General features: G+C 61.2%; 48 protein-coding genes and 5 pseudogenes (2 of these 53 only partly in view). 30 read left to right on the plus strand and 23 right to left on the minus strand.

The features are described 5' to 3' along the window. A protein-coding gene (locus tag HZS55_RS14510; RefSeq protein WP_179908316.1) for an alpha-L-arabinofuranosidase C-terminal domain-containing protein crosses the window boundary here: on the minus strand, positions 1-756 show its 5' portion. It extends 1,383 nt beyond the left edge of the window; the window shows 756 of its 2,139 coding nt (coding positions 1-756); the start codon lies at positions 754-756; its stop codon lies off the left edge, out of view. Positions 757-877: 121 nt separating this feature from the next. Next, positions 878-3,811 carry a LamG-like jellyroll fold domain-containing protein gene (locus tag HZS55_RS14515; protein WP_179908317.1) on the minus strand — a complete coding sequence of 978 codons (2,934 nt, stop codon included), beginning with the start codon at positions 3,809-3,811 and terminating at the stop codon, positions 878-880. A 412-nt stretch (positions 3,812-4,223) separates the two neighbouring features. Between HZS55_RS14515 and HZS55_RS22660 the strand changes: the two are divergent. Both HZS55_RS22660 and HZS55_RS14520 read left to right on the plus strand, forming a co-directional pair. Further along, positions 4,224-4,370, plus strand: a pseudogene (locus tag HZS55_RS22660) (IS6 family transposase); the annotation flags it as partial. Positions 4,371-4,944: 574 nt separating this feature from the next. Continuing rightward, positions 4,945-7,590 (plus strand): glycoside hydrolase family 2 protein, encoded by a 2,646-nt coding sequence (locus tag HZS55_RS14520; RefSeq protein ID WP_179908318.1) that lies wholly within the window; start codon positions 4,945-4,947, stop codon positions 7,588-7,590. Positions 7,591-7,673: 83 nt separating this feature from the next. Here HZS55_RS14520 and HZS55_RS14525 read toward each other — a convergent pair whose 3' ends face one another. Continuing rightward, the gene (locus HZS55_RS14525; RefSeq protein WP_179908319.1) at positions 7,674-8,489 is read right to left on the minus strand and encodes an IclR family transcriptional regulator; all 816 of its coding nucleotides are present in this window, start codon (positions 8,487-8,489) and stop codon (positions 7,674-7,676) included. Between the two features lie 267 nt (positions 8,490-8,756). Here HZS55_RS14525 and HZS55_RS14530 point away from each other — a divergent pair, with 267 nt between their 5' ends. After that, positions 8,757-11,486, plus strand: coding sequence for a glycoside hydrolase family 2 protein (locus HZS55_RS14530; protein WP_218927226.1), 2,730 nt, complete (start codon positions 8,757-8,759; stop codon positions 11,484-11,486). Between the two features lie 585 nt (positions 11,487-12,071). Here HZS55_RS14530 and HZS55_RS14535 read toward each other — a convergent pair. From HZS55_RS14535 to HZS55_RS14555, 4 genes are all read right to left on the minus strand, one after another. Then, entirely contained in the window at positions 12,072-12,275 is a 204-nt protein-coding gene (locus tag HZS55_RS14535; RefSeq protein ID WP_179908320.1) for a sulfatase-like hydrolase/transferase, read from the minus strand. A 3-nt stretch (positions 12,276-12,278) separates the two neighbouring features. Next, complete coding sequence (locus HZS55_RS14540) at positions 12,279-12,497, minus strand: hypothetical protein (RefSeq protein WP_179908321.1); 219 nt, start codon at positions 12,495-12,497, stop codon at positions 12,279-12,281. 739 nt (positions 12,498-13,236) lie between these two features. Continuing rightward, a complete protein-coding gene (gene dgoD, locus HZS55_RS14550) occupies positions 13,237-14,391 on the minus strand; it encodes a galactonate dehydratase (protein ID WP_179908323.1) in 1,155 nt (384 codons plus the stop codon). Between the two features lie 511 nt (positions 14,392-14,902). Then, positions 14,903-15,694, minus strand: coding sequence for an alkaline phosphatase family protein (locus HZS55_RS14555; RefSeq protein WP_179908324.1), 792 nt, complete (start codon positions 15,692-15,694; stop codon positions 14,903-14,905). An 18-nt stretch (positions 15,695-15,712) separates the two neighbouring features. On the opposite strand from HZS55_RS14555, the pseudogene HZS55_RS14560 reads away from it, so the two are divergent. After that, positions 15,713-16,250 (plus strand): annotated as a pseudogene (locus HZS55_RS14560) (IS6 family transposase); the annotation flags it as partial. Here the strand turns inward: HZS55_RS14560 and HZS55_RS22835 are convergent. Continuing rightward, complete coding sequence (locus HZS55_RS22835; RefSeq protein ID WP_281372720.1) at positions 16,247-16,369, minus strand: hypothetical protein; 123 nt, start codon at positions 16,367-16,369, stop codon at positions 16,247-16,249. The pseudogene HZS55_RS14560 and the gene HZS55_RS22835 overlap by 4 nt on opposite strands. Before the next feature lie 285 nt (positions 16,370-16,654). Between HZS55_RS22835 and HZS55_RS14565 the strand changes: the two genes are divergently transcribed. From HZS55_RS14565 to HZS55_RS14580, 4 genes are all read left to right on the plus strand, one after another. Further along, entirely contained in the window at positions 16,655-18,847 is a 2,193-nt protein-coding gene (locus HZS55_RS14565; protein WP_218927329.1) for an ABC transporter ATP-binding protein, read from the plus strand. 116 nt (positions 18,848-18,963) lie between these two features. Then, positions 18,964-20,862, plus strand: a complete 1,899-nt coding sequence (locus tag HZS55_RS14570; RefSeq protein ID WP_179908326.1) for an ABC transporter substrate-binding protein — start codon at positions 18,964-18,966, stop codon at positions 20,860-20,862. A gap of 242 nt (positions 20,863-21,104) precedes the next feature. Further along, positions 21,105-22,121 carry an ABC transporter permease gene (locus tag HZS55_RS14575; RefSeq protein WP_179908327.1) on the plus strand — a complete coding sequence of 339 codons (1,017 nt, stop codon included), beginning with the start codon at positions 21,105-21,107 and terminating at the stop codon, positions 22,119-22,121. After that, positions 22,118-23,092 (plus strand): ABC transporter permease, encoded by a 975-nt coding sequence (locus tag HZS55_RS14580; protein WP_179908328.1) that lies wholly within the window; start codon positions 22,118-22,120, stop codon positions 23,090-23,092. Before HZS55_RS14575 ends, HZS55_RS14580 begins: the two co-directional genes overlap by 4 nt. Before the next feature lie 143 nt (positions 23,093-23,235). On the opposite strand, the gene HZS55_RS14585 is transcribed toward HZS55_RS14580, so the two are convergent. Next, the gene (locus HZS55_RS14585) at positions 23,236-23,469 is read right to left on the minus strand and encodes a hypothetical protein (RefSeq protein ID WP_179908329.1); all 234 of its coding nucleotides are present in this window, start codon (positions 23,467-23,469) and stop codon (positions 23,236-23,238) included. 127 nt (positions 23,470-23,596) lie between these two features. On the opposite strand from HZS55_RS14585, the gene HZS55_RS14590 reads away from it, so the two are divergent. The 4 genes and pseudogenes from HZS55_RS14590 (at position 23,597) to HZS55_RS14600 (ending at position 26,801) form a co-directional block, all read left to right on the plus strand. Continuing rightward, complete coding sequence (locus tag HZS55_RS14590; protein ID WP_179908330.1) at positions 23,597-24,232, plus strand: IS6 family transposase; 636 nt, start codon at positions 23,597-23,599, stop codon at positions 24,230-24,232. A gap of 57 nt (positions 24,233-24,289) precedes the next feature. Continuing rightward, positions 24,290-24,448, plus strand: a pseudogene (locus HZS55_RS23045) (sulfatase-like hydrolase/transferase); the annotation flags it as partial. Between the two features lie 49 nt (positions 24,449-24,497). Continuing rightward, positions 24,498-25,655 carry a sulfatase family protein gene (locus HZS55_RS14595; protein WP_246308269.1) on the plus strand — a complete coding sequence of 386 codons (1,158 nt, stop codon included), beginning with the start codon at positions 24,498-24,500 and terminating at the stop codon, positions 25,653-25,655. 96 nt (positions 25,656-25,751) lie between these two features. Continuing rightward, a complete protein-coding gene (locus HZS55_RS14600; protein ID WP_179908332.1) occupies positions 25,752-26,801 on the plus strand; it encodes a glycoside hydrolase family 172 protein in 1,050 nt (349 codons plus the stop codon). Positions 26,802-26,807: 6 nt separating this feature from the next. On the opposite strand, the gene HZS55_RS14605 is transcribed toward HZS55_RS14600, so the two are convergent. After that, on the minus strand, positions 26,808-29,012 hold the full coding sequence (locus HZS55_RS14605) for an alpha-L-arabinofuranosidase C-terminal domain-containing protein (protein ID WP_179908333.1): 2,205 nt from the start codon (positions 29,010-29,012) through the stop codon (positions 26,808-26,810). A 181-nt stretch (positions 29,013-29,193) separates the two neighbouring features. After that, the gene (locus tag HZS55_RS14610) at positions 29,194-29,403 is read right to left on the minus strand and encodes an IclR family transcriptional regulator domain-containing protein (protein ID WP_179911882.1); all 210 of its coding nucleotides are present in this window, start codon (positions 29,401-29,403) and stop codon (positions 29,194-29,196) included. A gap of 21 nt (positions 29,404-29,424) precedes the next feature. Between HZS55_RS14610 and HZS55_RS23115 the strand changes: the two genes are divergently transcribed. From HZS55_RS23115 to HZS55_RS14640, 6 genes and pseudogenes are all read left to right on the plus strand, one after another. Next, entirely contained in the window at positions 29,425-29,880 is a 456-nt protein-coding gene (locus tag HZS55_RS23115) for a hypothetical protein (protein WP_246308270.1), read from the plus strand. A gap of 686 nt (positions 29,881-30,566) precedes the next feature. Continuing rightward, positions 30,567-31,445 carry an SDR family NAD(P)-dependent oxidoreductase gene (locus tag HZS55_RS14620; protein WP_246308271.1) on the plus strand — a complete coding sequence of 293 codons (879 nt, stop codon included), beginning with the start codon at positions 30,567-30,569 and terminating at the stop codon, positions 31,443-31,445. A 61-nt stretch (positions 31,446-31,506) separates the two neighbouring features. Further along, the gene (locus HZS55_RS14625; RefSeq protein ID WP_179908334.1) at positions 31,507-32,952 is read left to right on the plus strand and encodes a sulfatase family protein; all 1,446 of its coding nucleotides are present in this window, start codon (positions 31,507-31,509) and stop codon (positions 32,950-32,952) included. Positions 32,953-33,069: 117 nt separating this feature from the next. Next, the gene (locus HZS55_RS14630) at positions 33,070-34,533 is read left to right on the plus strand and encodes a sulfatase family protein (RefSeq protein ID WP_179908335.1); all 1,464 of its coding nucleotides are present in this window, start codon (positions 33,070-33,072) and stop codon (positions 34,531-34,533) included. 78 nt (positions 34,534-34,611) lie between these two features. Continuing rightward, positions 34,612-36,117: a sulfatase family protein gene (locus HZS55_RS14635; RefSeq protein ID WP_179908336.1), complete on the plus strand. Its 1,506-nt coding sequence runs from the start codon at positions 34,612-34,614 to the stop codon at positions 36,115-36,117. A gap of 136 nt (positions 36,118-36,253) precedes the next feature. Continuing rightward, positions 36,254-37,811: pseudogene (locus tag HZS55_RS14640) on the plus strand (arylsulfatase). Between the two features lie 33 nt (positions 37,812-37,844). On the opposite strand, the gene HZS55_RS14645 reads toward HZS55_RS14640, so the two are convergent. Further along, entirely contained in the window at positions 37,845-40,037 is a 2,193-nt protein-coding gene (locus HZS55_RS14645; protein WP_179908337.1) for an alpha-L-arabinofuranosidase C-terminal domain-containing protein, read from the minus strand. A gap of 115 nt (positions 40,038-40,152) precedes the next feature. On the opposite strand from HZS55_RS14645, the gene HZS55_RS14650 reads away from it, so the two are divergent. Then, a complete protein-coding gene (locus HZS55_RS14650) occupies positions 40,153-41,109 on the plus strand; it encodes a TIGR03557 family F420-dependent LLM class oxidoreductase (RefSeq protein WP_179908338.1) in 957 nt (318 codons plus the stop codon). Between the two features lie 120 nt (positions 41,110-41,229). Next, the gene (locus HZS55_RS14655) at positions 41,230-42,252 is read left to right on the plus strand and encodes a formylglycine-generating enzyme family protein (protein ID WP_179908339.1); all 1,023 of its coding nucleotides are present in this window, start codon (positions 41,230-41,232) and stop codon (positions 42,250-42,252) included. Positions 42,253-42,432: 180 nt separating this feature from the next. Here the strand turns inward: HZS55_RS14655 and HZS55_RS14660 are convergent, their stop codons facing one another. Continuing rightward, positions 42,433-42,693 (minus strand): hypothetical protein, encoded by a 261-nt coding sequence (locus tag HZS55_RS14660; RefSeq protein WP_179908340.1) that lies wholly within the window; start codon positions 42,691-42,693, stop codon positions 42,433-42,435. 139 nt (positions 42,694-42,832) lie between these two features. Here HZS55_RS14660 and HZS55_RS14665 point away from each other — a divergent pair, with 139 nt between their 5' ends. Beyond that, positions 42,833-44,761 carry a beta-L-arabinofuranosidase domain-containing protein gene (locus HZS55_RS14665; protein WP_179908341.1) on the plus strand — a complete coding sequence of 643 codons (1,929 nt, stop codon included), beginning with the start codon at positions 42,833-42,835 and terminating at the stop codon, positions 44,759-44,761. Between the two features lie 304 nt (positions 44,762-45,065). Here HZS55_RS14665 and HZS55_RS14670 read toward each other — a convergent pair whose 3' ends face one another. Further along, complete coding sequence (locus tag HZS55_RS14670) at positions 45,066-45,236, minus strand: hypothetical protein (protein ID WP_179908342.1); 171 nt, start codon at positions 45,234-45,236, stop codon at positions 45,066-45,068. Between the two features lie 116 nt (positions 45,237-45,352). Here HZS55_RS14670 and HZS55_RS14675 point away from each other — a divergent pair, with 116 nt between their 5' ends. Beyond that, positions 45,353-45,547, plus strand: a complete 195-nt coding sequence (locus HZS55_RS14675; RefSeq protein WP_179908343.1) for a hypothetical protein — start codon at positions 45,353-45,355, stop codon at positions 45,545-45,547. Positions 45,548-45,745: 198 nt separating this feature from the next. On the opposite strand, the gene HZS55_RS14680 is transcribed toward HZS55_RS14675, so the two are convergent. After that, on the minus strand, positions 45,746-46,582 hold the full coding sequence (locus HZS55_RS14680; RefSeq protein ID WP_179911885.1) for a phosphoenolpyruvate hydrolase family protein: 837 nt from the start codon (positions 46,580-46,582) through the stop codon (positions 45,746-45,748). A 312-nt stretch (positions 46,583-46,894) separates the two neighbouring features. On the opposite strand from HZS55_RS14680, the pseudogene HZS55_RS14685 reads away from it, so the two are divergent. The 3 genes and pseudogenes from HZS55_RS14685 to HZS55_RS14695 all read left to right on the plus strand — a co-directional run. Beyond that, positions 46,895-47,075: pseudogene (locus HZS55_RS14685) on the plus strand (IS6 family transposase); the annotation flags it as partial. A gap of 165 nt (positions 47,076-47,240) precedes the next feature. Continuing rightward, positions 47,241-47,546: a hypothetical protein gene (locus HZS55_RS14690; RefSeq protein ID WP_179908344.1), complete on the plus strand. Its 306-nt coding sequence runs from the start codon at positions 47,241-47,243 to the stop codon at positions 47,544-47,546. Between the two features lie 27 nt (positions 47,547-47,573). Then, positions 47,574-48,500 (plus strand): hypothetical protein, encoded by a 927-nt coding sequence (locus HZS55_RS14695; RefSeq protein ID WP_179908345.1) that lies wholly within the window; start codon positions 47,574-47,576, stop codon positions 48,498-48,500. Between the two features lie 11 nt (positions 48,501-48,511). On the opposite strand, the gene HZS55_RS14700 is transcribed toward HZS55_RS14695, so the two are convergent. Next, entirely contained in the window at positions 48,512-49,177 is a 666-nt protein-coding gene (locus HZS55_RS14700) for a Cdc6/Cdc18 family protein (RefSeq protein WP_179911886.1), read from the minus strand. A 100-nt stretch (positions 49,178-49,277) separates the two neighbouring features. Here HZS55_RS14700 and HZS55_RS14705 point away from each other — a divergent pair, with 100 nt between their 5' ends. Then, complete coding sequence (locus HZS55_RS14705; protein ID WP_179908346.1) at positions 49,278-50,162, plus strand: IS1595 family transposase; 885 nt, start codon at positions 49,278-49,280, stop codon at positions 50,160-50,162. Positions 50,163-50,301: 139 nt separating this feature from the next. On the opposite strand, the gene HZS55_RS14710 is transcribed toward HZS55_RS14705, so the two are convergent. The 6 genes from HZS55_RS14710 to HZS55_RS14735 all read right to left on the minus strand — a co-directional run bounded on the left by HZS55_RS14710 (position 50,302) and on the right by HZS55_RS14735 (position 53,701). Next, positions 50,302-50,652: a hypothetical protein gene (locus HZS55_RS14710; protein WP_008523596.1), complete on the minus strand. Its 351-nt coding sequence runs from the start codon at positions 50,650-50,652 to the stop codon at positions 50,302-50,304. A 208-nt stretch (positions 50,653-50,860) separates the two neighbouring features. Then, positions 50,861-51,277, minus strand: coding sequence for a DUF5518 domain-containing protein (locus HZS55_RS14715; RefSeq protein ID WP_179908347.1), 417 nt, complete (start codon positions 51,275-51,277; stop codon positions 50,861-50,863). A gap of 109 nt (positions 51,278-51,386) precedes the next feature. Next, complete coding sequence (locus HZS55_RS14720) at positions 51,387-52,214, minus strand: DUF6159 family protein (protein WP_179908348.1); 828 nt, start codon at positions 52,212-52,214, stop codon at positions 51,387-51,389. A gap of 71 nt (positions 52,215-52,285) precedes the next feature. Beyond that, positions 52,286-52,693: a hypothetical protein gene (locus HZS55_RS14725; protein ID WP_179908349.1), complete on the minus strand. Its 408-nt coding sequence runs from the start codon at positions 52,691-52,693 to the stop codon at positions 52,286-52,288. 115 nt (positions 52,694-52,808) lie between these two features. Then, complete coding sequence (locus HZS55_RS14730; protein ID WP_179908350.1) at positions 52,809-53,441, minus strand: IS6 family transposase; 633 nt, start codon at positions 53,439-53,441, stop codon at positions 52,809-52,811. 89 nt (positions 53,442-53,530) lie between these two features. Further along, complete coding sequence (locus tag HZS55_RS14735) at positions 53,531-53,701, minus strand: hypothetical protein (RefSeq protein ID WP_179908351.1); 171 nt, start codon at positions 53,699-53,701, stop codon at positions 53,531-53,533. Between the two features lie 150 nt (positions 53,702-53,851). Between HZS55_RS14735 and HZS55_RS14740 the strand changes: the two genes are divergently transcribed. After that, positions 53,852-54,406 carry a hypothetical protein gene (locus tag HZS55_RS14740; RefSeq protein ID WP_179908352.1) on the plus strand — a complete coding sequence of 185 codons (555 nt, stop codon included), beginning with the start codon at positions 53,852-53,854 and terminating at the stop codon, positions 54,404-54,406. 22 nt (positions 54,407-54,428) lie between these two features. Here HZS55_RS14740 and HZS55_RS14745 read toward each other — a convergent pair whose 3' ends face one another. Next, positions 54,429-54,689, minus strand: a complete 261-nt coding sequence (locus tag HZS55_RS14745) for a hypothetical protein (protein ID WP_179908353.1) — start codon at positions 54,687-54,689, stop codon at positions 54,429-54,431. Positions 54,690-55,738: 1,049 nt separating this feature from the next. Here HZS55_RS14745 and HZS55_RS22430 point away from each other — a divergent pair. The 3 genes in view from HZS55_RS22430 to HZS55_RS14760 are tightly spaced (at most 55 nt apart) and all read left to right on the plus strand, a layout consistent with a single transcriptional unit that may run on beyond the window. Continuing rightward, the gene (locus HZS55_RS22430; protein WP_218927229.1) at positions 55,739-56,347 is read left to right on the plus strand and encodes a hypothetical protein; all 609 of its coding nucleotides are present in this window, start codon (positions 55,739-55,741) and stop codon (positions 56,345-56,347) included. Between the two features lie 55 nt (positions 56,348-56,402). Next, entirely contained in the window at positions 56,403-57,200 is a 798-nt protein-coding gene (locus HZS55_RS14755) for a DUF7847 domain-containing protein (RefSeq protein WP_179908354.1), read from the plus strand. Positions 57,201-57,236: 36 nt separating this feature from the next. Continuing rightward, positions 57,237-57,671, plus strand: the beginning of a protein-coding gene (locus HZS55_RS14760; RefSeq protein ID WP_179908355.1) for a hypothetical protein. It continues 468 nt past the right edge of the window; the window shows 435 of its 903 coding nt (coding positions 1-435); its start codon is at positions 57,237-57,239; its stop codon lies off the right edge, out of view.

Consider the following 57,671-nt stretch of genomic DNA (forward strand, 5'->3'; position numbering starts at 1 on the left):
TTCGGGGTCAGCGTAATCGACATGGTCACCGGGATAGAGTAGTAACCGCTCGACGACGAGGTCGGCCGGATCGTCAGCGGTGAGTTTTATCTCATAGACGCCATCCGGGTCGACATCGTCCGGCAATTCGAGTGTTCCTTCTATCGTCGCCCACTCGGTACCCACCTCGAGTGCGATCTCATCGTAGACGGTTTCGTCCGTAACGACAGCGATCCGTGCTGTCGTCGGGTCGGCCGCCCGCAGTTGCGTTCTGAATTCATAGTCGTTCACTCGATGCAAGGGGAGCCGGGTCTCCTGGAAAACGCCGTCGCCTGCGGCGTCAATCTGGATCCGTTGGGCCCGGTTGCCACTCGGACCGGTGGCGGGACTCGTCAGCACGTCACCCGCTGGCTGCCAGCCGAACGCCAGTGCGTCTTCGTAAGCCGCGAAGAGTGCATCCGGGTCCGTCTCGGGCGGATACGCGAGCGGTCGACTGTGATTCTGGATTTTTTCTTCGATCCGTTCGCGGTCGCTCTCGCTGACGAAGCCGCCACTGGGGCGTCGCTCAACACCACGGAAGTGCCATTCTCCGAATGTGGGGTTGAACAGGATCTGGGCTTCCTTTCCTTGATAGATGTTGTTACCGAGGTGTTCACAGAACTTCCCAAAGAGCTTCGGTTCGACATCGAAATCGGCTCGCTGGTTCGCGTCGACGGTGATACGCGCCGCCGACGGATCGTCGGTCTCAGTATGAACTAACAGGTCGCTATCGACCATACGCAACGCTCAGCATCGGTGGTGAAATATGTTTCCCATTGCTTGGTTATCTATCGTCGTGCAATCCGGACGCGGTACGGTCCGGCAGACATGGGCCGGAGAGGTGGGCGAAGGTGATTCGCTACTGTCCTGACTCGTAGAGGTCGCGGACCGCCGCGTCGTCAAGCGACGACTGGTAGACGCGGACTTCGTCGATCGTTCCGTTCCAGAAGTCGACGGGGTTGCCACCGACCGTCGCGCGCCCGACGAGCAGGTCGCCGTTGCTCGTCGTCGGTTCGCGGTTGATGGCCGCGACCCGTTCGCCGTCGACGTAGAGCTTCGCTCTCCCCTCGTAGGTGTCGTGCACGCCGACGACGTGATACCACTGTCCGGATTCGACAGTGGGACCGCCGAACGCGCGACCGCCGGAGAAGCTGAAGGCGAACTTCTCTTCGGTACCGAGGTACTGCAGGAAGAAGGCGGCGCCGTCGCCCATCACCTGGCTGACGGCCGTCTGGAAGCCGCTGGCGTCGTCGAGTTTCACCCACGCCGCGACGCTGTAGTCTTCGGTTGTGTCCAGGACGTTCGCGTTCGTGTCGACGTAGTCGTCGCTCCCGTCGAAGGCGAGCGCGGATCCGACCGTTCCGGTGACCCACTCTGGGTCCCCGACGAGCGTTCCGTCGTTGCCGCCGGCGCCGTCTGCGGCCGTGTCGCCGCTGCCGCTGTCGAACGACCACGACCCGACCAGTCTGGGTTCGCTGGCCTCGATCTCGCTCTCGGCCGTCTCAGTGACCGTGATCGTCTCGCCGTCGTACTCGAAGGATGCCTCGACGATGAACTCGTAGACGCCGGGGTCGACGGTATCGCTGTCCGCGGTGATCTCCCAGCGGGCAGTCTCGGACAACCCTTCGCCGATCACGTCGAACGCCGTCGCGGTCTGGGTCTCGGTCTCGAAGCCGTCCGGTAGCTCGCTCACGCCGAGTTCAACGTTCGTAGCCGCGAACGAACCGTCCTCCTCGCGTTCGGGATTCGTGAGCGTCACGGCCAGTTCGAATGTCTCGTCAGCACTGATCGATGTCGGTACATCGAGCGAAAAGTACGGGCGCTGGTCGATCTCCTTCGATGCGTCGATCAGCGCCTGGTTCGCCGCCCGGATCCGGGAGACAGCGTTATCGGAGACGAGGTCGGGCTTGAACACCTCGCGGTCGTAGGTCACAACACCCTGATAGTGGTACTCCGTGTCCGTCGTCTGGAGGTTGATGGCGCCACTGAATCCGTCCTCCGTCATGTAGTGGCGGTTGTTCTCGGCGCGGGTGATCAGGTTCTCGACGAGCACTTCGGGCGTGTTTCCGCTCGGGTCGCTGTCGTCCCACTGGTGGCCCTTGATGGGCGTCCAACCCGCCGACGACTCGCCGACGACCGACATCTGGGTGTCAGTGGACTCCGGTAGCGGCGTCACCTGCCCGTAGTTGTGATAGTCGAGCATGTCGCCCTCGATCTCGCCATCGACGAACATCGTATCGATGCCGCTCAGGCTATCGATCAGGCGCTCCCCGTCGAGTTCAAGGACAAAGTTGGTCGTCGAACGGATCCGGTCGTAGTTCGTCTTGCCGTGCCCCCAGCCTTCGTTGACGGGGACCCAGACGGCGAGCGACGGGTGATTGTCGTTCTGGGCGATCATGTCCCGCAGTTCCGACCGGAACTGTTCCTGTGCGTTCTCGTTCCGGACGGGTTGTCCCAGGGGCTGATTCGGGATGTCCTGCCACACTAGCAGCCCGACCCTGTCCGCCCAGTAGAACCACCGCTTCGAGGGGATCTTGATGTGTTTGCGGTAGGCGTTGAAGCCGAGGTCCTTCGCCAGTTCTAGGTCGTACTTGCGTGCCTCGTCCGTCGGCGGTGTGTAGATGCCGTCGGGCCAGTAGCCCTGGTCGTAGATGCCGTTGTGGAAGACGAACTCGCCGTTCAGGGTCGGCCGGACGACGCCGCGAATGGACCGCTTGTCGACCGAACGCATGCCGAAATAGCTCTCGACTGCGTCGACCACCCGACCGCAAGCGCGGCTGCTGGCACTGTCGTTCGCTTCTCCGCCGGCTTCCTCGCCGTTACCGTCCGACTGCCCGCACATCTCGCCCTTGTACAGTTCCACTTCGAGGTCGTAGAGGAACGGGTCCTCGGGCGACCACAGGCGGGGATCCGGGATCGGGAGTTCGAGCGCCTCGTTCGCTGGACCGGTGACGCTGCCAACTTCCCGATCGCCATCGAATGCGGTCGCCCTGGCGGTCGTCCCCTCGGACGCGTCGACGGTGATCTCCAGTCGCTCCTCCTCGACGTTCGGCGTCAGGTCAAGGCCGTCGATGCTGCTGTCGGGGACGGGCTCCATCCAGACGGAGTCCCAGATGCCCGACGAGGGGGTGAAGAAGATGTCACGGTCCTGGGCGACCTCCTGTTTGCCGACGGGTTGCGTACCGGTATCCGTCGGATCGTAGACTCCAACTACGAGTTCCTGTTCGCCCTCTTCGCTGAGGTGTTCGGTCACGTCGACGCTGAAGCTATCGTAGCCCCCGCGATGGGTGGTCGCCTCCTCGCCGTTGACGTACACCGTCGCCTCCCAGTCGGCCCGCTCGAAGTGCAACAAGAGCCGTTTCGAGTTGGGGTTGTTGTCGACCCCCTTGCCCGGATGCGCCGTCGGCATGAGCCACTCGTTCGGGACGGAGAACGTGGTCCGGTACCACATCCGTTCTTCGTGGCGCTGGATGCCCGAGAGCGAGGACTCAGGCGGAAATGGGACGAGGATGTTCTCGCCGAGTTCCTGACCGATCGGCGCCGACTCGCCCTCGCTCGCGCCCGCGAACTCCCAGACGCCATTGAGGCTCTGCCAGTCGTCGCGGACGAGCTGCGGGCGCGGATACTTGTCGTGGACGGTGTCCGGCGAAATTTCGTCGTACCACGGCGTGGCCATATCAAACGGGACGGCCGCCGGTTCCCACTCTGAGGCGTCCGTACCGCTCTCGCGCTGTGCGGCGTGGACGCTTGAGACGGCAGCGTTCGACGCGCCGATGGCCGCCACACTCGCCATGAACGAACGGCGATCGACCGGCAGTGCGGAAGTGTCCGTCCGCTGATCGCTCCCGTCTATTCCGGTTTCGCCGCTGGAGGCCGTCGTTTCCTGATCTCTGCTCGCCGCCTCCTGCTGGGCGTCGCGGTGATCCGTTGATTCTGTGCGTCGATCGGTTGAGCTGTTGTGTTCGTGCATGTCCGTGGATGCTGCGTCCGTGATTCGTGGCGCTTCCCCGACATTTCATCATGGACCGGCCTGATCGATTGCTGCTGCCCGCCTGATCCATTAGTGGCTGATCAGTACTCTTCAAGGATAACTGATGGAAACGGTAAAGTCGTTTTGGAAATTATAATATTTCTTTCAACATTGTCTGATGGGCACTGTCTAGTTGAAGGATTGAGAAACGAGGAGGTCGTAGCGAGTTCTGTCCATGAAGCTCGCAGACCTCTTCAGAGAAGAGTTAGAGGTAGAGAATCAAGACACTTAGGAGAACGAGCGCACGCCGACACCCGTGCGCTATTTCGCGGTTCGACTTCATTCAATGGGGTTGTCCGTGCGTGAAGTCGATGGTGTCTTGGTTGAGTGTCCATCGCTGCTACCAGGCAGTCTGGAACTGCGTGCGAGCCGGCCGCTCCTCAATCGGGCCGACGCCGTCGCGCCAGTCGTAACCCAAGACGATGCTCATTGAGGCCGCACCGGCCACGACGGGGGTTCGATTCGATCCTGACTCAAAGTTGGTCGCGATCACCGTCTCACGCTCGTTCGCTGTGAGCAATGCGAACTCGGCGAATGTTCTGCAGGGAACCAATTCCGATACCGTCGTCGATGAGTCGGTTCACGTACGCTTTGAGGGCATCGATGTCGACGGGCCCATCCTGAAACGGTGTGATGAGTGGACAGGAGACACTGTTATACTCGATGGCCATTGTTAAATTGTACCGATCGGCCGCTTGAACCCATCGGCAGATGCCCGGACGTGGTGATCCAGTTGGTTCGCTTAATCCACCAGACCACACCGTTGGCCTCGCTCTGCCTCGATCGTGGTGGACGTTTCCCATCGATAGTATCAAATTTGCTACTTGTAAGTCTATCGAAGTAGAAGGGCAATAATAATATGGATCGCTTCGGCACTATGGTATATGGTTTCTCGAATGCAGACACCAGAGTCTGCGATCAGTTTGGACGGCGTCTGGCAGTTCAGTACAGGTCCGTCGGCCCGCGTCGACGAGGTTGACTGGTACGAACCCCACGTTGAGTGGCCGGACAGCCGTACTGTCTCGGTGCCACACTCATGGCAAGAAGAAGTTGACCTCCGCGAGTACACCGGTACTGCCTGGTATCGGCGAAGCTTCGAGTTCGATGGCTTTGACGGCGATGAGTTGGCGTTTCTCTCGTTCGACGCCGTGGACTACGAGGCCACGGTCTGGGTCAACGGCGAGCACGTCGGCGACCACCGCGGTGGGTACCTCCCCTTCGACCTCGACGTCACCGACGCCGTCATGGAGGGCGAAAACGAGGTCGTCCTTCGCGTGTCTGACCCCGAGGATCTCTCAGAGATCCCGCACGGCAAACAAGGCGACCCGTGGTACACACGCGTCAGCGGCCCCTGGCAGTCCGTCTCGCTCGTGACCGTCCCTGAGACGCACGTCACGGACGTCCGCGTCACTCCAGACCTCTCGACGGATACTGTAACGGTCGACATGACGGTCGCGAACGGGGCCGGCGAAGACGTGGTCGTCACCGTCAGCAGACTCGAGACTGACGTCGCGGAGGAGGTGGCGACGCTCACCGACGGCGAGGCCTCAGTCGATGTCTCCATCCCCGATGCCGACTACTGGACCCCGGAGGATCCCGCTCTGTACGACGTCGAAGTCAAACTACGCGGCGATGGGGAGACCGTCGATACTTACTCTGACTACTTCGGTATGCGGAGTTTCACTCGCGAAGACGGTGACTTCTATCTTAACGGCGAACAATTTACGATGCGAGGAGCGCTCGACCAAGCGTTTTACCCGGAGACCTATTACCGTCCGCGCGACCTCGAGACGTTCGAACAGGAGATTCGGACCGCGAAAGAACTTGGCTTCAACCTCCTCCGCAAGCACATCAAACCGGCTCACCCCGCCTTTCTCGAACTCGCTGACCGTCTTGGCATCCTCGTTTGGGAGGAACCGGCTAACCCTTCTGTCTACAGTGACCGATCGAAGGCTGAACTCCGTGAACAGTTCGAGGGAATGGTCGCCCGAGACTACAACCGGCCGAGTGTCGTCATCTGGTCGCTCTATAACGAGGAGTGGGGGATCGGCGGCCACGAGGACGAGGAACCGCTCTGGACGGATGAGGCGAAGCAGGACTACCTTGAGGCGTTCTACGAGGACGTCAGGGACCTCGACGAAACACGGCTGGTCTGCGACAATTCCGGATGGGCACACGTTGCGACCGACATCAACGACTACCATGAGTACTTCATCGCGCCAGACCGCGTCGATGCCTGGCGTGAGAAACTCAACCACATCATTGAGGCTCCCGAGGAGAACTACGGTGACGTCCGAACGGAACCGAGTGTCCCGCTCGTCGTCTCTGAGTTCGGAACGTGGGGTCTCTCGGACTTATCACGGCTGACCGACAGCTACGGCGGCGACCCTCACTGGTTCGATCACGACTTCCTCAATGGCCTGAAGCGCCCAGGTGGAGTCCGCGAGCGCTTCAAGGCTAGCCACGCGTCCGATGTATTCGACTCGCTCGACGATCTCGCGACGGCGTGGCAGCGCCGCGAGTTCGAATCGATCGAGACGATCATCGGCGATATGCGCGAGAACGATTCGGTCGCGGGGTACGTCATCACCGAGCTTACCGACATTGAGTGGGAGTTCAACGGCATTCTCGACTACCGCCGTGAGGAGAAGTCCTTCCACGATGACTTTGAGCGCGTGAACGCCCCTGTGATGCTCCACCTCGACCCCGACGCGTCTGCCGCTTGGGACGACGAGACCTACTGCGCCGACATCGTTGTTGCCAACGAGACGGGCGATCCCGTTGACACTACCATCGAGTGGCATGTCTTCGAAGAATCCGGGAAGGTTGAGGTCGCGGTCGGTCCGCACGAAGCGGCCCGCTTCGAAGAGGCGGTCTCCGTTCCCGTGCCGGATGTGGACGACCTTTGTTCGGAGTCGGTGGAGGTATCGATGAGCGAACCGAACCAGTCGGTCGAACGGTCTGTCTGGGTGGTACCGCGAACTGGAGCCCCCGGGTCACAGACGGTGTTCGCTGCGGACGACGGGCTGGCAGCCGCGCTGGACGACCGGGGGTACGAGACGGTCGACGACCCAAGTACGGCGGACGTAGCGCTCGTCTCGGACCCGGACGCCTACGACCACTCGAACCTGCTCGTGGTCCCGGATGCCGACGGCGACGTGGTCGAGACCGAGGCGGTCGAGTATACGGAGCTGCCCAAAGAGGAAAGCTGGAACCTCTGTGCTTGCTTCGTCTACCAAGATCTTCTGCCGGAGGTCGACGTCCTGCCGGGGTGGGCGTTCGAGAACATCTATCCGTACGCCTACGTCAGTGATCCCCGAGACGACGACGCCGTGTCTGTCGGCTACCTCGAAGGTTGGATCGGGAACTCCGGCGCGATCGCGCTTTCTCGACCTGGCGGGGACGTAGCGGGCGTCTGTACACTCCGTGTGACTGATGTGTACGGCGATCACCCGATCGCGACGGTCGCGCTCGATAGGGTCGTCAAGATGACTGCGCCTTCAGAAGCCGATGATATGACGACGAGTGCGCGACAGGATTGACACGATTACTACACTCGGCTGTCGACGACACAGCATGGAAAAACCGGACAGGCCCTGTGACGGTGACCGCCTCCGGACAGCCCTCAGTCCTCTGCGCGCTGGACGAGACTCGTTTCGATAGACTTGGCAGTGTTGACGAGCAGACTCGTGACCTCCTCTTCCAAGCGGCGGCCGTAGAGGGTCGCTTGGGGACCGCTGAGTTCGATAGCCGCGACCGCGTAGTTGTCGGCGTTGCGGATCGGAACGGCGATGCTATTGAGCTCACGGTAGGGTTCCCGGTGGTCACCCTCGTGGCGGTGCCCCTCGAACGCACCGGCGCTGAGGGTGTCCTGCTGGCGTGTGTCTCGCTCGATGACCAGCCGCTGGTTGCGGAGGGCACGGAGTTCCGAAAACAACTGGTCAACTTCGTCAACGAACTCGGTCTCGGCGAGTAACCCTTTGACCTCCGATTCAGGTCGATAGGAGAGGATCGCCTTGCCGGCGGCCGACGCCGAGACGGGCAACCGCTCGCCCTTCGCGATGGGACCAGCCGTGTCCCCGTCTGTCTGCGTCTGTTCGAGGTAGACTGCGTCGCCCTCCTCCTCAACCACGAGAGAGACGGTCTCGCCGGTCAATTGCGAGAGGCGATCGACTTCAGGTCGCGCGATCTCGTAGACCGACCGTTGTTTGAGGATGCCATTGCCGATCTCCAGCCAGCGGAGTGAGAGCGAATACGTCGTGCCTTCCTTCGTGATGAATCCGAGCGCCCGGAGTGTATCGAGGTGCTTGTATACCGAGCTCTTCGCAATCCCTGTCTTCTTCGTGATATCAGAGACGCCCATTTTCTCCGACTGCTCAAGCGCTTGAATGATGCGGAATGCAGTCACGTCGGATTTCACATGGTGGCCAGGGCGGTCCATTGCTTGTATCTAATTGAGCGTCCACGAATAAAACATTTCTTGTGAGGATACGTACGCTCGGTCAGCCGGTCGCAGTAGCCCGTGCCGAGTGGCTGTGCTGACCGAAATCAGGCATCGAAGCCCGGAAAGGGCGTGGATCTGAACGAGAGAAAGCCTTATTCCGGCGTTGTACAAAATGGCAATGATGATCACAACTGACAGGTCGTCTGCGGTCGGAGACTCGGGCCTACGGGCGACTATGACGCAAGAGGATAAATTCCAACAGACGTGGAGCACGCAGAGATGACTCATCGTGAATCTCTTCCCATTGATTCGCCCCGGACCACGATTGACCTAGATGGCGATTGGGAGTTCGTCACGGACCCCGATGCAATGGGTGAGGACGCCGAGTGGTCCGAACCCAACGCCGCCTGGCCCGACCGAAGCCGCTCGATCACTGTGCCTCACAGCTGGCAGGAACACGACGACCTGACCGAGTACACGGGTAATGCATGGTACCGCCGGACCGTCGACATCCCGGCTGTCGACGATCGTGACGTGTTCCTGCGGTTCGGCGCTGTCGACTACGAGGCGACAGTTTGGGTCAATGGGACGAGGGTGGGAACGAACCGTGGGGGCTACCTCCCTTTCGAATTCGAGATTTCGGACGCACTCTCGCCGGGCCAGAACCACGTTGCCGTTGCCGTCTCGGACCCGGAAGATCTCTCGGAGATCCCGCACGGCAAGCAGGGCGATCCGTGGTACACCCGAGTCAGCGGGATCTGGCAATCTGTCTCGCTGGATCTACGTCCGCGGACCCGCGTGACTGTCGCGAAGATCACACCCGACCTCATGACAGACACCGCGCACGTCGAACTCGAAGTTGCGCTCGGTGATGTCGATCCCGCCGGATTAGAATACGTCGTGGAGGCGCGGCATGACGGTGATGTCGTCACCTCGACATACGGCCCGGTCACAGCCGATGCCTCCGATGTCGCTGATGTCGACCTCGACACCGCGCTCTCGTTCGACGACCCGACGTACTGGTCGCCCGACAATCCAGTGCTGTACGACCTCGAAGTACGACTCGTGTGTAATGACGAAGTGCTCGACCGCTACGCTGACACCTTCGGACTCAGGTCGTTTAGCGTCGAGGACGGCGAATTCCGCCTGAACGGTGAGACAATTACGATGCGCGGTGTGCTCGAACAGGGCTATTACCCGCAGACCAACTATCGTCCACCGCACGAGGACACGTTCGAACAGGAGATCCGGATCGCGAAGGAACTCGGATTCAACCTCATCAGGAAGCACATCAAACCTGCCCATCCCGCGTTCCTCGCTGAAGCGGACCGACAGGGGATGCTCGTCTGGGAAGAGCCGGCGAATTCAACTCGATTCACTGAGCGGTCCCGCACGGAACTGGTCGACCAACTCCACGGCCTCATCGCCCGGGACTATAACCGGCCAAGTGTCGTCGTGTGGTCGCTTTACAACGAGGAGTGGGGAATCGGTCACGAGGACGGCGAGGAGACGCTGTGGACCGACGAGGAGAAGCAGACGTTCCTCGCGGACCTCTACCGTTCGATCCGCGAGCGTGACGTCACGCGCGTCGTCTGCGACAACTCTGGTTGGGCTCACGTTGCGACGGACATCAACGACTTTCATCGCTACTTCGTCAGCCCGGACCGCGCAGACCAGTGGGTGGGAGACCTCGACCACATCTGTGCCCACCCGCAGGACAACTACGCCACGACGGAGTTCGACGACGGCGACGCCCCCGTGGTGATCTCTGAGCTGGGGACATGGGGGCTCGGCGATGTCTCCGCTCTCCGAGATCATTATGGCGGCGACCCGAATTGGTTCGGCCACGAGTTCCTCACGAACCCCATTAAGCGAGCCGAGGGATTCGATGACCGGTTCACCGAATCGGACCTCGCGGAAGTGTTCGGCGATATGGATTCGCTCGAGAACGCCTGGCAGTGGCGCCAGTTCGTCTCGATTAAACACCTCATTGAGGAGATCCGTACCCGGCCAACCATCGATGGCTACGTCCTCACGGAGCTGTCTGACATCGAATGGGAATTCAACGGCATCCTTGACTATCTCCGGAACGAGAAGGTTTTCCACGACGACTTTGCGGCGGTAAACGGCGCGGTGTCGGTCGTCGCTGAGCCCGCCTCGCACGTCGGATGGAGCGGCGACTCACTCCCAGTCACCCTCACCGTGGTCAACGACTCACAAGAGACGCTCTTCGGGACACTCACATGGTCAGTCGGCGAGCAGTCGGGCTCTAAGGCGGTTTCAATCCCGGCTCACGAGGTAACCGAGACAACGATACTCGACCTTGCGTACCCGCCTGCGAACCGGGGCGTCGAGGCGACGACACTCTCGGTTGCGCTTGAGGGGGCCGACCGCGACGTCCGCACATGCGAGCCGATATTCGCGGCCGAACGTGACGCTGTCGTCGCTCCCGACGCGAGAGTGTACGCCACGGGCGGATTGGGGTCACGGCTCGCAGGCGGCGGCGTTGACGTCACGCACGACCTTTCGGGCGACGTCGATGTCGCGTTCACCGACACCGTTACCGCGGAGGCTGACCAGTTCGCAAAACAAGGCGGCGCCCTCGTCCATGTCCCGACAACCGACGGCGAGATGAACACCAACGCGCCCTTTTCCTACCACGATATCCCACGCCGGGAAAGCTGGCTGGAGACGACGTCGTTGTTCTACCAAGACTCTGACCTGCTGGCCGGGATCTGCGAACCAACTCGGCTCGGCTGGGAATTCGAGGATCTGTACCCCTACGCCGTCGCCACGGACCTCGACCGCTCCGTGGACCGCGTTCACGTCGGCTACGTCGAGGGGTGGCTCACCAACTGGAGCAGCCCACTCGTCGTCCGGGGCTACGGCAACGGGTCGATGGCGGCGCTTACCTTCCGCGTCGGGGATGCGTACGGCGATCACCCGGTTGCGACTCTACTCTGTAATCGGCTTGTCGACCGGCTGAGTGGCTGACTGACATAAGCGACGAAGGTGGATCACAGCGTTGTCAGGTCAAGCTATTTCCGTTCCCCTCTAGGGTGTGCGGTGCCCATGATGCTCAGCCAACCTCAGAATATCGACTGGCTCAACACATTTCAGAACGTAAGGGGGGTACCCCTCATCAGGCGGCGTTCTTCCAAGGCAACGGGTCGATCGAACCGGAAAGTCGGTTAACGATCCAGTCGGGCAGTTCGTGCTTGACGTCGGCGTAGGCCGGATCGTTCCACAGGTTGTATGTCTTGGTGGGGTCCTCGGCGAGGTCGTAGAGTACGCCAACATCGGTCCCCGAACGTGGACGAGTTTGTACGGGTCGGCCCTCAGCATTGTCGCTTACGCGACGGCCTCATTTTCACCCTCTGTAGTGAGGGACGGTGACGCCCGCCGTTTGCTGAGATGCAGTTCACTGAGGACTGACTCGCGATGGCGATTGAGCGGTTCGTCGTCATGGAGGCGCGACTAGAGCGATTTTGCTTGCATACCCGGTATGGATCCTCGCCAGCGACTTCGAGTCGCGTGGGTACGAACTCAGCCACCTCAATCAGTGCGTCGGTTTCGACGTCAGTTGGAAGTTCCGCAGGCCAGGAGACCACGAGCGGGGCACGGACCGCCGGATCGTAGGAGTAGAGCCCTTTGATAAATACCGTGGTCACCGAGCATTTCGCCGTGGTCGGACATGAATATCACCAGCGTGTCCTCGCGCTGACCCGTCCGCTCGAGCGCTTCTAACAGCCGCCCTACCTGATCGTCGATCAGGTCCACCATCGCTCAGTACGCGGCTCGAACGAGTCGGTGGTCCTCGTCGTTCATCTCCGGAAACGGGAATAGGCCGGGCGTGTTGTATGCGTGGCAGTGGTCCTGGCGCTGGAAGACTGGCTTGTCGTCCAGTTCACCTAGCTCGTAGTTCGGCAGCGGGATTTTGTCCAGACGGTCGGGGTAGCCTTCGAGGTACTCCCGAGTCGGAAACGGATAGTGCGGGTCGAACATGTTGACTGAGAGCAGCTAGGCCGTGGAAGCTCTCGTTTGCCTCGACAAACTCGATCCCCTTCTCGGCGCACTAGGTCGTCTGGTGGTGCCGCGCCACTACCAATGTGGTCACATGTTCTGACTCGCGGATGGGCGTGTGTTCGAACTCAACATCTCGGCCGGCGACCCACTGGTGGTACTCGTTTGTTGGCCAGCGACATTCAATGCCGTGCAACCAGTGGGACTGGGCGTAGCCATCGTCGATCCACCATTCCATCATCGGATTCCCCTCCTCTTTTTCCTGATTGTAGTTCGAGATGTGGAGATTGCCGGACAAACCGCATGTGTACCTACTGTCTGCCAAGTGCGCAGTGATCAGCGTCTCCTCATTCGGGATCGATTGACCATTCTGTCAGGCTCGTTCGTCTGAGGGTATCGTCCCGTCAAGAGGCTGGCACGGTTCGGTGTACAGACCTGACTCTGGCAATAACAACGGTCGAACCGAACGCCATCGTTGCCAATCGATCGACGTTTGGTGTGTCGATGAGGTCGTTTCCGTAGCAATCGAGTGTGTCGAAGCGTTGTTGATCGGTACAGGCCCATAGGATGTTCGGACGTGTCATCTTACAAGAGGCTGGGCACGATACTACTTCTTAACCGTACTGAAGAGTAGAACTGACGGATGCCAAACTTAGCGTGAAGAATCAATTAAGTTAGATCGAGTCGGCGGCTCTGGGACGACAGCAAGGGGACCGGGTCGCTACCACTCGGCGACGCTGCCGTCGTCGTGGCGCCAGACCGGGTTGTGCCAGTCGACGTCCTGTTCGGCCGCTTCGCGAACGTAGTCCTCGTCGATCTCGATTCCCAGTCCCGGACCGTCGGGGACGGCGACGGCGCCGTCCTCGTAGTCGAACACGCCGGGGTCTTCGAGATAGGCCAGTTCGTCCGTGCCCTCGTTGTAATGGATACCGAGGCTCTGCTCCTGGATGAGCGCGTTCGGCGCGTTCGCGTCCACCTGGAAACAGGAGGCGAGGGCGATGGGACCGAGCGGACAGTGCGGCGCCAGCGCCACGTCGTAGGCCTCGGCCATCGCGGCGATCTTCGAGACCTCGGTGATCCCCCCGGCGTGGGACAGATCGGGCTGGATCACGTCGACCGTGCCCTGCTCGAAGACCTCCTTGAAGTCCCAGCGGGAGTACATCCGCTCGCCGGTCGCGATGGGCGTTGTGGTGTGGTTCGCGACGTGCGGGAGCGCGTCGTTGTTCTCCGGCAGGACCGGCTCCTCGACGAACATCGGCTCGTAGGGCTCGACGGCCTCGGCGATCCGCTTTGCCATCGACTTGGCGACGCGGCCGTGGAAGTCCAGCCCGATGTCCACCTCGTCGCCGACGCGCTCGCGGACCGTCCGGACGCGGTCGACGGCCGCCTCCACGGCCGCGGGGTTGTCGACCCGTCGGAGTTCCGGCGTCGCGTTCATCTTCAGCGCCGTGAGCCCCTCCTCGACGCGCTCTTCCGCGGCGTCGCCCACGTCGGCGGGTCGGTCGCCGCCGATCCACTGGTAGACGCGGACGCGGTCGCGGGCCTTCCCGCCGAGCAGTTCGTAGACGGGCGCGCCGAAGTGCTTGCCCTTGATGTCCCACAGCGCCTGGTCGATGCCGGCGATGGCGCTCATCAGGACGGGGCCCCCACGGTAGAAGCCGCCGCGATACATCGCCTGCCAGTGGTCCTCGATGTCCGCCGGGTCCTCGCCGAGGAGGTAGTTGTCCATCAGCTCCTCGACGGCCGTCTCGACGGTCTTCGAGCGGCCCTCGACGACGGGTTCGCCCCAGCCGACGGCGCCGTCGCTCGTCTCGACCTTCAGAAAGAGCCAGCGCGGCGGTACCTCGAACAGTTCGTAGTCGGTGATCGTCGTCACTTGAGTAACCCCGTCACCGACGTGGTTCCGCCGAGAGTATAACTGTTCTGCCCGCCGATCCCGTAGCGGTATAGGGCCGAGGGAGTCGATGAAGACCAGCCGCCGGTCGCTCGAACATAGAGTTGTACCGGAAGTTTGAGAACGTCACGCTGGCGGTGCCCGCCAGGTGCTCATTACGGTCGGTCGTCGCTCTCCCAGTAGTCGTGTGGGTTCACTATGGGTGTCGACCTTCTGGAGGAAGTCGAGCGCGTCGACCGGGGTTGCCACGTCAGGTGGTCCTCAACCAAGTCGAGGCGGCGCTCGGCGTAGGCCGGTCGTCGTACCTGTCCTCGGTCTCGACGGGGTCAGCCACTAGGTCGAACAGTCGCCCCCGTCCCGGTCGCCGAACGGGAGCTTCTAGTCGGTCTTCTGGAAGCTGCGGATCGTGCCGTTCACAGCGGGGTACTAGGGCTCCTCGTCCGGGTCGTCTCGCCTGGACTGTCGGCCGCCATACCCGACTTCCGTGTAGACACTACCGAACTCCCGTCGGGTGCTTGCCGCCGATCACGACCGGCCACAGGCTCTTCCACTGGACACCCTCGAGGATGGAGGTGCCGACCATCTTGCACAGCGTAGGCATGACGTCAGTGAGGGAGAGGTGTACCGGATGGGCGTCCTCACTCGTCTCGACACTAGGGCCGTGGAAGAACATCAAGATGCGGATCAGCGACTCCGGCACGCCAGCGGTTTTGCGCATCATCTCGTACTGCCCTACGTAGTCGCGGTGGTCCTCGTCGTCCATATCTGCATGTACTAAGAGATCACCGCCGTAGGCACCGTCGTGATCGATGCGCTGGAAGACGGGTTTGTCGTCCAGTTCGCCGTCTTCGTAGTTCGGGAGCGGGATTTTGTCCAGACGGTCAAGATAGCACTCGAGGTACTCCCGAGGCGGGTCAAACGGGTGATGGGGGTCAAACATGTTGACCGAAAACAGCCACGGCTCATCCTTGTCGGCACATTTCTCCATGAAGTCGATCGCTCGTTCCGCACACCACGTGGTCTGGTGATGTTCGGCAGGCGCGTACGTCTGGACATGGTCGGACCCGTCGACAGGCGTGTGCTCGTACGAGGCACCCTGCTCCCGGAGCCACAGTTGGTACTCGTTAGCGGGCGAGGGGTGTTGGGAGCCATGGGACCAGTTGAAATTTGCATAGCCATCCTCGATCCACCGTTCCATCATTTTCGGCCTGTCTTCTTTCCTTGGATCGCGTGCCGAGATGTGAAGTTTACCGGAGAGGCCACATGTGTACCCTTCGTCGGCCATCTGCTTCGTGATCAGTGAGTTCAATCGCGCGTTGCGCGCCTGTCTTTGTCGAATACCGTCGAATTACTCGACGCGCTGGGTGTCTAACGCAGTCGAAAGGCGATCCATGATTGGGTACAGAAAGCCGATCTACAGCCCGAATCGGACCAGTCTCCAAATCAGGTCACGCTCGACGAGACAGTGATTCGGATCAACAACCAGCAATTCTGATCGTACGCCGCCCAGACCCGCAAACGAACAACTTGCTTCACGTTCGGCTCTTTTCGACGACCATGACATCTCTCACCGAGATTTTCCTCCGTGAATTGCAGCAAAAAAATGATGTCGAAACGACACTCTTTCTCGTTGACGGCGTTCACACCTCCAAACTGCACTGCAACGAGTTGGGCTTCGATTTCAGATGCGTCGCCACGGAAATCGGAACGCTGTCGAACCGATCTTTCGAGAGCTGAAGCGACGAACGTCGTCGTTCTCGAATTGCTTTAGTCACGTCGACCCAGAAACCGCCGAACCATGGCTTCAAACCTTCGGTCAACGACACAATACTACTAACTAAACACCGCCGCCTTGACGGTTGGCCCGGGCCACGGCGGCGTCTCTCCCGATAACGTCGGCGACTACTTCGACGCCGATGTCGTCGTGGTCGGCGCTGGATCCGCCATCGTCGACTATCACGCCATCGAACGAAGGGACTGAGACGGTGTTCGCGACTACGTTGCGGAGTTCGTCGCGACCGTTCAGGAAGCACGGCCGTAGGCATCGATCTCGTAGGTGTCCGACAGCAGTTGTCGGTCGGAAGGTGGATCGATTCATATTGCTTCATACATCTTTTACTCGAACACTGCCGGATTATGGCTCCAGGCCTACGATTGCTGGTACATTACTGCTAATTAAACATCATTGACATACGGCACAACGATTATTATGCTCGGCGGTCCGTATCTCAAAGACGCTATGGAGATGAGTCAATCAGGCCCGACGCCGTCGCCAGTGGATAGAGGAGACACGATCTTCGAAGTGGAAGACGTCAGCGTGACGTTTGACATGGATCGTGGGGCTTCCAAAGTTTTGAACGAAGTCGACATGGACATCTACAGGGGTGAAATCCTCGGGATCGTCGGTGAAAGCGGTAGCGGGAAGTCAATGTTTGCCTCTGCCCTACTCGACGCCGTTGTCGAACCAGGAGTTCTGTCCGGCGACATCACGTATTTCTCGGAATCAGGGGAATCGGTCAGTGTGACGGAGCTGAGCGAGCAGAAGCTCAAGAAATATCGATGGGAAGAAGTTTCGATGGTGTTCCAGGGAGCGATGAGCTCGTTCAACCCGACGAAGACAATTCAGGGCCATTTCGTCGAGACCATACGCGCCCACGATGTCGATAAGGAAACAGGAATGCGCCGAGCGCGGGAACTCCTTTCTGATCTCTATCTCGAGCCTGATCGCGTGCTTGACGCTTACCCGCACGAACTCTCTGGCGGGATGAAGCAGCGTGCACTTATCGCTCTCTCGCTCGTTCTTGATCCGCAGGTACTCGTGATGGACGAACCGACCGCGGCGCTCGATCTTCTTATGCAACGATCGATTTTGCAACTGCTCGAAACAATCAAAGATAAATACGAATTGACGATTGTCTTCATCACCCACGACCTCCCCCTTGTCGCCGAACTTTCAGACCGGCTCGCCGTCCTGTACGCATTTGAGTTCGCTGAAGTGGGGCCAACTGAGGAAATCGTTACGGGCAGCGGCCATCCGTATACACGTGCGTTGCTCAATGCAACTCCGAACGTTGATGCCCCAGCTGATGAGATGGAGCCGATTCCAGGATCAAGTCCAGATCCGGTGAATGTCCCGGAGGGGTGCTCGTATCATCCACGATGTCCGATGTCTCAGAAGAACTGTACCGTAGACGATCCCACCTACTACTCCGTGAGCGACTCCCATGCGGCCAGGTGTCATTACTGGGACCAAGCAGAGGAAGAAATCCCTCTCCTGACCGCAGAACAGGAGGCAGTCGAATCGACATACGAGGTTCCGGCCGGGCGACAAAGCGGCGACGTGGTCGTTTCCCTCGACGACTTAGAAGTCTACTTCGAGGAGGAGACCGGGCTGTTCGATATCTTCTCAGACCCTGAAACTGTCCGAGCGGTCGACGGCATCGATTTGGACATCCACGAGAGCGAGGTAATCGCGCTGGTCGGCGAGAGTGGCTGCGGGAAAACAACGCTCGGCAAGACCGCGATCGGTGCCCAGAAACCGACAGGAGGCAGCATCAAGTACCGTGGTCAGGACATCTGGGAGGCAAAGGGGAGTTCAGCCGATGCGGATATCTCATGGGATGAGATCCGGCGCTCGCTACAAATCATCCATCAGGATCCGGGTAGTTCGCTCAATCCGAACCGAACGGTCATCCGGTCGCTCGATCTCCCACTGAAACATCGAGATAATGATCTCGGGCCGGCAGATAGAGAAGCACGGATTCTCGGACTGCTAGACCGCGTCGGGATGGCGCCACCAGAGGACTATGCGGAGCGATATCCCCACCAGCTCTCTGGCGGCGAAAAGCAACGGGTTGCACTCATTCGCGCACTGCTGATGGAACCCGACGTGATCCTTGCTGACGAGGCGATCAGCGCGCTAGATGTCTCACTGCGTGTCGAGATGATGGACCTGATGATGGAACTCCAAGACCAGTTCCAGACGGCGTTCCTGTTCATTTCTCACGACCTCTCGAATGCGAAGTACATCACTGAGAAATCGGGCGGTCGCATTGGCGTGATGTATCTCGGACAGATTGTCGAAATCGGGCCTGCAGAGCAGATTATCCGTAATCCACGTCATCCGTACACAAGGGCGCTTCGATGGGCGACACCGAAGCTACGAAACATGCAGGAAATGTCCGACAGTCCGATCCGGACGATCGATATTCCGGACCCGGTAAATCCACCGAGCGGCTGCCGGTTCCATACCCGTTGTCCCGAGGCGAGAGAAGTCTGTACGGAGCAAGCGCCGCCTCTGTACCAAGCCGAGGGAAGTGAGGATCAACAGGCCGCATGCTTCCGCGAAGATCCTGACCACGAATACTGGAACAGCTCTGAGCTGCCAGCGGTAAAGGAGGATAGTACAACGGCTGAATCAAATACTGCAGACGATTGATGGCGTACCGCCAAGTCTGTTTGTAGGTTTGCCTGGATTCTGTCCGCGGTCATTCCTTCACCTAGTGCCAAACATCCTTCAAAAAATATAAGTACCTCTATACGGACATTCAATCCATGTCACGCAGAACCAAGACCGAATTTGATACCCATAGGAATGCTGTTTCGCGGCGGCGACTCCTCCAAATGGGGGCTATAGGTACTGTGATGGGGCTTGCAGGTTGTGGAAGCGATGGTAATGGTAACGGCACCGATGGTGACGGCGACGGTGGCGATGGTGGCAGCAACGGTGGCGATGGTGGCAGCAACGGTGGCGATGGTGGCAGCAACGGTGGCGATGGTGGCGATGGTGGCAGCGGTGGAAGCCCGATCGATTCTACAGCCACATTGTTCACGAACGCACCGCCGAATAACTCGCACTTCAATCCGTATAACCCGGCGCAGCATGCGGGATTCGAGCAGTACTACTCCATCCAGCTGTTCGCTTTCAATGGGAATACCAACGAATACCATTCCCGGCTGGGGAGTGAGTTCACGTTGGAGGATACGACAGCGACGATCGAACTTGACGACAGTTACAGTTGGCAAGATGGGTCGGCCGTCACAGCTAACGATGTTGCAAATCAGTTCCAGATCGCTCGGATGCTCGATTATCCGATCTGGAATAGAATCGAGTCGATGGAGGTGCCCGACGACACTACCATTGTATTCGAGGTCGATCGCCCGTATAGCAAGAATATCATTCGGAGCAACCTCAACCGGTTCATCGTTGTCAAAGAGGGTAGCGAGTGGGATCAATGGATTGATCTTGCAAGTCAGGACCTCAGTGACGAAGAGAAGTCCAGCGCCCAAGAAGACCTGCAGTCCTGGAACTATGCCGTCGAAAAGGGCAAGACACCGGCGGCCAACGGGCCGCTAGTCCTATCAGAACGCCGTTCTGATGGGTGGCTCTTCGAACAGAACGAGCACTGGCCCTACGAGTTCAATATTCCCGAGTACGAGTTCCGGCAGGTCACCAGCGACAATGGAATCTGGCAGATGTCGATTGCTGACGAGATGGACATGGCAAGCCACCACTCGGTGACTGCGGACACGAAGTCCCAGTACCCGGAGCACATGGAGCACTTCACGCTCCCGGCTAACGAGTGCATCGCGCCTGTCTTGAATCATGAACACCCGGTCTGGGGCCAGCGGGAGGCGCGGAAAGCGCTCGCGTATCTCATCGACAGAGAGCGTCTCATCCGGAACATGAACCCGCGCCACAGCCAGTTGGAGCAGGTCTCTGGGTACACAGACGTGCTTGCAGAGGATATCCTCAGCGAGAACTTCCGGGGTCAACTCGAGGAGTACGGCGTTAACTCCCAGCCAGAGAAGGCTGCCGAGATGATGCGCGCGGCTGGGATGGAGCGCGTCAACGGAACGTGGCAGACGTCAGAGGGCGAGACCGTCACGTTCGAATGGATGGGCGCTCGTTGGCCAGACGCGACGGGGATCGCCACGACGCTGGGCACGCATTTCGAGAAATTCGGAGTCGACTTCACGGACACAACCGTCTCGACTAGTTCCTGGTCCCAGCGCAAGTCGCAGGGTGATTACACGATGACCTGGCACGTCACCGCCGGGCCGGGCCACCCGTGGTTCTACACCACGAACGTCCTTAATCCGCAGATCCTCACCCAGGTCAGCGTGCCACAAGAGACAGCGGAACTGCCGCCGGTCGGCGAACCCGACGGGGAGTTAGAAGAATTCAACCTGCGGCAGATGCAAGGCGACATGGCAGTTGCCGAGGGCGATGACCTCCAGAACTACGCTGAACAGTTCGCTTGGTTTATTAATCAGGCGCTGCCGGTGATGCCGATCACGAACGCCGGTCTGTCGTCGCTCGTGACATATGACGACTGGGAGTTCCCGGAGACCGACGCGGACATCATGGGGATCCAGTTCCCGCCGTCGCAACTGCTCAAGGAAACCCGAGAAGGATCGAACCGCACGGTCCTACAGGCGAAGACTGAATGAAATCACTCCAGAGATCCAGTAGATCGAACGTCTACTGTGGATCCGGAGTCTCCGAACCGGCGCAGTTGAGTCGTGGCGGTCGCTTCCGTCAGATGCGGCGAGTGACTTACAGAAAGAAATAAGAGGCTAATTGAACCATATCAACGCATGCGCACTGATATCACTGATCACTTTCGAGGCACAGCTATATGGTGGCTGCACAGTGCCACTCTCCGTAGAGCAAGGCCCAGAAGGGTGGTCCAATGAACTTCAAGTGGGCCGGAAAGCGCGTCCTCCAAGGGATGTTCACGGCGTATCTCGTGATTACATTCACGTTTGTGCTCATCAGACGGATGCCTGGCGGGCCTGTCGAATACCTTCGAGCCCAACTGATCACGTCGCAGGGCAGCCTCACACAGCAAGAGCGCGAGCGGCTCCAACAGCTCGCGGAGACCTACGTGAACATCAACCCTGATAAGCCGCTTTGGCAGCAGTACATCGAGTACATGGGGTCAATCGTCCAGGGCGATCTAGGGCACTCGATCTGGTATAACCAGCCTGTTGCTGACCTCATCGCAGAGGCCATGCCCTGGACCCTCCTCGTCACGGCGAGTTCCATTCTGCTTTCGTTTGCGATCGGCATTTCGATCGGCGCGTGGATGGCATACAACGAGGGGAACACGATTGACGTCGGTCTCAGTTCCTTCGCGACATTCTTGACGTCGATCCCGTACTACGTCATCGGCGTGCTCGCCGTCTACATCCTCGCCTACCAGCTCGGGTGGTTCCCTACGAGCGGATACAACAGTGGCGAGATAGAGGCTAGCATCTCCGTCGCGTACATCTCGGACGTCCTCTACCACGCAGCACTGCCAATCATCTCGTTCACGATCCCGGCCGCGTTCGGCCAATCGCTGACGATGCGGGGGAACAGCGTCCGGATAATGGGCGAGGACTACCTTCGGGTCGCGTCGCTCCGTGGCCTCTCTAACACTCGGATCGCACTCCACTACGTAGGGCGAAACGCAATCCTGCCAATGTACACGAACTTCCTCCTTGCCATCGGGACTGTCTTCGGAGGTGCAGTCATCTTGGAGGAAATATTCACCTATCGTGGTGCGGGGCTGTTGCTGCTGAAAGCGATCAACAACCGTGATTATCCCCTCATGATGGGTATGTTCCTGATCATCACAATTGGAGTGATCTGTGGAATGATCATCGCGGATCTGACGTATGGGAAGCTTGATCCGCGGATCGAGAGTGGGGAGGGTGGCCGATGACAGCTTCCGAGCCAACTAATCAGGCGTCGTCATCGTTCGAGACCGTTTCTGATATAGAACGGTCGCGGAAGGACCGATACAGCGACTGGTTATCAGCAAATGTCGCGACGCCGATGAAGATCCTTCTCTCTGACCGCAGAGGCCGCGCCGGTCTTTCGATCCTCGCGCTGTACCTGCTGATGGGGACAATCGGTGTTTCCCTGGTCCCGGAACCAGAGAACACGGGACCAGTCCTCTATCCGGCGTTCCAGAGCCTTGAGTATCCGCTCGGGACCAACCGGTATGGAGCTGACATCCTTGCACAGATCGTCCATGCGACGCCCGGTATGCTACAGATGATGCTCGGCGGGGCCGTGTTCTCGATGACAGTCGCTATTGCGGTCGGGACACTGTCAGGCTACGCAGGCGGCCGGATCGACTCGATCTTGATGACGGTCACGGACTCGGTGATCGCGATTCCGGCACTTCCGCTGATCATCGTCCTGTCTATCGTGTTCACGCCGCGTGACCCGTTTGTCGTCGGCGTCGTTATCAGCATCCCGGCTTGGGCCGGACTAGCGCGGTCTCTTCGTTCAGAGGTGTTGAGTCTCCGCGAGGAATCGTTTATCGAAGCCTCCCGGATCGTCGGTCTGAGTACCAGTACGATACTGCTCCGGGAGATTATCCCGAACCTGATGCCTTATATCGTGATTAATACGGTGAACGCCGCACGGGGCGTGATCTTCGGTTCGATCGGACTGTACTTCTTGGGGATCCTCCCCCAGACGTTCCCGAACTGGGGGTTAATGATGCAGCGGGCTTACAACGCCGGGTCGCTCTACACCTGGGAGACGGCCCACTGGCTGATCCTCCCGATGGCAGCCGTAGTGGTCCTCTCCTACGGACTCATCATGCTCGGACAAGCCGCCGACAAGATCTTCAACCCGCGCCTGAAGGCCCGTCACATCCACCCAACGCAGGAGGAGAACTGACCACTGTCCGACGCGCTTCATTTTTGTTTGCCGTTTCAGACCTCTGTTCCTCTCGATGTATGTCTGACTGTAGTGTTGACCGTTGCACCGACAGCATCGTCGCTTGTATCCACAGACCGGCGATCGGTTAGTGCATAGCCGGTTTAATCGAGTGGGACTTCGTCCCGCGCGGCGCATTGGCGGGAGATGAGGCCAAATACCACTAGGGTGATTAGGACAATCGTCAGTGTCATGAGCGCCGCGATGAAGGCGCCGCTATCCGGTTCAACGTGGAGAAGCGAAAATCCGACGAGGAAGAGTACCACCGTATCGATAACTATCAGTAACCGGAACCATGGCAACATCCCGCATACGGTATCCCAGAATGTATCGTTCATACTCGATGTACCGAGATGTCACGGGTCAAGGTTTCGATCTTCATCGTCATCGACTGGGAACAACCCGGTCCCAGCGGTAGTGTTTAATTAAGCGTGAAAGGTGAGGCGGTGAGATTTTTTGGTGCCTATGTCAAAAATCACCCGCCTCAGCGGACATAGAGACTGGATAGATTTGGATTTTGTGGAGCGCGAGCGGACACCCGAGCCGGCGATAGGATTTGTTATTCAATCGCACGTTGCGGGGTTATCACTGTCGAATCCCATCGAATTACTCGCGGATCTGGGTGTCGAACGGAGTCGCAAAGCGGTCCACGATTGGGTGCAGAAAGCCGATCTACAGCCCGAATCCGGCCAATCTCCGAATCAGATCGCGCTCGACGAGACGGTGATTCGGATCAACGACCAGCGATTCTGGCTGTACGCCGCTGCAGACCCCGAAACGAACGATCTACTCCATATTCGTCTGTTTTCCACGACCACCACATCTCTCACCGAGATCTTCCTCCGCGAATTGCAGCAAAAACACGATGTCGAAGCCGCTGTCTTCCTCGTCGATGGTGCTCAACACCTCCAAACCGCTCTGCAACGAGCCGGACTCCGATTTCAGATGCGTCGCCACGGAAATCGGAACGCTGTCGAACGGATCTTTCGAGAGCTCAAGCGACGAACGTCGTCATTCTCGAACTGCTTCAGTCACGTCGAACCAGAAACCGCCGAATCATGGCTTCAAACCTTCGCTCGATGGCACAATGCCACTAACTAAACACTACCGCTCGCGGGCTCCAAAGGGATTTATCCTCACTTTCCGATCGATCCAGCGATGCGAACACTGTACCTCGAAATCGATTCGTTACGCCCTGACCATCTCGGGTGCTACGGTTACGAGGCGCCGACCACGCCGAATACGGACGCCCTCGCCGAGGACGCCGTGCAGTTCGATCGTGCCTACGCCGCGAACTCGCCGTGTATGCCCTCGCGCGCTGCATTCACGACCGGTCGCTACGGGATCAACAACGGCGTCACGACGCATGGTCCGGCTGGACGGCGGCTGTACGACGGTGGGGAGGGGGCAGACGCCTACGCTTCCGGAATTCCTCTTCGAAGACCGGACCACGACGGCCGTGTCCTCGTTCCCGCGCCACCCGGCGACGTGGTTTTCTCACCTATGGCACGAGTTCCACCAGCCCCAGGAGGAGCCCGGAGAAGGGTTCCAGTCGCCCTACGGCGAGGAAGTCACGGCGATCGCGACCGACATCCTCGACCGCCGCGCCGACGACCTCTTCCAGTACGTGCAGTACTGGGACCCGCACGGCCCCTACCGGCGGAGTGACGAGGAGGTCGAGCGGTTCAGCGAGTATCCCACTCCGCCGTATCCGACCGCCGAGCAGATCGAGGAACACCGCACGTGGGACGCCTGGCGCAGTGCGAGCGAGCCCGGCGTCGCTGACGAGGGACTCCGGCACGTGGACGCCGACGCCATCGAAGACCGGGCCGCTCTCGACGAACTGATCTCCCACTACGACGCCGAGATCCGCTACGTCGACCGGTGGGTCAACGAGTTGCTGGACGGACTCCGCGAGCACGGCACGTCCGACGAGACGCTCGTCGTCCTCACCGCCGATCACGGCGAGGAGTTCGGCGAACACGGCGTCTACCGCGAGCACTGGTCGGTACACGACGGGACCCAGCGGGTCCCGCTGGTCGTGAAACCGCCGGCGTCGATCGAGTACGAGTCCGGGAGTCGCGATCAACTGGTCACGAACGTCGGTTTGGCGCCGACGATCGCCGACTACGCGGGACTAGAACTTCCCGACGCTTGGCAAGGCCGTTCGCTGTGCCCGCTCATCGCTGGGGAGGAATCCGACTGGCGCGACCACATCGTCGTCGACCACGGGCTCTATACCGCCCAGCGCGCAGTCCGGACAGACCGCTGGAAGTTCGTGCGGACCTACAACCCCGGCCACTGGGGCGGCGTCACCTCAGATCATCAACTCTTCGACATGGAGGATGACCCCTGGGAACAGACTGACGTGAGCGGCGACCATCCCGACGTCGTCGAGGAACTCGAGACGAAACTACTCCGGTGGGCAGAGGACCACAGAAGCGAGAACGAGGATTCGCTCAGGCGGACCACCCGGGAGGGCCCCTTCGGGATCGAGTGGGGCGGGCCGTACGAAGGCGTCTAACGCGGTGGTTCTGGCGGCTGTGGCTCCAGTCCGTCCGCTCTCGCACAGTTTCTCCGCGAGGCGAATCTACATGTACTCGACGACCGTGGGGAGTGTATGCATGGCGCATTCGGACTCGGCGGTCTCCTCGAACTGCGCGACGAACGGAGCCGGGCGATCACGGCGGAGAACCCGGACGGCGATGTCGGCGCCGGCGGACAGGCGGCGAGTCGCCTCGGGCCCGGACGGAAGGGAAGCCCGAACGTCCCGATCGACGCCGGCGAGACGCGGACGATCGCCGACATTGACGGCCCCGGCGTAATCAAGCATATCTGGATCACAACGCCGAACGAGCTGCACAGCCGCGCGTATCTGCTGCGAGATCTCGTCCTCAGGATGTACTGGGACGGCGAAGACGACCCGTCCGTCGAGGTTCCGCTCGGCGACTTCTTCGGCTGCGGTCACGGCCGCTGGTGTGACCTCACGTCGATACCGATGACGGTCGGATCCAGCGGCGGGATGAACATCTACTTCCCGATGCCGTTCCGCGACCGGGCGGAGATATCGGTCGAGAACGACGGGCCCGCCGACATCGACGGACCCCGTTTCTTCTACCAAATCGACTACTCCCTCGTCGGCAATATCGACGAAGAAACGCCGTATTTCCACGCGCAATGGCGTCGGTCAAATCCGGTCACGCCTGGTGAGGACCACGTCATCGTCGACGGGATCGAGGGGGAGGGTCACTACGTCGGGACGCAGTTCAGTTGGACGGCGCTCGAAGAGAACTGGTGGGGCGAAGGAGAGGTGAAGTGCTTCATCGACGGCGACGGCGAGTACCCGACCATCTGCGGGACGGGCGCCGAGGACTACGTCGGCGGCGCGTGGGCCTTCGGCGACAACGAGACGTTCAGCGCGCCGTATCTCGGCTACCACCAGTACGAGGACGGCGACGATCAGGTCCCGCTCCACGGGATGTACCGCTGGCACGTCCCTGACCCGATCCGCTTCCGGGAAGACCTGCGCGTGACCGTCCAGGACATCGGTCACCGTGGCGAACTCTTCGAACGCTCCGACGACATCGCGACGACCGCCTACTGGTACCAGCGCGAACCCTACGGCGACTTTCCCGACCTGCCCGAGACCGAGGCACGGCGGCCGCGGTAGCTGCGGCTACTCCTCGACCCGCTCGAACGTGAGTCGCGTGAGCGAGTACGGCTCGATCGTCACGGTCGGATCGTCGTCGGACAGTGTGACCGTCGAGGACTCCGGAGTGACCCGCTCGGGTTCATCTCGCGTGTTCTCTGCGTGCATCGTCTCGGCCGAGAGCGTCACCCGGTCGACTTCGGCCGCAGCGTTGAACGCGCCTGTGTCGACCGAGAGCGAGACCGGTTCCCCGCGACTCGCGCAGTTGACGATCATCAGCGTGAGCGACGACTCGTCGGGTGAGAGCACGGCCATCACGTCGAGCGCCGGCACGTCTTCGACGGGGTCGATCTCCCGGAACGTGTACTCGGTCGAGATCGTGGCGCACTCCAGTTCGACTCCGACCGGCGTTCCGCCCCACAGCGGTGCGCCCATCGCGTGGCCGTAATAACACGGATCGGCCCACACGCGCTCTCGCTCTTTCTGGAGGCCGCCGCCGTGATTCACCGTCGCGGAGTGAGTGATCATCTCCACGAGGCCTCCCGTTCGGATGCACTCGTGGATAATTGTCGCGTCGTAGAGCGCTTCGCTGATGGTTTGGGGGGTCGGCATCGTCTCCGGTGAGAGTGCGCTCGCACCGTCGGCTGCGTGGGGGTCTGCTTCGTCGGCGCCGTCCGCGTCGTCACCGGTGAACGTGGCGAACAGTTGCAGCTCCGTGATCGCGATCCGGGGGTCGTCGATTCCGGCGTCGCGCAGCAGCGCTTCGAGCCGCTTGAAGCGCTCGCCGAGTTGCTCTGAGAACCCCATGAACGCGTGGAACAGTTCGTCGGGGTCTGTGGTCTCGTCGACGGCCCCACCGGCGAGGATGTGCTGCGTGAGCGCGCGGACCGACTCGCCCGCCTCGGCGAGCAGGTGCTCGTTCCAGTCGTTGAACTGCTCGCCTCGCAGGTCGCCGATGGCCTGCAGTCGGATATCCGGATCGACGGCCGTCATGGCGTCGTGGAACCGCTGGTAGCGGTCCGCGTAGCCGTCCTTCGTGGTCCAGTTCACCTGCCACTCGCCGTACAGCTCGTTGCCGACTTCCCAGTAGGTGACGTCGTAGGGTTCGGGATGGCCGTTCTCGGCCCGGAGCGCGCCCATCTCGGTCTCGTCGGGGTCGCCGTTACAGTACTCGACCCACTTGGCGGCTTCCTCGGGCGTCCCGTCGCCGGCGTTGACGCAGATCATCGGTTCGCAGCCGACGTTCTCGCAAAAGCGCATAAACTCGTCCGTTCCGAACAGGTTGTACTCCAACCCGCCCCACGCCGGGTTGGGCTTCGTCGGCCGCTCGTCGACCGGTCCGACCCCGTCGCGCCAGTGATACCCGGAGACGAAGTTCCCGCCTGGCCAACGCAGCAGGGGTAGTTCCCGCTCACGGAGGAACTCGATCACCTCGGGGTCGGCGTAGTCGACGTGGTCGTCGGGGTAGAGGAGCGCGCGCTCGACGACGACGTTTGCCGGCTCGGTAGTCGTGAGCGCGAACTCGAAGACCGTATCGTCGTCGAAGTCCGCCTCGGCCGGGAGTTCGAGCGTCGGCTCGTGGGTCGTCCACTCCTCGTCGAGCGAGACGGTCTCCGCTGCGAGGGCCTCGCCCGTCGTCCCGTCTTCGCCGACGACCGACAGCGAGAGCGTGAGATCGGTCGCTGCCTTCGCTCGCGCTTTCACCCGACACTCGAAGCCGCGCGTCCGGTGATGTGGGAGCGCGGTCCACTGTCGGAGTCCCGCGGGGCGGTCGGCCGCTACGTCGGTCGTTTCGACGCGCTGGGCCTGGTTGCCCGTCGGGCCGACGTCCGGACTTGCGATGACCCGTTCGGCGTCGCCCGCGTACATCCAGCCGAACGCGACGCCGTCAGTGTAGGCGTCGAGCGTGACCTCCGCGTCGATGACCTCGGGGAGGTTGCGGTGATAGTCGTGGTCGGTGACCAGCGACTCAATTGCCTCCAGGTCGTACTCGCGTTTGAATCCGCCGGCCACGTCGCTGCCCGGCGCGTGGAACGGCCACTTCCCGAAGGTCGGGTTGAACAGGATCTGCGCCTCCATCCCGTGGTAGATATTCCGACCCAGGTGTTCGCAGAACTTCGCGTACAGGTCCGGCTCGACCGGCGACGACAGTCGTGTCTCGACGTCGACGGCGACGGCGGCGCGATCCGAGTCCGCTCCGGAACGATGGATGAATATCTCCTCGCGTCCCATTGCCTGTCTCGGAGAAGCGGGACCGTGATAAAGGTTCACCCCGCCCTGGATCGAGCGCGCCGCACCGTCAGTCGTACTGTAGTTTAATCTCGATCCAGTCGGCGGCCGACTGCAAGAGGTCGTGGATGTCGTCTTCGCTCATCTCGATCTCCGTCTTCGGACCGGCTACGCTGATCGCCCCCTAGATCCCCTCGTCGACGAGGATGGGCCGCGCGATCCCTTTGTAGTTCCTGTGTTCTTCCTCGTCATTGACCGCGAAACCCTGTTCGCGGATGTGTCGTAGTTCGCTCTCAAGTTCCTCCCTGCTCGTGATCGATCGGTCTGTCATTCCAGATATCCCGCGCTTCGATAGTATCGAATCGACCTTCTCCTCCGGGAGGTGGGCGAGAATCGCCTTTCCGAGGGCGGCTGTGTGGAAGTGGTCGCGCTAGCCCGCGTGAGCGCGGAATCCGACGCTCTCGTCCGGATTGATCCGTTCGAGCAGAACGAGGTCTTCGTACTCCTCGACGGCGAGGTGGACCGTCTGTCCGGTCTCCCTGTGAAGATCACGCAGTTGCGGTTTCGCCGCCATGTACAGGTCGCTACGGCTCCACGTCCGACCACCGAAATCAAGGAACTTGAGGCCGAGTTCGTACTCGTCGTCGACTCTGCGGACGAGTTCGAGGTGCAGGAGTGCCTCGAGATAGCTGTGGGTAGTGCTCTTCGAAAGTTCGAGATGGTCGACGATTTCCCCCAGCGTGGCGCGCTGCTGATCGTGGAGGAACTCGACGACCCGAAACGCATTTCCGCGGATTTGATCCGCCCTCCGGAGTTCGATCCCATGTTAGATATTATCGAACACGCGTTGATAGTTCTTGCCCCGTCATAGCGCAGTCCGGTTGCGTTTCTCGCGGAGAGATCTAGGCACCATTACAATCCTACAATCGTAATCAATAGCAACGGTGCCGCCAACTATGCCCCTGTGACGAAACTCGCCAGCGGATTACGAACGAAAGAGTGTAATTTACAGCGGGGACTTGCCAGATGAGATCCGCCTAGCGATGCCGATCGTCCGGAGTGTTCCCGTTTGGCATTCTCGAACCGAATGAATCGCGGAGACCGACAGAGTTCCAGAGAGCGTAGACGAACCTGTCGGCCCTCGAAGGTCCACGGTGACGGATTTTCTGGGGGGCACCGAGCCCTGATGACAAGACCGTCAAGCGCTGTGCGGTAGCCGGCGCCGGACGTTGCTTGAATTTCGGACAGAATACCTCCCAACGTCTCAAACGACCACGGAAGCTAGAGCAGGCGAATTTTACGTCGCTCGGCCCAGGCATATGATTTTGCAGAATCAATAATGTACATCCATTATGATATGGTTCGATAATTTCGAACAATCTTCGAATTAGCGCATTTCACCCCTGTACGCCTAATTTTAAGTTGTTCAGTTTGTTCGATTTCCACTGACAGCGCTCTTAGTCCACCCACTCCTCGGTTGGGATGGGAGGTAGCCAGTGTAGCGTTCGATATATTCAATTCCGGTTCGCTCGTCAGATTCGGTCCCTCGGGCCGCCCTTGGCCGAGGCGGGAAGGGTCGGATCGCCTAGGCTCGTTCGCCCGGTCGTGATCTGCCGAATCGTCGAAACGTCTAACCAAACGGCCGCCGATCCGAGAAACATGCCGTACGACCTCGCAGACACGACAGCAGTAGTGACGGGAGCGGGACGCGGGAACGGACGCGAGACGGCAAAACTACTCGCGGACGACGGCGCGAGCGTCGTCGTCAACGACATCGAAGGCGAGGTCGCAGAGACCGTAGCTGAGACGATCCGCGACGGCGGCGGCGAGGCCGTCGGCGTCGAAGCGGATGTGAGCGACGAGGTTACCGTCGAGGCAATGTTCGACGCCGCGGCCGAGGAGTTCGGAACCGTCGACGTTCTCGTGAACAACGCCGGGATCGGACAGGGGGATCGCTTCATGAACAAGCCGGACGGGTCGGACTTCAGACGCAACCTCGAAATCCATCTCTTCGGCGCGATACACTGCACGCGGGCGGCGCTCGATGGGATGGTCGAGCAGGGATACGGAAAGATCGTGAACCTCACCTCGATCCACACGAAGAACGGCGTCGGCATGTCCCCGCAGTACGACGTGGCGAAGTTCAGCCTCTTGGGGCTCACGAAATCACTCGCGCTCGAACTCGGCCGCGAAGGGATCCGCGTCAACGCCGTCGCCCCCGGCTGGGTGAATACCCGCATGACGGAGGGATTCGATCCGGAGACGCGCGAGCAGATCACGAGTCAGAACCCCCTCGGTCGGTTCGCAGAGCCCGAGGACATCGCGCAGGCCATCGCCTTCCTGTGCGCGCCGGCGAGCGATTACGTCAACGGCCACGAACTCCGCGTCGACGGCGGCCAGGTGCCCATCGACAGCTGGAAACACCGCTACGAGTGAACGGAGGCGAGGGTGTGTTGCCGGCACAGGAGTTAACCTTCCGCCAGACGCACACACGCCAATGCCAGACCAGCCGAACGTCCTCTGGATCTGCACCGATCAGCAACGCGCCGACACGCTGGGGTGTTACGGGAATGACTTCGTGGAGACGCCGAACATCGACGAACTCGCGAGTTCGGGCGTCAGGTTCGACCGGGCGTACGCCCAGAGCCCCGTCTGTACGCCGAGCCGCGCGAGCTTTCTCACCGGACGGTATCCGCGGACGACGGGCGTCCGCGGCAACGGCTATCCGATCCCGGAGTCGGAGACGCTCGTCACGCGGCGACTCGCCGACGAGGGATACGTCTGCGGTCTTTCGGGGAAACTGCACGTCAACCCGGCCCACCCCGACAGCGACGACCTGCCGATGGGCGAGCGACGCATCGACGACGGGTACGCCGACTTCCAGTGGTCCCACGGGACGACCCACCCCTCACCGGTGAACGAGTACCAGCGGTGGCTCCTGGAAGAGGGCGTCGAGTACGAGGAGCGCCCCGTCGGGGACTGCGAGCACGTGACCGTCGGGATGCCCCCGGAGCACCATCAGACGACTTGGTGCGCCCGAAAGGCGGAGTCGTTCATCGAGCGCGCAGCCGAGGACGACGAGCCGTGGCTGTACTCGGTCAACCCCTTCGACCCACACCACGCGTTCGTCGCACCCGATGGTTACCTCCAGCGTTACCTCGACAGACTGGACGAGATCCCCCTCCCGGACTACGAACCGGGCGAACTCGACGACAAGCCCCCGTGGTACCGCGAGTGCCACGAGGGGGCGTACGCCAACGAGAACCTATTCCCCTTCGAGGAGATGGACGAGCGCGACCATCGGCTCGTGATCGCCGCCTACTGGGCGATGTGCGACCTGATCGACGACGCGGTCGGCCGGCTGCTCGACGCGCTGGAGCGGACGGGACAGCGCGAGGACACACTCGTGATCTTCACGTCGGATCACGGGGAACTGCTCGGCGAGCACGGCATCTACCTGAAAGGTGCCTTCTTCTACGAGGAGTCGCTCAGAGTCCCGCTGATCGTCTCGGGGCCGGAAATCGAGTCGGGCGTCGAGACCGACGCGCTCGTCGAGCTCGTTGACCTCGCGCCAACGCTGATGGAAGCGGCCGGACAGGAGGTCCCGCGGGCGATGCAGGGCGAGTCGCTGTGGCCGCTCCTGACCGGGGAGACGGACGCCGACACCCACCGCGAGTCCGTCTACGCGGAAGCGTACGACACGGTCCACTGGCAGGCGCCTACCGACTACTCGACGATGGTCCGGACGAACGACCACAAACTCGTCCGCCACCACCGGGCCGAGACCGGCGAGCTCTACGACCTCGCGGCTGACCCGGCCGAGCGGGAGAACCGCTGGGACGACCCCGACTATGCTGACGTGCGCTCGGACCTCCTGGCGAGACTCGCCGACAGGATGGCAGAGACGGCCGACCCGCTCCCGGAACGGCGGACGCCGTGGTGATCGGTGCCCGGCACCGTCCGAGCGAGAATCCGTTCGGCTGGGCCGGCTACCCCGGATGCGGCCGCAGCGGTCCGAACGATGGTAAATACTTTGGGTGTGGAAACCAAGGATTCCGACATGGCTGAGGATCGGCCGAATATCATCTTTATCAACACGGATCAGCAGCGGATGGACACGATCCGGGCGCTCGGCGCCGACCACATGGACACGCCCAACCTCGACCGACTGGCCGAGGAGGGGGTCACGTTCACCGACTGCCACATTACGGCGCCGTCGTGTGCGCCCTCGCGTGCCAGCCTGTTCACCGGCCACTACCCGCACACGACGGGCATCTATCGGAACGGCGACCGCTGGACGCGCTCGTGGGTCGAGGACCTCTCGGAGAGCGGGTACTACACGGTCAACGTCGGCAAGATGCACACGGCGCCGTACGAGACGCCGATGGGGTTCGACGAGCGCTACCCCGTCGAGAATAAAGACCGCTACCTGGGGGACATGCCCGCCGGCGAGCCGCCGCTGCCGGGGGAGAAGTTCTACCTCGACGAGTGGGACCGCGCGATGCAAGCGCGCGGGATCCTCAAGCAACAGCGGGAATTCTATCGGCAGTGGGAGGACTACGAGGAGCGACTGGGCGCCTTCGAGTGGGAACTGCCCGAGGACACACATCCCGACGTGTTCGTCGGCAACTTCGCGACGCGGTGGCTCGATCACATGCCGCGGCTCGAACAACCACTGTTCATGGAGATCGGCTTCCCCGGGCCGCACCCCCCGTTCGACCCCACCCCCGAATACGCCAAGGAGTACATGGACAGAGACCTCCCGTTGCCGACCGCGCCCGAGTCGGATCTGGAGAACCAGCCCGAGGCGCTGCAGGCGCTCCGGCGGCACCATCAGGGGGTCGACCACGACTCCGTCACGCACGACGTGGAGGCGAGCGAGGAGGAACTGCATCGCCAGCGCGCCTACTACTACGCGAACGTCGCGATGATCGACGAGAAGGTCGGCGACATCATGGACGCGCTGGAAGCCAACGGGTACGACGACACGGTGGTCGTCTTCACCTCGGACCACGGCGAGATGCTCGGCGATCACGGCCACATCCAGAAGTGGACGATGTACGACGAGGTGACGAACGTCCCGATGATGGTCTGGTCGCCGGGCCGCTTCGACGCCGATACCGTCGACGACCTCGTCTCGCTGTTCGACCTCGGCCCGACGATGCTCGAACTCGCGGACGCTCCCGTCGACGACTCGATGGAGGCGGAGTCGCTCGTCCCGGCGCTGGAGGGCGACGAGGAGTGGTCCGGGCGCGAGTACGTCTACGCCGAGCACGCCCGCGACGGCATCCTCCAGGAGACGGAGTTCATGACGATGATCCGCAGCGACGACTGGAAGCTCGTCCACTTCGTCGACTCCGATGAAGGGCAGCTGTTCGACCTGACCGAGGACCCCGAGGAGACGGACAACCGGTGGAACGACCCCGACGCCCAAGAGGTCAAGCGCGAACTCCTCGACCAGCTGCTGACCTGGCGCATCCGGAGCGGCGTCCAGACGGCCGACTGGGCCGCGGACTTCCGCTGACGCGCCCGTCCGGCTACCTGGACTCCCGTTCTCGTTACCCTGCGAACGCTTAACACAGTCCGGGACGACCGGGCAGGTATGCCCGACGTGCAGAACGTCGTCGTCGTGATGACCGACCAGCAGCGAGCGGACGCCTGCGCCCGCGAGGGGTTCCCGCTCGACACGACGCCGTTTCTCGACGACCTCGCCCGCGACGGTGCGTGGTTCGACCGCGCGTACACGTCGACGCCGGTGTGCGCGCCGGCGCGGGCCAGTTTTCTGACCGGCCGCTTCCCGACCGCGACGAACGTCTGGCTCAACCAGCAACAGGACGCCGCCAGCTACGAGCGAGACCTCTTCGACGTCGCGAACGACGCCGGGTTCGAGACGGCGCTGATCGGCAAGAACCACAGCTATCTCGGCCCCGAGGCGGCCGACCACTGGGTGCAGTACGGCCACTGGGGAGCACAGAGCGAGACCGCCGAAGCGGCGATGACCGAGGCGGACGAGGAGTGGGAAGCGTGGATGGCAGACCTATCGCTGTTCAACGGCGGCGGCGGGTGGACTGCGGACCCGACTCCGACGCCCGTGGAGACGCAATGCGCTCACCGCTGTATCTCCCGTGCTCGAGAGTGGATCGAGTCGCTTGACGACGACCAGCCGTTTTTCACCTGGCTGTCGCTGCCCGAACCGCACAACCCCTACCAGGTGCCCGAGCCGTACTTCTCACTGTTCCCGCCCGAGGAGTTACCCCCGGTTGAGGTCGGGCCGGAGGGACTGGACGGTAAGCGGTTCAAGTGGCGCTGGCTCCGCGAGATCGGCGTCGCGCGAGCGCTGAGAGAGGCGCCCGACGCCGACTACGACGAGGAGGTCCTGCCGCGATTGCGCTCGCTGTACTACGGGATGTGCCGGACGGTCGACGACCAGGTTCGCCGGTTCGTCGAGTTCCTCGACGAGGCAGGCCTGCGCGAGGGAACGCTGCTCGTCTTCGTCTCCGACCACGGCGACTTCGTCGGCCAGTACGGCCTGATGCGCAAAGGCGTCGACCTGCCCGAGGGGACGACTCGCATCCCGATGATCTTCGACGGGCCCGGCGTGGAACCGGACCCCGATCCCCGCGACGCGCACGTCTCGCTGGTCGACGTCTTCCCGACGATCTGCGAGGCCGTCGGTGCCGAGATGCCGCCGGGCGTGCAGGGGCGGAGCCTCTGGCCGCTCCTGACCGGCGAGCGCGACGGCGACGCCTTCACGAGCGTCTACGCCGAGTGCGGATATGGCGGTCGGCACGCGACGCCCGACGACGTCCCGCCCCTCGACGAGGCGTCGAAGAACGAACTGAACGAGCACACCCAGACCGGCCGAACCGCCATGGTGCGACGGGACGACTGGAAACTCGTCGTCGACATGCAGGACGGTCCGGAGCTGTACGACCTCGCCGCCGATCCCGCCGAGACGACCGACCTGAGTGACGATCCCGATCATGCGACCGTCCTGCGGGAGATGCTCGGCGAGTTCGCGTCGTGGTCGCTGCACGTTCGCGATTCACTCCCCGAGGTATATCCGATCAGGGAGCACCAGTCCGCGTTCGGCGACGACCTTGTCTGACCGCGGCCGTTCCGGAAGGGTTCCGCCATCCGAAGACCCATGCCCCTTCCTTGATATATGTTACTTCATGCCAAACGAAGCGTCCGACGACAGCGCAACGACCCGCTCGAACGTCGTCCTAGTGATGGTCGATGACATGGGATACGCGGACATCAGCTCGTACGGTGGCGAGATAGAGACGCCAAATCTCAGTGCGCTCGCCGGCGATGGACTCCGGTTCACCCAGTTCTACAACTATTCGCGGTGCTGTCCGACGCGCCTCGCTACTCACCGGTCTCCACCCCCACCAGACTGGCATCGGTCACATGACAAATCCAGCGGACGATCCGGACGGGAACGACCGGGGGGTCCCGAGTTACCAGGGACACCTGAACGAGCATTGCGTTACGATGGCCGAGGTCCTGAGCGAGGCCGGCTATCAGACGATGGCCAGCGGGAAGTGGCACCTCGGGCAGCACCGTCAGGGAGACCGCCCGCCTGAGCGCGGGTTCGACCGCTACTACGGCCACCTCGCCGGCGCTGCGAACTACTTCGACCCGTCGGGTGAGCGCGGGCTCTCCGAGGACGGCGGCGACCCCGGCAGCGTCGAACCCGAAAGCACCACCGACCGGCGCTACTACACCACGGACGCCTTCACCGACTACGCCATCGATTTCATCGAGGAGGTGACCGCCGCCGACGACCAGCCCTTCTTCCTCTATCTCCCGTACAATGCCCCACACTGGCCGCTCCACGCCCACAAGGACGTCGTCGAGAAGTATCGCGGCGAATACGCGGACGGCTGGGACGCGCTCCGCAAGGAGCGCTACGAGCGCCAACTCGAGATGGGGCTATTCAACGAGGAACGGGCGCCGCTCCCTGATCGGGCCGGACCCGAGTGGGACGACCTCTCCGAGGAGAAGCGCGCGGAGATGGCTGAACGGATGGCGATATACGCCGCCCAGGTCGACATCGTTGACCGGAACGTCGGCCGGCTCGTGGACGCCCTCGAGGACTGGGGCGAACTCGACGAGACGCTGTTCCTCTTCCTCTCCGATAACGGCGCGTGCGCTGAGTTCGACATGCTGGGGAGCGGTCCTGTAGACGAGCTCAACAAAGCGAGCTCGCCGCTTGTCCAGAGCTACGGGGAGGCATGGGCGCACGCGTCGAACACACCGTTCCGCAAGTACAAGCGCTGGGTCCACGAGGGCGGAGCCGCCACGCCGTTCATCGTCCATTGGCCGGACGCGCTGGACGACTCCGACGGCGAGTGGCGACGCCAGCCCGCCTACCTTCCGGACGTCATGGCGACGGTCGTCGACGTGACGGGCGCCGAGTACCCCGACGCGCGCGACGGTGTCAGCGTCCCGCCGATCGAGGGGACGAGTCTCCGCCCCGCGTTCGAGGGGGACTCGATCGACCGTGACGAACCGCTGTTCATGGAACACGAGAGGAACCGTTTTGTCCGCGACGGGAAGTGGAAGCTTGTCTCGGCGGGCGAGGAAGCGGACTACGGCGGCCCCGACAGCTGGGAGCTTTTCGACATGGAGTCCGACCGGACGGAAACGACCGATCTATCGGCGGACCACCCCGACCGAGTCGAGCGACTCCGGAAAGCGTGGTGGGAGTGGGCCGAACGCGTCGGCGTCGTCCCGAACGGCCGGGGCGTCGAGAGTTACGAAGACTACTTGAGACAGGTGAAGCGCGGGGAATAGCTGTTGGAACGCGACTCCCGCAGGGAGTCGCCCTCAGGTCGAGGAGACGGTCAACCGGATCATCGAGTAGGGGTCGAGTGTGACCTCGACCGCGCCGTCGGTGACCGCCGCTTCGTTGTACTCGGGCGTTACGTGTTCGGGGTCTTCCCGGGAGTTCTGCTCGTGCCACGTCTCCGCGCCGAGCGTCGCGATCTCGGCGTCGCCGTCGGCCTCGAAGCTCCCGAGGTCGACGGAGACGTCGATGGGCTCCTCGTGACTCGTCCGGTTGACGAGGACGACGCGCAGGGCGTCCTCGCCTTCGGTGGCCATCACGTCGACCGCGGGGACCCCCTCGACCGGGCTGATCTCGCGGAACGTGTACTCCGTCGAGATAGTGCCGCACTCGACGTCGGCCCCCACAGGGGTGTCGCCGGCGAGCGCCGTCGTCAGCGCCCGGCCGTAGTGACACGGGTCGGCCCAGACGCGCTCACCCGACTTCTGGAGGCCGCCGCCGTGGTTGACGCTCGCCGAGTGGGTCAGCATCTCCGCGAACTCGCCCATGCGGATCATCTCGTTGCGGATGCAGGCGTTGTACAGCGCCTCGCTGATCGTCACCGGCGTCGGCAGCGTCTCCTCGGTCAGCTCCTCGGCCTCGCCGCCGGGCTCACTCTCGCCCGCGGATTCGCCGTCGCCGGCGGGTCCGCCTTCGCTGGTGTCCCCTTCGAGGCCCGCGAAGAGCTGGAGCTCGGTCAGGTCGAAGCGCGGGTCGTCGACGCCGGCCTCGCGCATCCGATCTTCGAGCCCGCGGAACACCTCGCCGAACTCCTTCGAGAAGCCCATGTACGCCCGGAAGAGCTCCCGCGGGTCGGTGTCCCGACCGACCTGCCCGCCCGCGAGAACGTGATCGGAGATGGCGCGGATGTCGTCTCCCACCCGTTCCAGTAGCGTGTCGTTCCAGCGGCCGTTCGTCGTCAGCGGGCCCATCCCGGGGTCGTCGTTGGTCTCCAGCCCGCAGGCGGTGAGTTTGATATCCGGGTCGACGTCGAGCATGGCTTCGCTGAACCGCTCGTAGCGGTCGGCGTTGCCCGCCGCCGTCGTCCAGCGGACCTGCCACTGGCCCCAGAGCTCGTTGCCGACCTCCCAGTAGGTCACGTCGTATGGCTCGGGGTGGCCGTTCTCCGCACGCAGCTGTCCCATCTCGGTCTCCTCGGGGTCGCCGTTGCAGTACTCGACCCATTTGGCGGCCTCCTCGGGCGTGCCGTCGCCGGCGTTGATACAGATGGTGGGCTCACAGCCCACGTTCTCACAGAACTGCATGAACTCGTCCGTCCCGAACAGGTTGTACTCCAGCCCCTCCCAGTTGGGGTTCGGTTTCGTCGGCCGCTCGTCGACGGGGCCGATCCCGTCGCGCCAGTCGTAGCCCGAGACGAAGTTCCCGCCGGGCCAGCGCAGCGCCGGCAGGTCCGAGTCGCGGAGGAACTCGACGACTTCCGGGTCGGCGTAGTCGACGTGGTCGCTCGGGTAGAGCAACAGCCGTTCGACGACGATTTCAGCGGGTTCGTCGGCGGTCAGCGAGATGCGGTAGATGCCGTCGGGGTCGACGTCGCTCGGCAGTTCGAAGTCGCCCTCGACGGTTGCCCACTCCTCGCCGACATCGAGTTCGGCGTCGGCGAGTTCATCGCCGTCGTCAGTCGCGACGGTCACACGAGCCGTCGTCGCCTCGACCGCCCGGACCTTGCAGCGGAACTCGTACTCATCGATCCGGTGGAGCGGGAGGTGCGTCCGCTGTTCGACGCCCTCATCGGCGGCGTCGGTTTCGATGCGCTGTGCGCAGTTCCCGCTCGGGCCGGTGTCGGGGCTGAACGCCACGCCGTCGTCGGTCGGGAGCCACCCGAAGGCGAGGGCGCGCTGGTAGGCGTCGAGCAGGGCGTCGGTGTCTGTCGACTCGGGATAGGCGAGCGGGCGGTCGTGTTCTTCGACCGTCTCGCGGATGTCGGCGATATCGTACGTAGGACCGTTCCCGCCGCTCGGGATGCCCGATCCCCGGAAGTGCCACTCGCCGAAGACGGGGTTGAAGAGGATCTGCGCGTCCATCCCGTGATAGATGTTGTTGCCGAGGTGCTCGCAGAACTTCGCGAACAGGTACGGGTTCACGTCGTGGCCCGCCCGTCGGCTCGTATCGACGGTTACGTTCGCGGTCGTGGCGTCATCCGTCGCTCGGTGGACGAAGAGATCGTCGGCTGGCATGGTATGTGCTGGACCAGAACGCCCGAAACCATAAACGTCGGGTCGCGCGACAACGCGCGTTCGGCCTTGCCGGTGCGCGCCGAGGAAGTATTCGATCGGCACCCCGAACGGGGGTATGGTGTCACTCGGCTACAAGCTGGCGAGCGAGGAGCACGGGCCGTCGGACCTCGCGCGATACGCGCGGCGCGCGGAGGAAACCGGGTTCGAATTCGCGATGATCTCCGACCACTACCACCCGTGGACCAGCGACCAGGGCGAGAGTCCCTTCGTCTGGGGAACGCTGGGTGCTATCGCCGAGACCACCGACGGCATCGAGGTCGGTACCGGCGTGACCTGCCCGACGATGCGGGTCCACCCGGTGATCGTCGCGCAGGCGGCCGCCACCGCGGCGACGATGCTCGAAGACCGCTTCTTCCTCGGCGTCGGCACCGGCGAGCGCCTCAACGAGCACGTCCTCGGCGACAGCTGGCCGAACCACCGAACGCGCCTCGAGATGCTCGTCGAGGCGGTGGACGTGATGCGGGCGCTCTGGGACGGCGACCTACAGAGCCACGACGGCGAACATTACACCGTCGAGAGCGCTCAGATCTTCACCCGGCCCGATGACCCTCCGTCGATCCACGTCGCCGCGGGCGGGCCCCGAACTGCGACGACTGCGGGGCGCATCGGCGACGGCTTCGTCGGGGCCGGTCCCGCGAGCGAGCACATCGAGCGCTTCGAGGAGGCGGGCGGCGAGGGGAAGCCGAAGTACGCCGAGATGGCCGTCTGCTGGGCCGAGGACGAGGCCGAAGCGCGCCGGACAGCACACGAGCAGTGGCCTAACGCGGCCATGCCGGGCGTGGGCTCAGAACTCCCGACGCCCGCCCACTTCGAGCAGACGGCCGAGATGGTGAGCGAGGACGACGTCGCTGAGGCCGTCGTCTGCAGTCCTGATCCGGCCGACCACGTCGAGGAGATCGAGACCTACCTCGACGCTGGGTACGACCACATCTGTGTCCATCAGATCGGTCCCGACCAGGTGGGGTTCTTCGAGTTCTACGAGGACGAGATCCTCCCCGAGTTCGACGGGTGAGCGGCTCGTCCGCCGTTGCGGGCCGTGCCAGTCCACATCGCGCTCGGAGCGGAGGGCCTTGACGAACGCCACGGGGAGTCCGACGAAATCGTTTACTGACCGCTCAACGATGATCCTGACATGACCGAGGAACGAGCCTGCTGTGCAGCAGCCCGCGACTCGGAGCGGCCGTCCCGTGAGGGCGAGGTGGATGAGGGCACTGGCGAAGTCGCGGACTCCGACGCACGGTTCACCACGACGCCTGCGACGAACGACGACGAACGGACCGCCCGGATGGCCAGACTCGACGGCGGGACGTTCACGATGGGTACCGATTCGGACGTGGGCTTCCCGGAGGACGGTGAGGGACCGGCCCGCGAGGTGACCGTCGACTCCTTCTACGTCGACAAGCACGCCGTCACGAATGCCGAGTTCCTAGAGTTCGTCCGCAACACGGGCTACACGACCGACGCCGAGCGCTTCGGCTGGTCGTTCGTCTTCGAGGACTTTGTGAACGACGGCGACCGCGACCGGATTGTCCAGCACTCCGCGGCCACGCCGTGGTGGGCCGCCGTCGAAGGTGCCGACTGGCTCCACCCGAACGGCCCGATCCGGAGCCTCCTCGACGACCGGGAGCTACTGAAACATCCAGTCACGCACGTCTCCTGGCGCGACGCGGCGGCCTACGCCGACTGGGCGGGCAAACGCCTCCCTACCGAGGCCGAGTGGGAGTACGCCGCACGCGGGGGGCTCCACCAGCGAACGTTCCCGTGGGGTGACGAACTGAAGCCGGACGGCGAGCACCGCTGTAACATCTGGCAGGGAGAGTTCCCCGACAACAACACGGGTGGCGACGGGTTCGTCCAGACGGCGCCAGTCGACGCGTTCGAACCGAACGGCTACGGGATCTACAATCCTTCCGGGAACGTCTGGGAGTGGTGCGCCGACTGGTTCAGCGCCGACTACCACACGACCGACGAGTACGACCGCGACAATCCGACCGGCCCCGAGGGCGGCGACGAGCGCGTGATGCGCGGCGGCTCGTACCTCTGCCACCGATCATGGTGCAACCGCTACCGGGTCGCCGCCCGGTCGAAAAACACGCCAGATAGCTCGACCGGCAACATCGGCTTTCGCTGCGTCGTCGACGCCGCCGAGTCGTGATCCACGCAGCCCGTCCGCTGCACAGAGACGGTTCCCGAAAGCGGGTCCCTGCGCGTTGCGTTCGCGCTTTGCTCCGCCGCGAAACCGTGACTCGTGAGCGACCTCAGACCGTGGAAACTGGTCTCTTCGCCGAAGCGCTCAGACGGTCCGATCGCGGTACTGCGAAAGGGCCTGCGTCGACTACTCGGAATCGTAGTAGCCCGCTTCCGCGAGCGATTCTCGGAGCGGACCGCGGGCGATCGCCGTCGCACCCTCGATGGAGGGGAGTGTGCCCCACTCGGGGACCGTATCACCGCAGTCGGGACATCGGCGGACGACCCGATCGCGGTCCTCCTGAACGGCCCAGTCCTCGACGTCCGCGTCCAGTCCGGTCCAACCGCACTCGCACGTGAACTGGACGTTCGGATGGTCGAAACTACGGTCTACTGCTGGCTTCGCCATATCAAGTGATCCGGCCAGGCGCTCTTAAGACATGGGGTCGAGAGGACGAGATATTCCCGCATCCTGTCCCGTGACTCGCACCCGCTCCCCGGGTCCCACCGGCGTGAGGGTTATGCCGGCGGCGGCACGGAGTGATCGTATGACCGACGCGCGCCTCGAACCGCGTGCCTACGACCCCCTCCCGCTGGGTGCCGTGAAACCGCGCGGGTGGCTCGAACGACAGCTCGCGATCCAGGCCGACGGGCTGACCGGCCATCTGGAGGAGTGCTGGCCCGACGTTGCCGACAACCAGTGGCTCGGCGGCGAACGAGACGGGTGGGAGCGCGGCCCTTACTACGTCGACGGCCTCCTGCCGCTCGCATACCTCCTCGACGACCCCGACCTGATCGAGCGAGCGGAGACGTGGGTCGAGGCCTTTCTCGCGAGTCAGAACGAGAACGGTTGGATCGGCCCGGCCGAACAGGCCCGCGACCAAGGGTACGAGTACGACCCGTGGCCGCGGTTCGTTGTCTGCAAAGTCCTCGCGCAGTACCACGAGGCAACCGGCGACGAGCGCGCCGTTGAGGCCATGCTGTTGTTCTGTGACTGGCTCGCCGACGCGCTCGAAGACCGACCACTGGAGCGGTGGGGACGCTATCGGTGGGCCGATCTGGCAGTGAGCCTCTACTGGCTCTACGACCGGACCGGTGACGAGCGACTTCTCGACCTCGTCTCGACGGCCGCCGAGCAGGGATACGACTGGGGCGACCACTTCGCGGACCTCGGTGGGTATCTCGAACCGTACGAGTGGCCGGACGACGGGGAGACGGACCTCTCGGCGCACGTCGTCAACAACGCGATGGGCCTCAAGGAGCCCGCCGTCCGCGCTCGCCTGCGCGCCCTCGAGGGTGACGGGGCGGCCGCCGCACGCGGGATCAAAACGCTCGACAGGTTTCACGGGCAAGCCACAGGCCTCTTCTCCGGTGACGAGTACTACGGCGGGAAACACCCCTCGCGCGGGACTGAGCTCTGCGGCGTCGTCGAGTACATGTACTCGCTCGAAGTGCTCGCGTCGATCACCGGCGACCCACGCCACGGCGACCGGCTCGAACGGCTCGCGTACAACGCCCTCCCGGCGACGTTCACGTCCGACATGTGGGCCCACCAGTATGACCAGCAGGCGAACCAGGTGATCTGCAACGTCGCCGAGAAGGATTGGTTCAACGGCCCCGACGCCAACGTCTTCGGGCTGGCACCGAATTTCGGCTGCTGCACGGCAAACATGCACCAGGGCTGGCCGAAGCTCGCTTCGCACCTGTGGATGCGCGACGGCGGTGGTAGCGACGACCGCGACGAGAGCGACGAGCTCGCGATCGTCGCCTACGCCCCCTGCGCGGTGACGACCGAACTCGACGGGGAGGACGTAACGGTCGTCGAGGACACCGACTACCCGTTCGAGGACTCGGTGGCGTTCACCGTCGAGACGGACGTTCCGGCGACGTTCGCGCTCTCGCTCCGGATTCCCGAGTGGGTCGAGGCGGCAACGATCGAACGCCCGGGCGGCGACCGCGAGACCGTCGACGCGACGGGATCGTATCACCGGATCGAACGGACGTGGGAAGACGGGGACACGCTCGAGATACGGTTCGAGTCGCCGGTGCGTGTCGAGCGGCGCTATCACGGTGCAGTGAGCGTCCATCGCGGACCGCTGACGTTCGCCTACCCCATCGAGGCGTCACGGAAACAGATCGCTGGCGAACGACCGCACGCCGACTGGGAGCTGTACCCGGACGAGCCGTGGAACTACGGGCTGGAACTTGAATCGATGGATTCGGTCTCCGACGGGGCGTCGGCGCTCGCCGCGTCGTTCGACGACCCCGGCGAGCGGCCGTTCTCGCCCGAGGGCGCGCCCGTCGAACTCGATGTGACCGGCCGGCTCGTCCCCGAGTGGGGCCTCGACGACGAGTTCGCGTGGGCCGAGTCGATCCCGAACGGCATCGTCCGGTCCGACAAGCCCGCCGAATCGCTCACGCTGGTGCCGTACGGCTGTACGAACCTCCGGGTCGCCGAGTTCCCCCTGCTCGATTGAGCCAACGCCCGGCGAATCGAACGCCGCTCTCACCGCAGGTAAACTATAAGAAACGTCACAGATGGTATATCCGGGCTAGCGTTAAACTCGGAGACAGGTGAACGAAACGGACGGCTACTGTCGGGCACACACCGCGAAACGCGGTGGCTGTCCCGACTGACCTTGCCATGACTCACCCCTTCAGTCGGCCACCGGCTCCGGCTCGTTCGCCTCTCAACCTGGCCGCTTGAGAGGAACTCTCGCTCGCACGATCAGGCACTTGTTGTACCGCGATTGTCTCCAATCGGAGGCGCCAGGGAAACAACTATTTCCTTACCGCCGACCACGTCGGCGTATGGCCGACCTCTACAAGCACTAGCGGGTCAACGACGGGACCGCGACCGTCCGCCTCGATGCCGAGACACGGGCCGGCGCGCCGGTCGAACCGAAGCTCTACGGGAAGTTCGCCGAACACCTCGCGTGGAACGTCGACCACGGGATGGACATGCAGCTGCTGTACAACCCCACGTTCGGTCGGTGGCGGTTCAGGGCCGACAACCCCACGTCGGACGAGGGCTTCATCGGATCGATGGCCCCCAACGGGAGGCAGCGATGATCGAGGAAGACGCCAACCAACGGGGCTATCCCGGGACGGATCGTCTCGAAGCGGCCGTCGCCGACGGGCTGTCGTTCTGGTGGCTGCGCCGCAGCGACCAGTCGGACGTGACAGTGAGCCCCGACGTCGGTGAGCACAGGCAGCGCGCACACGGTGGACGCGACAAAGCGCGGTGGGGCACACGAAAATAAAACAGGTACAGTGAAGACCCGGAGTTCTTTGCCTGACCTCTCCGTGAAAGGGCGTAAACACTCCCACTTGAAGGCGAAATACGCCAGAACAGTGTCCTCGGCGGAAAGTGGGCTCGATGCCTGTTGAAAACGCCCAGGATCGCTGAGTAAACGATCCGGTAGCCTCGAAGCCGTTTGATCAGGATGTATTACTATGATTTAGTCGATATTTTTGAATTCCTCGACCTGCTTCTGGATCGCCACCTCCGTCGGGAGCCGTTCCACGCTTGAAGCACCGAAAAAGCCATGGACCCCCGTCGTCTTCTTCATTGAGTAAGCGATGTCTTCGGGTTCTGCGAGGGCGCCTCCGTGCGAGATGACGAAGATATCCCTATCCAGAGCGTCAGCCTCGTCCACAGCCGCATTGCGGATCTCCTGAATCCGCTCCGAGGCTGTGTCGAGGCCCGACACCTCCTCATTCCCGATGTCGCCACCACGGGTCAGACCGAGGTGAGCGACGATTACGTCGCCACCAGCTCGGACCATCTTTCGGGCCTGCTCCTTGTCGAAAACGTACGGCGCAGTCAGCAATCCTTGGTCGCTGGCCAATTCGATCATTTTGATTTCTTCGTCATATCCCATACCGAGATCTTCGAGTTCTTCACCGAACTTCCCGTCGATAAGACCGTGCGTCGGGAAGTTCTGTACGCCCGAGAATCCGAGACGCTCGATCTCGTCGAGGAAGACATCCATTTCGCGGAACGGGTCGGTTCCATGGACACCCGCAAGCACTGGTGTATCTTCAATAACGGGAATGACTTCACCTGCCATCTCCGTCACGATCTCGTTAGCGTCGCCGTAGGCGAGTAGCCCAGCGTGAGAACCGCGGCCCGCCATCCGATACCTCCCAGAGTTGTAGATGATTATAAGGTCGGTCCCGCCCCGTTCAGCAAACTTCGCCGAGATACCGGTTCCGGCACCGGACCCAATTATTGGGTCTCCCGCATCGACCGTCTCCTGGAGCTTTGCCATTACCTCCTTGCGGCTGAATTTCATACTCATGCTAACTTAATTTCATTCTCGAACCGCCGTCTTATATCTCTTTACAGGCGTCCGCACGGCTGTGTCACGCAGCCCGACCGTTATTCTAACATCAGTTAACCGAAGTACTCTGTGGAAGGACACTCGGGTTCAGTGGCCTCTATTCGGTTCTCTGTCGCCTTCTGAGGTTCAGGAACGCCGTCCCGGTAGAAGTTTCTCAGCTAGGTCATTCCCGGGGCAATGAAGATGTCACAACCGGTGAACGACGTCAGCGTCGAGATCGGTAACCGAATGGTTTCCCACCAGGACTCGTCGTCCGGGGCATGCTGTTTCGTCAGAAACCTCCGATTTCAATACGTCACGCACGGAAATCGAATTCCGTCGAACGTATATTCAAAGAGGTAAAACGGCGAACCGAACAGTTCACAAATCATTTCCGACACGCCTCATCCGAATCGCCGAAACATGGCTGCAAACCTTCGCGTTCGCGTGGAACCAGCTAATCTGAACAATGTCAATAAAACCGGTACAGAGATAATAACTCAGAATCGGTCGTCGAAAGTCACGATTGGTGATTTTCTACGAGCTTTTTCACGCACGAACCGATCCAGTTCAGATTACTCCGGAGAACGGGGGATGGCTCGTCCCCGCCGACGTCCATTTCTAGCGCTTTATGACGAGTGAATCACAGCTCTTCGAGACGCTTAACGACCCGAATCGGATAGCCTTCCGGGTGGAGCTCCCTGACGGGAAATCAACAGCGTTTGCGACGACTGGACGGACCGACGTTGCAGTCGGCGAGCGATACTGGAATTCCTACGACGGCGAACTATACCGCGTCACGATCGTCGACGACACGACGGTTGAAGCAGTCCTCGAATTCGGCTGTGGGGATATCCCCCGATCAGTCTCCTTCGACTGTGAGTGGTTTACTCCAGACGGTAACTCGCTCCACCACATCGCTCCGCAGACCGAGTAACCGCCATCACTCTATCGGCTCACCAGTATGTCAGCACTTGCTTTCCCCGTTCGCGACGGTTCGGAACCAGCACCTCTTGACCATTCCTCGCTGGCCAGCAACAAACCAACCGAACTCGCATCGACGATCCGCGCCGGCGACCACATCTTCGAGCGAACCGTTATCGATTCTCGAAATCGGTTCCCCATTCCCGAGGTGAAGGCTGTTTACCGACGTCGCGTCATCACTAACGTTGAGCTCACTCGGGAAGGACGTTCATTGTCTGTCAACTTCCAAGAACGGCTCCCTGCCGATGAGTCGATGGTCGTAGCGCTCCATTCGAGTGATCCCGAGTGGCGTACATACCCGCCAGCGGGAATGCCGGATTTCCCACGACTGGGCGTCGAACCTGATGAAAAACCGGACTGGAGGGTCTCACATTGGGAACCCGACCGTGTCACGCCGCCACCTCTCGAGGACGTCACCGACCTCACAGTCCACCGCGTTTGTGGACGAGGGAGTCGGCGACTCGTCAATCACCTTCTTATCGGTGGTCCGGACGGCCGCATCGACCATCGCCTCGGCGGTGTCGCGAAATGGAAGGCCGGATTCATCGCTACCCAAGAGGGGCATCCGTACTCAGTGGCGGTGCTCGCGCAGCCGTACACGTACAGCTACGACGGGGCTCGTGAAGAGCTGTACGTTACACGGCTTGCGAATCACCCGAATCGCCCACCGAATACGTCGAGTTGGATGCTTGCGCGTCTTCGAGACTGGGTACGTGAGCATACCGAGCGAGAGCGGCTCATCGCGATCGCCGGCGTCGACGACAACACTGGCGTCTGCTACCAAGCCGCTGGGTTCGAACTCGATCGGATCAAAACCGTCTCGAGTACTGATTGGGAGAACCGTGAAGGACGTACTGTGCCCCGTCGCGACGAGTGGACGAAACGAAGGTACATCTCATCAGTATAACATCTAATTAGTCAGGCGAACCGTTTCAGCGAGGATTTAGAGATATCTCCGAATCGAGTATCCTCCATTACGATATCAAGGATAGCCTCAGGATTGTGGAGTAACCGATGAGAGTTGTGGCGGCCACCGCCTTTTCCCATATTTACCTCCTTAGTTTCGATTACCTGGCTGAGCTGCATCTCATCAAGAATATCCCGGAACCGCCGTATCCCAATCGTGTCCATATCTATCGCGTTAGTGATCTGCTGGTACGCATCGTAGAGTTCACCTGTGATGATGTAATCATCACGCGAGTAAAGTGACTTAGCAGCGATCGAGAGACAAGCTGCTTTCATTTGAGTGGGGGTACCCTGGAGGAAGTCGCGGAATCGATCCTTTTCAAGTGCGTCTTGGGCTCTTCGCACGTGGTCTTCTTCGACCATGTCAGCTCCCTCACGATCGGCTAGCTCTCCTGCGGTCCTGAATAACCGCATTGCTTTCCGTGCATCCCCGTGTTCCTGGGCTGAGAAAGCCGCGACAAGAGGAATGACCTCATCAGTAAGAACACCATCACGAAATGCGTCATCACGCCCGCGAAGAATCTCTTGAATTTGATTTGCGTTATATGGGTCGAAGTTGAGTTCTTGGGTCTGGAAGGCACTCTTGGTGCGTGGGTTCAGCTCGTCGAAGAAGTTGATTTGATTGCTTCGCTCTTCTGTAGGAGATTGTTGATACTGCTGAGCTGTCGCTGTCGTGTCGAAGAGGACAAGGACACCGCGTCAGCGGTGTCCGACACGGATGATTCCGCTAGATGTGTTTGGGTCGGAATCGGTCGCAGCGGACCTGTTACAGCAGGTTCGCTGGCGTGACGGCGTTTCCTGTCCTCGCTGCTGTTCTGACCGAACGGTCAGAAACGGCAGCTACGGGCACTTTCAGCGGTATCTCTGTAAGGATTGCGGCCGCACGTTCAACGATAAGACCGGCACGATCTTCGCTCACTCGAAGATTGCGCTCCACAAGTGGCTGTTTTCGATCTACGCGTTTTTGCGGTTTAACACGAGTCTCAGGCAGTTACAGTGCGAAATCGAGGTCACCTACAAAACGATTCACAGGCGTGTCGAGCGCTTCGCTGAAGCGCTCGACGCGCCGTCACTCGATCTCCGTGGCCCGGTTGAAATTGACGAGTTCTACGTCTCTGTCGGCTTGAAAGGCCGCGAGCGCGACCGCTGGTCGCGCTCTCGCGGCCTCTCTCGACGCGGACGCGGAACGTATGATCAAGACAAACCGCCTGTGTTCGTCCTCGTGGATCGTGGCACCGAGCAACGGTACGTTGTGCCAGCGAAATCCGCAGACGAATCGACGATCCGACTCCTGCTGGCTGACCGCCAGCAGGAGCCTCTCACGGTCTATACCGATGGATTCTGCGCGTACGATCCGCTTGAAGAAGATGAGCAATTCGACCGCGAATACGTCGTTCACGGAGACGGTGAATACGCCGACGAGACGGTCCACGTGAACACCTGCGAGAGCCACGCGTCGCTGGCGCGACGGTGGCTCTCGCCGCATCGAGGCATCTCAAAAGATCGCCTCACACAGTATCTCCGAGCGTTCCAACTCAGACGAGAACTCTACCGCAAACCCGGACGAAAAGCGCTCAAACACGCCGTCAAAGCCACTCTCTGAAATCAACAATGTGCTACACAAGAGCGTATTCAATAAGAGCAGTGATCTGGATAATTCGCCTGCCTCCGTTACATCTCTATTCTGTAGTGAGTGGTTCTGGAGGGCTGAGATACGGATGTGCCAACCGTTCTATGACCCTCTAGGTTGTCGGCGTCCAAATCCCCCGCTGGACGGCCTGCCAGCCGTAGTTGAGTACGCCAATGAGGCCGATGACCACGAACACCGCCGGAATGAACGTGAGGTCGTCTGTGATGATCACGATCGTTCCCCAGACTGCAAACGCGGCTGCCTGCAGGAGATGATAGGCGATCGACTCTCCGAAGGGCTTCACACCGTGTAAGGCGACGGCGAAGGCCAAGAGGACAGTCGCGATAAGGGCAGCTGGAGCAGGCTGATAATAGTCCAGTCCAACAAGTGCGACGGCCACGATAGCGACACCGATGCCGAGGCCGACCCCGAGCGGGGAGATGGATTCGATCTGGGAGGGCATACTGAGAACGTCCGCTTGTGGCTTCTAAAACCTATCCGAGGATTTCGGGCCAGCCAGGGACCAGTGCCTCTGTTGATATCACGTTCCCCAGACGTTATTTTGGCGCAATAGCCCTTAGGCAGTCCTCTGTCTTGCTCGTGGTCGAACTGGGACAGTACTACCAGGAATCCCGAATTTCGTGTTATGGCCTGTCTGTAAACGAGTTCAATCAGCTATGATTGGCCAGCCACCCGCCGACGAGGCCGCCGAGAAAGCCGCCAAGCGCACCGGTGCCGATCATCATCACACCGGCGAGTGTCATAACCAAGGTCGCTACGACAGTCGACGACCACGATGTCGCAAAACTATGCCAGGTCCGAACCATCGCGGGAAATATCCAGATGTATCCCGGCAATCCGCCGAGGATTCCGGCACCGATAGCTGCCTTTCTCGCATTGGCCGCGTCTCGTTTTGCGAGAAACCCAGCGATGAGTCCACCGAAGAATACCATGTTGATTGAAAAGTAATGCCCCATTCCCGATAGCCAGTAGTCACCAATAACCAGTGGAATCGAAATGAGGCCACCAAGTAGGGCGTACTTCCACGTATGATTATTTCGGAGGACGTGGTGGGTGCCGATAGACATAATTATCTCCAGAGGATGCAACGCAGGTGAATACGTCGCATTGTTTGGTCCATCTGGCTATAGTTGGTGAGGTCGCGAGAGTACCGTCGATAGTCCGCCGCAGTCAGTGTCACGACTCGGGGAAGACACTTGCTGGGTTGCGGTCGGCGAACGGGCCGACACGACGATCCTCGGTCGCGTACTCGTAGAGTGCGGTGCGCGCGACCATGCCGAGGACCTGTGCTGTGATGATCGCCGCGACGACGCAAAGCAGGCCAAGGCCCCCGACGATCCATGCAACGATCCCGTGCAGACCGAGGTAGGCAGCCACCAAGAGGAAGATGCCGACGAGTGCACCCGGGAGGACGACCAGCGAGACGCCCAGCGAGGCACTCACGCTCTCGCCCCAGGTCTCCTTGAATGCGCTCCCACTTTCACGGAGAATGGTGCGCAGATCTGCCGTGTCCTCAACGACGATGACGGGGACCACGAAGAAGGTCAGGAGGCCCCACGCGAGGTCGAAGACGAGGCGCGCAGCACTCCCGAGGAAGCCGAACTTGTCGTCGAGGATGTAGAGTACGGTCCCGAGGGTGGCGGACGTGAGCGCCCACATCGCGACTGCACGGCGCGAGCGCCATGCCGCGCGGAGCCCGTCCTGGACGGTTGGCGTTCCACCGTCGAAGTATTGGAACGCGCAGTGGGCAACGGCGACGTTGAAGAACGCGCCGAGACTCGAGGTGAGCGCGAGGCCGACGAATATCGCGGCGTACGTGATGAGGTCGTTCGTGAAGATCGATGCAACGAGACCGTAGTGGAGGGCGACACCGGCCGCGATTGCGAAGCCACTCCCGACGAGCAGGAGACTGCATAGCGGGAGGACTGCGAGACGGGGGTTCGCCCGGAAGACGTCGAGGCTTCCGTCGACGACGTCAAGCCCACGACTGAACTTCCCGGACATACGGCAGTCTCGTTACTGAGTTGTGATAAGTCTTCGTCTACCGCTTGTTGGGGGGTTTCAGAGATTAATGGCTACTGATAGATCGACATGCTGGTTCGGTATACGACAAGATATGCAGTCACATAGGCGGCACCCCAAACAATTGCTTGTGGTAGACGGTTACTCCCGGAGATGGTCACGTCCAGTGCGAGGACACTCACCATCCCGATGATTCCCCATCCGATCTCCGACGCGATCAGGACGAACGCAAAATCACCTAACCGACCGAGCGACCAGTCACCAGCAACGACAGGATACGCACCGCCGAACGCCAGCATACCGACGATCAGATTCACTGTTGCATCTGCAACCGGGGAGCCGAGGACGGTATTGCTCAGCGACAGTACTGGATACCAGACGATCGTAAAGCCCAGAACTGCCAACAACAGGTCGTAGGTCGCTGAGAGCCAGGAGCCGATCCCCCGTTCGGCAGTCGCCATACTCGTCCTTCGTAGTGGCCGTATGAGATGTTTGTGGTCGAGCAGCACTGCGGAATCGAATTCGAGTGACGCAATTCTTTAGGGAGGATCTGCTGTCACTCGCGGTCGTGTTAAGTTAAGCATGATTCCACCAGACGGCGTGAGCTTGGAGCCATGTTTCGGCAGTCGGCGGTTCGACGTGGCTGAAACAGTTTGAGAACGAAGATGTTCGACGTTCCACCTCACGAAAGACACGTTCAACCGCATTTCGATGGCCGTGTTGCTGAACGCGGTAGCTGAGACCTTCTTTGCGGAGTCCGCCGATCAGGTCGTCGGCGTCATCGACGAGAAACATGGCGTCTTCGACGGCATGTTTCTCGGTGAGTTCGGTGAGAAACTCCCGAGCGATTGCGATCGTATACGTCGGAAACAGCCGTGCGTGGAGGATTCTGTTCGTTTCTGGGTCGACGGCGGCGTACAGCCAGTACTGCTCGTCGTTGATCCGGATCGCCTTCTGATCGACCGCAACGCGATCCGGGCTTTCACCAGCAGCTGGCTGTAGATCGGCTTTCTGAACCCAATTGTGAACCGCTGTCCGACTGCGTTTGACACCCAAGTCCTCAAGTAACACAACTGTATTCGAAAGTGATAGTCCTGCAAGGTGGTGACGAATACCCTTTTCAACGATCGGGCAGGGTGTCCGCTCTCGCTCCACAAAATCCAAGTCGATCCATCCAGTAGACTCGCTGAGGCGGTTGGATTCGGGCATAGATCATTCGAATCTCTAACCGCCTCATCCTTAACTTAACACCGCGGTCACTCGCTCCGTCAAGATACTATTTACGGGGGTAACTGGAGTCAGAACGTGTTTTTGAGTTCAGCAAGTGTATATATGATGGCGACCGCTCCGAATAGTATACCAATCGAACCCAGGAGCTGATTTCGAGGAACGACAGTCGTCTGGGACACGACGAGCAGCGCCATTAAGATCACGTGGAGGGCAAGCAAGCGGTCAGTACGGTCAGACATACATCATCCTTCTATCAACATCATATGAGCGTTTGGTACCTCAATTGTCTGTATCGGAAGTTCCACTTGCTGCTCTAGTAAGGACACTGTGGCGGGAACTACTGTTCGTTTGCGAGCCACGTTTATGATACAGAGGTGATGATATACGGTATGGAACGTAACTGGCTCCGACAGAGTGTCCTCCCGTTCTTACTGCTCGCGTATCCACTCACGTTCCTTTTCTTTCAGGGCGGCCAGTACTGCCAGCCGTTGTGCTTCAAGCCGACCGCAGTGGGCGTAGCCACGTTGTTTGGTGTCCTCCTCACAGTACTGCTGGTCGCGGGTGGTCTCAGAACGCGCTTCAGATTCGATGAGCGAGGAGAAACGCACCGGATCGTCCGCTGGCTTGGGTCTCCTCCACGTCTTGCTGGCGGCATACTCGTAGGGGTGTTCGTCGGGTTTGTTGGCTTCGTAGCGCTTGATGCGCTCTCGCTCTACGAAGCGGTTTGGAAGCCAATCGTTCTCCCCCTCAGTTTCCTGCTGTTTTTCCCGGTGTGGGTGCTCTATATGGCGTCGTTCCCACTCGCTGTCCTGTTCTCAATAGCTGGCATCGAATCGTCTCCGCTCGTGACGCTTGTATTTCGAGGCGTCGTTGTGTTCATCGGGTTCCCCCTGTCCGCCGTGGTTCAGACGTTGATCGTCTCAGCGTTAGTTGACCAACGCTAACTGTGTATCCCTGCAGCCTCGCTTAGAAAAATCGCCCGGCTGCGATAAATCCACCAATGGAGGCGATAGCGACAACGAGGGCGCCGAGAAATACAACGAGATCACGATTCGACTCGGGGGCGAGTGCGAGCGCGCCGCCGAGCAATACGAGCCCCCCGATCGCAGGAATCGCGGCTAATTGGACACCTGCCACAGCATGGAGGGCGGCGAGCGCGAGGAGGGAGATGGCGAAAACGACACTCAGCGCGCTGCCTGTGTACCTGGCGGCGGTTGCAACTGCCATACTCAACACCGGGAGGAGAGTACTAAAATAGTACTGGTGGGCCCACCCTCCGGTACTGAACGCTTGGTGCACGCGCTCTATCTAACAACTGGTTCGCTGAATATTATATGAAAATAGTTCCTTGAGGGAAGTTCTATGACACGCTTGTAAGAAGAGAACTCAATGAGAGTCAGGTGCCTGACTGCTGTCTGTTAGGAGGTTTAGGGTGTGTAGTGGGCGTCAATAGGTTCCGTCCCGCTATCCAATGATGAACTCGGGAGCGAAGATGATGAGAGCAAGTAGACACACCAACACGAGAATCGCTAGTACACGTAAACCACCGGCTATCCGACGTCGATCCTTCGGAAGCGCTTCGGCAATACCGGACAACGCAGACCCAACCAGCAGAAAGAGCGCAAAGCGTGGGACAGACTCGTCGAGAAACCAAGCGGTTAGGTAGAGACCGACAAAGGCGAGTGCCCCAGCGAACATCACTACTGCATGGCGGCGACCAGACGGCTCACTGAACAGCACCCTTCTGATGTTGGAGGGAGTCACGCGGATACGTTTATCGCAGCGGTATTGAAAATCTTACTGGTCCAAGGGGTCTCAGCGGAACGTTGTCGGACCGAGCACTCATCCAACCTGTCGGCAGGATAGACGCACTGTACTTGTGGCGAAGGTATCGAAATCGTCAATGACGGGGAGTTTCAACAGAAGCGTGTCCTCCCGTTATGCCCTCCACTCGCAGACAAGCCCTCCAGATCGGCGGTACAACGATTCTGTCAGCACTCGCCGGCTGTGCGACAGCAAATCCATTCGGTTCGAAGAAATCGCCGTCCGAGTACACACTCACCGTCGAACCTATCGACGTCTCCCCAGTCGAACACGCACTCTACGAACCCGATAATGGGGCGCTGTTCGGGACGCCCGCTCGAAATGCTCTCGATGACATTCTCCCGGATGGCCGCCACACGACGTACGGGTACAAGCCGCTCCCGAGCGACGCCTACGTGACCCACGACGGGTCGTACTACCAGACGAAACACGTCGTCACTGGACGCACACAGATGGAACGCCAACTGGTCCGTGTCGACCCGGTCCCCAAAGAGCAGGTGCCAGCTGACGCCGTTCTGATTGACACGCTCGAACGGCCGAGCGCGCGCGTACTCAAGATTCTTCACAGCTACACGCAGACCGACGGCGAGACGAGCACGGCCGAGTTGCTCCGCGGGGACGCCTACGTCTTGCGCCGGCCGGCAGAACGCGAGAGTCAGCTCGCAGCCGGTGATCTCGACGGCCGCGTCGTGACGATGACCGAGAGCGGCACGTGGGCCTACCGGGTCCACGTGACCCGCAAACAAATCGTCGAGACGGCGTACACGGCGTTGGCGATCAAGGTCGCCGACTCGCGGCCGCAGTTCCGCGAGGTCGTCTTTGGCTCGCGGATCGATACCGAACTCGCCCCTGCAGAACTACCGGAGGCGGCACGGGAACTCCTCAGCGAGGCGGTCGCACAGGAGACGTACACGGAAACAGCGCCGATCTCGGACGCGTTCGATACGGTACTCGAAGCTCTGGGACTCGGTGCGGTCGACACGGCGGCGAACGGGAAACTGCTCTGGTATGACGAGGAGTTCTATCGGTACGGTCTCTACATCAATCCCCCCTCATCGTAGCTCGAGAAGCTGTCCAACAGACAATACTTTTCTGGGTGCGTAATAGAGACCGGGTATGGTCGTCCTGAACGCCCTCCGTCAGACGCCGGGAACTCTCCGCAGAAATCTGGTGCTGTTCGTCCCAATTCTGGTCCTCTCGCTGTTCCAAGTGCCACAACTGGCGCTTCAGGCGGTGAATCCCCTCCTCAGCAGTATCGTCTCGCTTGGCCTGTCGCTCGTGTTGCTCGTCGTCATGCCGTTCTTCCAGGGCGGATTGATCGCAATGGCCGACGAAGCACTCGACGGGAAAACCGCGCTACGGACGTTCATAGACGCCGGCAAGGCCAACTACGTCTCGATTCTCGTCGCATACCTCGCTCTGATGGCGGTCAACTTCGTCCTCGGGATGGTCGCGTTTTTCGTCGGCGTGGTCGGTACCGTATTCGTCCTCGGAAGTGGAGGCCTCGCGTCGGCGAACGTCGCGACGCTTGCCGTCATCGGACTTGTCGTCGCCATCGTCGTTCTCCTGTACCTCATCGTCCTCTTTTTCCTCCAGTTCTACGGCCAGGCGATCGTCCTCGACGATATGGGAGCCGTCGACGGACTCAAACACAGCGTCTCGGTCGTTAGACAGCACATCGTCAGTACGCTGGGGTACTCGATTCTCGTCGGCGTTCTCGGTGGAGTGTTCGGCGGTATCGTTGGCGTGCTCTCGCTTCTCCTGTCACCGGAGTCAACGACGGCGTTCCATCTCCCAGAACTCTCCCTCCCGGTTCTGGCTGCCGTCGGCCTCCTTGCCCTCGTCGTAGGCGTGGTGTTCAGTGGCTTTTTCGCAGTGTATTCCGTGTCGTTCTATCGAGGGATTACCCAGTAAGCTACCGAATTTAATACTCTGAGAAGATATCATAGAATGGATGACGACGCGTTCTTCGAACAGCTACGGTCAATTTGCTCAGATGCTGTTGATGCGTACCGGAAGGAGTACCCGGACGCACCACCCCTAACCGATTCACTCCTACAGAGTTCCGATGGTCCTCTCGCAAGTGAGGCTGACCTTCACGAACGCTTTGATGAACTCACGCGATTTTACGACGACCTTCTCGATGTCGATTCCACACCGTACCGCGAGATGTGGCGTGAACATCTTGTGTACGACTGTTCGCGTAGGGAGCGTCTCGCACTTCTCACGAGCGATCTGCCGGCCTCATTAACGCTCGTGTTCATCGGCGGGCGATATTCCGCGCGGACGGGCAGAATCGGCGTGAGCCCAGGGCAACTCCCCGAGACGACGGCGTACACGTATTTAGCGTCGGAGTTGTGCCACGCGTATCAGCACCAGTTCGAC

Source organism: Halosimplex rubrum (genome assembly GCF_013415885.1).
Taxonomy (GTDB): domain Archaea; phylum Halobacteriota; class Halobacteria; order Halobacteriales; family Haloarculaceae; genus Halosimplex; species Halosimplex rubrum.

Coding starts and splice junctions, on each gene's coding strand:
- HZS55_RS14515 (WP_179908317.1), bottom strand. CDS start 3,811: ATGGCGAGTGTGGCGGCCATCGGCGCGTCGAACGCTGCCGTCTCAAGC.
- HZS55_RS14520 (WP_179908318.1), top strand. CDS start 4,945: ATGCAGACACCAGAGTCTGCGATCAGTTTGGACGGCGTCTGGCAGTTC.
- HZS55_RS14525 (WP_179908319.1), bottom strand. CDS start 8,489: ATGGACCGCCCTGGCCACCATGTGAAATCCGACGTGACTGCATTCCGC.
- HZS55_RS14535 (WP_179908320.1), bottom strand. CDS start 12,275: ATGGTGGACCTGATCGACGATCAGGTAGGGCGGCTGTTAGAAGCGCTC.
- HZS55_RS14540 (WP_179908321.1), bottom strand. CDS start 12,497: ATGTTCGACCCGCACTATCCGTTTCCGACTCGGGAGTACCTCGAAGGC.
- HZS55_RS14555 (WP_179908324.1), bottom strand. CDS start 15,694: ATGGCCGACGAAGGGTACACATGTGGCCTCTCCGGTAAACTTCACATC.
- HZS55_RS14565 (WP_218927329.1), top strand. CDS start 16,655: ATGAGTCAATCAGGCCCGACGCCGTCGCCAGTGGATAGAGGAGACACG.
- HZS55_RS14570 (WP_179908326.1), top strand. CDS start 18,964: ATGTCACGCAGAACCAAGACCGAATTTGATACCCATAGGAATGCTGTT.
- HZS55_RS14575 (WP_179908327.1), top strand. CDS start 21,105: ATGAACTTCAAGTGGGCCGGAAAGCGCGTCCTCCAAGGGATGTTCACG.
- HZS55_RS14580 (WP_179908328.1), top strand. CDS start 22,118: ATGACAGCTTCCGAGCCAACTAATCAGGCGTCGTCATCGTTCGAGACC.
- HZS55_RS14585 (WP_179908329.1), bottom strand. CDS start 23,469: ATGAACGATACATTCTGGGATACCGTATGCGGGATGTTGCCATGGTTC.
- HZS55_RS14590 (WP_179908330.1), top strand. CDS start 23,597: ATGTCAAAAATCACCCGCCTCAGCGGACATAGAGACTGGATAGATTTG.
- HZS55_RS14595 (WP_246308269.1), top strand. CDS start 24,498: ATGGTCCGGCTGGACGGCGGCTGTACGACGGTGGGGAGGGGGCAGACG.
- HZS55_RS14600 (WP_179908332.1), top strand. CDS start 25,752: ATGCATGGCGCATTCGGACTCGGCGGTCTCCTCGAACTGCGCGACGAA.
- HZS55_RS14605 (WP_179908333.1), bottom strand. CDS start 29,012: ATGGGACGCGAGGAGATATTCATCCATCGTTCCGGAGCGGACTCGGAT.
- HZS55_RS14625 (WP_179908334.1), top strand. CDS start 31,507: ATGCCAGACCAGCCGAACGTCCTCTGGATCTGCACCGATCAGCAACGC.
- HZS55_RS14630 (WP_179908335.1), top strand. CDS start 33,070: ATGGCTGAGGATCGGCCGAATATCATCTTTATCAACACGGATCAGCAG.
- HZS55_RS14635 (WP_179908336.1), top strand. CDS start 34,612: ATGCCCGACGTGCAGAACGTCGTCGTCGTGATGACCGACCAGCAGCGA.
- HZS55_RS14645 (WP_179908337.1), bottom strand. CDS start 40,037: ATGCCAGCCGACGATCTCTTCGTCCACCGAGCGACGGATGACGCCACG.
- HZS55_RS14650 (WP_179908338.1), top strand. CDS start 40,153: ATGGTGTCACTCGGCTACAAGCTGGCGAGCGAGGAGCACGGGCCGTCG.
- HZS55_RS14655 (WP_179908339.1), top strand. CDS start 41,230: ATGACCGAGGAACGAGCCTGCTGTGCAGCAGCCCGCGACTCGGAGCGG.
- HZS55_RS14660 (WP_179908340.1), bottom strand. CDS start 42,693: ATGGCGAAGCCAGCAGTAGACCGTAGTTTCGACCATCCGAACGTCCAG.
- HZS55_RS14665 (WP_179908341.1), top strand. CDS start 42,833: ATGACCGACGCGCGCCTCGAACCGCGTGCCTACGACCCCCTCCCGCTG.
- HZS55_RS14675 (WP_179908343.1), top strand. CDS start 45,353: ATGATCGAGGAAGACGCCAACCAACGGGGCTATCCCGGGACGGATCGT.
- HZS55_RS14680 (WP_179911885.1), bottom strand. CDS start 46,582: ATGAAATTCAGCCGCAAGGAGGTAATGGCAAAGCTCCAGGAGACGGTC.
- HZS55_RS14690 (WP_179908344.1), top strand. CDS start 47,241: ATGACGAGTGAATCACAGCTCTTCGAGACGCTTAACGACCCGAATCGG.
- HZS55_RS14695 (WP_179908345.1), top strand. CDS start 47,574: ATGTCAGCACTTGCTTTCCCCGTTCGCGACGGTTCGGAACCAGCACCT.
- HZS55_RS14705 (WP_179908346.1), top strand. CDS start 49,278: ATGATTCCGCTAGATGTGTTTGGGTCGGAATCGGTCGCAGCGGACCTG.
- HZS55_RS14710 (WP_008523596.1), bottom strand. CDS start 50,652: ATGCCCTCCCAGATCGAATCCATCTCCCCGCTCGGGGTCGGCCTCGGC.
- HZS55_RS14715 (WP_179908347.1), bottom strand. CDS start 51,277: ATGTCTATCGGCACCCACCACGTCCTCCGAAATAATCATACGTGGAAG.
- HZS55_RS14720 (WP_179908348.1), bottom strand. CDS start 52,214: ATGTCCGGGAAGTTCAGTCGTGGGCTTGACGTCGTCGACGGAAGCCTC.
- HZS55_RS14725 (WP_179908349.1), bottom strand. CDS start 52,693: ATGGCGACTGCCGAACGGGGGATCGGCTCCTGGCTCTCAGCGACCTAC.
- HZS55_RS14730 (WP_179908350.1), bottom strand. CDS start 53,441: ATGCCCGAATCCAACCGCCTCAGCGAGTCTACTGGATGGATCGACTTG.
- HZS55_RS14735 (WP_179908351.1), bottom strand. CDS start 53,701: ATGTCTGACCGTACTGACCGCTTGCTTGCCCTCCACGTGATCTTAATG.
- HZS55_RS14740 (WP_179908352.1), top strand. CDS start 53,852: ATGGAACGTAACTGGCTCCGACAGAGTGTCCTCCCGTTCTTACTGCTC.
- HZS55_RS14745 (WP_179908353.1), bottom strand. CDS start 54,689: ATGGCAGTTGCAACCGCCGCCAGGTACACAGGCAGCGCGCTGAGTGTC.
- HZS55_RS22430 (WP_218927229.1), top strand. CDS start 55,739: ATGGAACGCCAACTGGTCCGTGTCGACCCGGTCCCCAAAGAGCAGGTG.
- HZS55_RS14755 (WP_179908354.1), top strand. CDS start 56,403: ATGGTCGTCCTGAACGCCCTCCGTCAGACGCCGGGAACTCTCCGCAGA.